Origin of the sequence: uncultured Maricaulis sp. (genome assembly GCF_963975345.1) — a bacterium.
In the GTDB taxonomy this organism is placed as follows: Bacteria; Pseudomonadota; Alphaproteobacteria; order Caulobacterales; family Maricaulaceae; genus Maricaulis.
On sequence record NZ_CAXBGE010000007.1, the window covers coordinates 57,672 to 115,342 of the forward strand.

Consider the following 57,671-nt stretch of genomic DNA (forward strand, 5'->3'; position numbering starts at 1 on the left):
TAAGCCGGACCGCCCGATTTCAGTCATCACACCCAAGATTAGTTGAGGACGATGATCACTTCTGCACGACGGTTGAGCGGCTCGCGCGCACCGTCTGGCGTCTGAACCGCATTGCGGGTTTCGCCGAAGGCTTCCAGCGAGATCGTGCTGGCTGGGACGCCGAGGCGAACCAGTTCGTCACGAACCACGCGGGCCCGACGCTCGGACAGACCCACATTGTAGGATGCTGAACCGGAACGGTCGGTAAAGCCGGAGACGGAAACACGTGTCACGCCGCAAGAACCGCGCTGGTTCGAAGCTTGTGCGATAACCGCACGCGCTTGATCCGTCAGGTCCGCACGATCCCACTCAAAGTAGACTGGGAACTGCACGTCATTACACACGACCGCTGGTGGTGGTGGTGGTGGCGGCGGTGGCGGTGGCGGTGGCGGTGGTGGCGGTGGAGGAGGCGGAGGAGGCGGAGCCGCGAAGGAATAACGCAGACCGATCCAAGCTTCATGTCCAGCAAGCGCGTCAACGCTCACACCTGGGTTGAAGTCAGAGCCACCAGCCGAGAAATACCGGTACTCGGTATCCAGAGTCAGGCGCTCGGACAGTTCCCAACCGATGCCGGCCATGACTTGCCAAGCAAACGGAGTGTCATTGCCAGTAGCAACCACATAGTCAGCCGGAGTCGGATTTGGAGGCATCGTGCCTGCAGACCAACCCGCAAGCGAGCCGTCTACACGAGCAAGACCAACGCCAGCACCGATATATGGGTGATAGTTGCCTTCAGGATTGAAATCGAAAATGGCGTTCGCCATGACCGACCAGATCTGAAAATCGCTGAGGCTATTTTCAAAGCTGCCGACAGCGCCAGTATTGTTGTAGCGCTGAGCAAGCTCACCTTCGAAACGGAAGCCGTCGGCCCATTCATAGCCCAGAGCAACGGCTTCGCGCCAATTGCCCTTGCCATTGATTTCGCCATTCAGCGAGCCGGATACATCAGTGTCGCCTGGTCCGCCGTAACCGACAGCACCACGACCGTACCAGCCTTCGTCAGCAAACGCGCTAGGAGCCGCTGCCAGGAAGGCTCCGACGGCGACCGCCGTAAAAAGCCGATTTTTCATTATACCCCCTCCGGAGGCTCGCGCCTCCTTGGTGTGAAAATGCATTTCCGGAATCATTCCGGAAAAGTTCGGAAATACCCACTTCGAGTATTTCCCATGTAATTCAATACAACAAACTGTCTGCCTTCGCTACCGTGAACTCCAGAAAAACACGTATTCGGTGCATATTCCTGATGCCGTTGCAGAGACGCTACACCTTTACGGCGAAAGCAGGGCAGACCTTGCTGGGCAATAGGGGTCGACATGGCGGGCAAGGCCTCCGGGATCATGACGAAGCGGCCAGCGAGCACTCATTTTTGATGGTCAGATATGCCGCCAGGTACAGATGCTGCAGTGCGGCGTAAAAAAGGCGCGCCTCCGGCAGCCGGGCTGGAATCACACCTCAATTGCCCGCAGATGAAACCGTAGCGCGGCGAGAAATTCGCGACCAGCCGGTCTCGGCGGCGGCGGCATAGGCCTGTTGGTACCGATCAATCAGGCCATCGTCGCGGTGATAGAGATCGTTGAGATAGCGGACCTCGCCATCGGCATCGCCAACAACGGTCCAGTAATTGATGTGAACCGGCATCCGCTCATCAAGCCAGACAACAGTCGGCGTGCTGCCGGCGGCGACCTGCTCGATCCTGTCGCCATCCCAATCCGCCTGCCCGCTCAGCACCCATTGCGCCAGCAACAGCGGATCGCGGACCCGGATGCAGGCCGCAGAGAAGTCGCGGCGGGTTTCGGAAAAGCGGTCGCGCTCGGTCGTGTCGTGAATGTAGACATTATAGCTATTGGGAAAAATAAACTTCACTTCGCCCATCGGATTTGTCGAACCCGGCGGTTGCGACATCCGGTAAGGCCAGTTACGGCCCCAGCGGCTCCAATCGATATCATAGACCGAGATCTGGGAGCCGTTGGCGTCATAAATCCGAAAACCGAGCTGCGCCGCAAGACCGGGATTGCGCCGGAATGACTGGAAGCGGGTCTGCGCCAGCCCACCGGGTATACCCCACCACGGGTTGAGAACGATATACTGCATGTCCTCGGAAAACTCAGGGGTCGAGCTGACTTGCCGGCCGACCATAACCTCAAATTGCCGTGCCAAACGACCGTCTTCCCAAGCCTCAAGCGAGAAATCAGCCAAGTTTACCCGAATGTTACGACGTCCCGGCGTCCGCGACTGCCAGCGGCGCTGCTCCAAATTAACCCGCAACTGCGCCATCCGGGCTTGAGGCGTCACATTGAGCTGCTGCAGGGTCGGCCGGTCCAACTGGCCGGAGGGCGAAAGATTGGCCCGTCCCTGATAGCGCCGCACTGCCGTTTCGAGGCGAAGATCGAAAGGGTCGCCCGCACTCCAGTCTTCGCGATAGAGGCCGACTGCGGCGAGTCGGGCGCGCAATTGATCCACCCGGGGCCCACGGTCGGCGGCGACGAGGGTCGGACCGTCTTCGATTTGCGGCCAGATCGGCTGCAGAGCCATCAAGCGCAGCATTTCAGCGCGCAAAATCTGGTAATCGCGCAAATCGGGAGCCAACGCGTCCAGCGCCTCCCCGAGGCGGCCCTCAACCAGCGCGCGATCAAGAGTGCGGTGCAGCGCAGCAGCTTCCGCTGGATCAAGGAGTCTCGGGTCGTGCGTTTCTGAGTCGATCAACCCGTATCGAAGCCAGCCGCCAAAGCGCATGAAAGCTTGTGACGCCAGCACGGCGCGCGTCTCGTGGGGGATCGTCGGGTCGAGCAGATCTTGCGCGGAGCGATCCAGCGACGGTAGGCCGTGGCTGGGAGAATCGAACAAGGCCGCCGCGACCTGCCCGATCATCGCCTCGCTCCAACCTGTCCCTGCCGTCATCGATACGCCTGGACGGACCGGAGCCTCCGCCCCGTCCATTGCAAGGGCCGGCGCCAAATTCATCGGTCCCGCCGCGGCAACACATAGCAATATCAGCGAAAATAGTGTTCGAAGCACGCTTGGCCCCTCCCCGAACCCGCGAGGACGTTAACCATATTCGGCGATGACAGGAAGCCTGTTCGGCGAATTCTCTTGACGTCAGGACTCGAGCTGCTCTTCGGCATCCTCGGCCATCAACTCAGCGAGGGAGACGGCCCTGGAGCGCGCCTTCTCCATATAGGCGGCATTGTCGAATACATCGGTATCGGCGTCCCACAGTTCGAATAATTGGCGCAGACTTTCCTCGTCATGAGAGGCGAAGGCCTTGACCTTGCCTGCAGCCCGACTTGACGAATGCCCAAGGAATTCGAGCGCCTGTCGTCCCGCTTCCAGCGAAGACCCGAATAATTCCCGAATCGCACTGTCGGCACCGGCCGCGTAAAGTTGATAGACGTGCTCACGGCTGGCAGCCCTCGCGATCACGCGCACATCCGGATAGCGCTGCTTGACGTGCTGAACCAGCTCGACCGCGCGTTCATTATTGTCGGTCGCGACAATCAGGAGTTTTGCCTTGGCGATACCGGCCGCCTCCAGCAAGCCCGGTCGCAGCGCATCGCCGTAATAGACTCGGATCCCGAATTTGCGCAGCCCTTCGATATGTGAGGGCGAATTGTCGAGCACGACCGGTTTTTGACCGTTCATCACCAGTAATCGATGGATGATCTGGCCGAACCGCCCCATCCCGGCAATGATGACCGGGGCTGCCTCCTCGATCTGATCGGCCTCGCGCTGCGGCTCGCGGCTGCGCGAGACATGGGGCGAGACCCAGCGTTCGAACACGATCATGATCAGCGGTGTCGCCATCATGCTCAACGCCACCACCAGGCCGGTGATGTTGGCCGTATGGTCAGGCAAAACCCGCACGCCGACGGCGTAGGTCAAGAGGACGAAACCGAACTCGCCGCTCTGGGCCAGGGAGAAGGTGAACAGCCAGCGGGCATGTCCGTGAATCCGGAACACGACGGCCAAGCCCCACAGGATGAGCCCCTTCACCAGGATCAGGGCCAGTAACAGGCTGGCGATCAGGACCGGCGACTGGGCCAGAAGCCCAAACTGCATCCCCGCCCCAACCGTAATAAAGAAGACACCGAGCAGCATTCCCTTGAAGGGTTCGAGCACACTGACCAGTTCATGGCGATACTCGCTGTCTGCCAACACGACGCCGGCCAGGAAAGTACCGAGCGCGGCCGACAGTCCGACCCAGCCCATCAACAGGGCCGTCGCGATGACCAGTAACAGGGCGGCGGCGAAGAAGATTTCATGCAGGCCGGTGCGGCCGATGACGCGAAACACGGGCCGGGTCAGATAGCGCCCAACCAAAATCACCAGCGAGACAGCAGCGAGCGTGAGCAGAGCCTGTCCCCAGGACGGCAGGCGCGCAATCAGGCTCTGCGGGCCGATCACCGCTTCGACGTTTTCGGTCGTCAGTAAAGCGGCGGCGCCTGGCATTTCGCCCGTGCCGGCGCCTGGCATTTCGCCTGTCCCGACGCTCATCGCCAGCAGCGGCATCAGAGCGAGCATCGGGATCACAGCGACGTCCTGGAACAGCAGGACCGAGAACGCCGACTGTCCGCCCTCGCTGCGCAGCCAACCCTTTTCGCCGAGCGTCTGGAGCACGATGGCGGTCGAGGACAGCGACAGGATCATGCCCAGCGCGATGGCGACTTGCCAATCAATCCCCAGCGCCAGACCGCCACCGAGCGCCAGAGCGGTCACCAAAACCTGCAAGCCACCCAGCCCGATCAACCGGACCCGCATGTCCCAGAGCAGGCGTGGCTGCAATTCCAGCCCGACCATGAACATCATGATCACGACGCCGAATTCGGCGAAATGCTGTACGTCCTCGGTATCCGATCCGACCAGTTCGAGCAGCGGGGCAATCGCGATCCCGGCCAGCAAATAGCCCAGCACCGAGCCGAGCCCGAGCCGGTGGGCAATCGGCACGGCGATCACGCCGGCCCCGAGATAAATAGCCGCCTGAAGCAGAAATGATTCCATGGGCGGCACAGTGCGCGCGCGGCGGGCAAAGCTCAATCGGGCGGGGATGGGAAATATTGGTAAATTGGGGAAATTCGACCTGCTACTACTACTATTATCAGTGCTGCGCAGAACCGCGGGCGATCAGCAAGATAACACGGCGCGACATGGCGGGGACAAGGCCCGTTCCTGAGCAACTGACAGGGGCGCAAATCGGTGTTACCTCTGGGCGGCAATCGGCACGTTTTCGGGGGAAGTCTCATGCATGCATCGTTCAAATTCGGCTTGGCGCTGGCGCTGGCCACCAGCCTAGTCGCCTGTAACAATCCCGGCCCGGCACCTGAGACAGACACCGCCGCCGCCCTCGAAGCCACGCACTTCACCGTCCTGGTCGGTGGCACCGAGATCGGCGCGCTGGACGTCACCCCCTCAGACACCGGCTATGGCGTCGAATTCGAGTACCGCAATAATGGCCGCGGCCCGACGATCAGCGAAAGCGTCACCCTCGATGCTGACGGCATGCCGACTGATTGGGTGATCGATGGCGCCTCGACCTTCGGCAATCCGATCCATGAGCGCTTCGAATTCGAAGACAACCAGGCCAGCTGGACCGATGCGACCGGAAGCGATCAGGCCGTGCTGGAAGATACGGCCTTCTACGTGCCCCAGGATGGCAGCCCCTATTGGCTCGCCATCGCAGCGCGGGCCCTGATGGCCGCCGGCGACGCCGGTCTGCCCGCCCTGCCCGGCGGCGAACTTCATCTCAACCAGGTCGATGATCTGACCGTCACCGATGGCACAACACCGCGCGATGTCACCGTCTATGCCCTCTCAGGCACCAGTACGGACCCGACCTATATCATCATGGATGGCGAAGCCTTTTTCGCCCTCGTCTCGCCAGGTTTTGCCATCCTCGAGGCGGGCTATGAGGCCGAGGATGAGCGCCTGCGCGGACTCGCCGCGCATTATGGCGCCAGCCGGCTGGAGGACATCCAGTCGCGCGTCGCCCATAATTATGAAGCGCCTGTTCGCATCCGCAATGTGCGCGTGTTCGATCCGCAAAGCCTGACGTTGGGCGAGCCGGTTTCGGTCGTCATCGAGGGTGACCATATCTCCGCCATTGACGGTCTGGACATCGCCACTCGCAGCGGCGAAGTCGAGATCGACGGCGCTGGCGGCAGCCTCCTGCCCGGCATGTTCGAAATGCATGCCCATCTCGGCGAAAACAGCGCCATCCTCAACGTCGCGGCCGGCATTACCAGCGTGCGCGATATGGGCAATAATAACGACGTTCTCGACGCCCTGATCCACCGTATCGAAGCGGGCGATCTGGCCGGCCCACGCGTTTTCCGCAGCGGCTTCATCGAAGGACAAAGCCCGTTCAGCTCGAATAACGGCATTCTCGTCAGCAGCGAGGAAGAGGCCGTCGCGGCGGTCAACACCTATGCGCAAAGCGGCGATTTCATCCAGATCAAGATTTATAACTCGATGAATCCGGACTGGGTGCCGGCGATGATCGAAGCCGCCCATTCCCAGGGCCTGCGCGTGGCCGGCCATGTCCCCGCCTTCACCAATGCCGACGCGATGATCGCGGCGGGCTATGACGAGATGACCCATATCAACCAGGTCATGCTCGGCTGGGTGCTGGAGCCGGGTGAAGATACCCGCTCCCTGCTGCGCCTGACCGCGCTGCGCCGCCTGCCGGCGCTCGACCTCACCAGCGAGCCGGTCCAGAACACGATCAATGCGATGGCGACGCGCGGCGTTGCGATCGATCCGACCCTGGCCATTCACGAAGCCCTGCTCCTGTCACGCAATGGCGAGCTCTCGCCGGGCATGGTTGATTTTATTGATCACATGCCGGTCGATGATCAGCGCCAGGCCCGCAGCGCCTGGGCCGATATCGCCACGCCGCAGGACGACGCCGATTATCGCGGCGCTTTCGACCAGATCCTCACCACCGTCGGCATGATGCATGATCGCGGCATCTTCATCGTTCCCGGCACCGATCTGGGCGGTTCCTTCGCCTATCACCGCGAGCTGGAACTCTATCAGCGCACCGGCATGACGGCGCCGGAAATCCTCGGCTGGGCCAGTCATGGCATGGCTGAATATCTCGGCGTCGATGACGAGCTCGGCACCATCGCCCCCGGCATGCTCGCCGATTTCTTCCTCGTCCCCGGCGATCCGACCCAGGACCTGCGCGCAATCAAGACCATCTCAATGGTCGCCGCCAACGGCGTCTTCTATTACCCGACGGAGATCTATCCGGAATTCGGGATACGGCCGTTTACCGAAGTGCCTAACGTAGTGGCGGCGAGGTAGGCCTGAAAAAGGGGACAGGTATAATTAACGCGCCGTCGCGGCGGTTTGCCCATCGGGCGCCGTGGTGCAGGCGCGTTAATTATACCTGTCCCCTTTTTGCGTTGCACCCGCCATCTTCACCAGCTCCGACTGCTTCAATCAAGTCGCCCAGCCCTATCCCGGGCACCTTACCAGCGTCCACACGCCCGCTTTGCGATCACCTGACCACTGCTCGAGATTGCCGTCGACGATAGCGAAATTGTCGTCGATCGGCTGCGCGTCGCCTTCAACATCGCACTGGCCAGTGACATGCCATTGCCCGGGGCCGGTCTGGTTGACGCTGTCGAAATCGCAATGGGCTTCGTGCTGGTCGTAGCCGTCGGCACGCAGGATCATCGGCGCGCCTTCGGATTCCTGCGCGATGGAGCATTGGGCCAGATCAATGCCCCAGCGGCCGATAAAGGCGGGAGCGGCGGCGGGCTCGGCGGCTGCTTTCAAGGGCGTTTCAGGCTCCTGCACAACGGCTGGCTCGGCGCTTGCCGGAGTCGCCGGTTCAGCGGCTTCGATGGCCGAGGCATCAGGCGCCACTGGCGCAGCAGTGGCGGCGCCTGTGTCGGCCCCACACGAGGCCAGCACGATGGCCGCCAGCAAAATCCCACTCGATGGCACACGATTGGTGGATCGCAAAAGCTTGGACATTTTTCCCCCTGATGTCTGTAAAGCCTGAATGATTGCAGAGCTTGGCCGTGATCGGGCGATTGAGCAAGGCCACTTGAAGCCTCTAGCCTAATTGGGCACCAGCCATGCAATAATGATATTTGAAACATGATAACTAATATGTATGATGCGAATCGAAGTGAGACTTATCTGTCATGATCACAGCTGCCCAAATGCGCGCTGCGCGCGCCCTGCTCGGAATCGACCAGAAGACACTGGCTGCACGCGCTGGTGTCTCGGTGCCAACCATCCAGCGGATGGAGGCCAGCGCCGGCAATGTGCGCGGCGTGGTCGGCTCCCTGGTGCGCGTGATCGAGGCGCTCGATGCGCTGGGCATTGAGCTGATTGGCGAGCAGGCGCCCAGCCAGGGCACAGGGCGCGGCGTGCGGCTCAAATCGCCGCCTCCAGCGCCGACCGACGACGCTTCAACAACAGACTAATGTGAATTTCGCGACGGCGACCGCCGACTAATGCCGACGATCCCGCCCCTCTCTCAAGGCAGGTGGACATGACGCAGACGAACCCGAAGACCAAGGCAAAGACCCCGCCACCGCCACCAGCGCTGGGCGAGTTGTTCATGCCCAAGCTGATCACCGTGTTGCGCGAAGGCTATACGCTGGCGCATTTGCGCAGCGATGCCATTGCCGGCCTGACGGTGGCGATTGTCGCCCTGCCGCTCTCGATGGCGATTGCGATTGCCGCCGGCGCGAGCCCGGCCCAGGGTATTATCACCGCGATTATTGGCGGCTTCTTCGTCTCCCTGCTGGGCGGTAGCCGCTTCCAGATCGGCGGCCCGGCCGGCGCCTTCATCGTGCTGATGGCGACGACCGTACAGACCTATGGCATGGACGGGATGATCCTGGCGACGATGATGGCCGGGGCGATCCTGATGGCGATCGGCTTTCTCAAGCTGGGCACCTATATCAAATTCATCCCCTACCCGGTGACGGTGGGCTTTACCGCCGGTATCGCCGTCATCATCTTTGCCAGTCAGATCAAGGAGTTGCTCGGGCTCGATTTGGCCGTGCATGAACCCGGCCCCTTGCTGGAAAAACTCCCCGTGCTGTGGAACGCCCTGCCGACGACGGACCCGCTGACGATCAGCGTTTCCGCGGCGACAGTGTTGGTGATTATCGGCGTCCGACATTGGCGACCCCACTGGCCGGGCATGCTGATCGCGGTCTCCCTCGCCGCCGCGGCAACCGCCGCCTTCACCCTGCCGCTGGAAACCATCGGTTCGCGCTTTGGCGGCATCCCCTCCGGCCTGCCCTGGCCCAGCCTGCCCGAGATTTCGGGCGCGCGCCTGCTGGCGCTGCTGCCAAGCGCGATTGCCTTTGCCCTACTGGGCTCGATCGAATCCCTGCTTTCGGCGGTCGTCGCCGATGGCATGACCGGGCGGCATCACCGCTCGAATAGTGAACTCGTCGCCCAGGGCGTCGCCAATATCGGCGCGGCCCTGTTTGGCGGGATTTGCGTCACCGGCACGATTGCCCGCACCGCGACCAATGTCCGCGCCGGCGCCCACGGGCCGATCGCCGGTATCATGCATTCCGGATTTCTACTCCTCTTCATTCTGATCGCTGCCCCGCTGGCGAGCTTCATCCCGCTGGCCTGTCTGGCTGGAGTGCTGGCGCTGGTGGCGTGGAATATGGTCGAGAAGCACGCGTTCATGATCCTGTTGCGGGCCTCGCGCGCCGATGCGCTGATCCTGCTGGCGACTTTCGGCCTGACGATTTTCCGCGATCTGACCGAGGCCATCGTCGTGGGTTTCGCGATCGGTTCGGTCGTCTTCATCCACCGCATGTCGCTGACCACGGCCATCGAAAGCTGGACGCCATTCGTCGACGAGGACAAACCCGACCGCATCACCGCGCCGGCAGACGTCAAGGCAGGGCCAACCGAGCAGGACAGCGATATTCTGGTTTACCGCATCAGCGGTGCTTTCTTCTTCGGCGCCGCCGCCTCGATCGGCTCCGTACTGGAACGGATCGCCGATACGCACCGGGTTCTGATCATTGATTTTGCCGCCGTGCCGTTTGTCGATTCGACCGCTGCAAACATGATCCTGGGGCTGGCGCATCAGGCCCAGAAACGCAGCCTGCCGGTGATCATATCGGGCGCCTCGAACGTCGTGCAGCAAAGGCTGATCGCGCTTGAGATCACGACACCGCTGGTCAGCTATGAACCGACCCTCGCCCAAGCGATGACGGCGGCGCGGGTCTGGATCGACGCCCGCGATGAATAAGCTTCTGCCGCTATGGCGCGCCTTCAATCTCAAATGCCCCGCCTGTGGCAAGGGCGAGCTCTACCGCCGCTATCTCAAGCCGGTCACGGTGTGTGCGGCCTGCGGCGAGCCGCTCGGTGAGATCCGCGCCGATGACGGGCCAGCCGCTTGGACCATTCTCGGGCTTGGCCCGTTTTTGGTACCGATCGCCTTCATGGTCTCAATGAGCGGCGCGCCGATCTGGATCGCCTTGCCGCTGATGCTGGTTGGGGCCGTCGCGATTGTGCTCGCCGTGCTGCCGCGCGTGAAGGGCGTGTTCATGGCGGTCTTGTGGGCTATGAGCCGGGGTGAGAACTAGTCGTCGAAACGCACCGATGCCTGCGCCGCCGTATTCACCCTGAGCTCAAACACGTCCGGGCGGGCATAATGGCCGCTGGCGTCGAAATCGAACGTGCCGCGGGCGATCTCACCGAGATCTAGCGTGGCGGTCAGAATGATCTCGCAGCCGAACACCGGCCCGGCGATCACCTCGCCGAGCGGCGAGACGATACAGCTACCGCCATTGATCAACACGGTTTGCGGCCCCTCGCCCTGGATGGGGTGGAAATCAGCTGGAGCTTGTTTGCGCGTGAAGTATTGATTGGCCGAAAGCACAAAACAACGCCCCTCCATCGCCGTGGTCCGCATCAGGGCGAGCCAGCTTTCGCGATCATCGACGGTCGGCGCGCAATGGATCACCGGGCTTTGCGCATAGCAGGCGGCGCGCGCCAGCGGCATGAAATTCTCCCAACAAACCAGCGATGTCATCGGCCCGAACGGCGTCGGCGTCGCGGCGAGCGTCGAGCCATCGCCGAAGCCCCAGATCAGCCGCTCCATCGCCGTCGGCATCAGCTTGCGGCGGCGATTGGCGAGCGAACCATCGGGGGCAAATGTCAGAACAGAGCAATACAGCGTGCCGCCAGCGCGCTCGATCACCCCGACAACCAGCCAAGCGTCCGCCGTCCTGGCCATCTCGCCCATGCGGGTGGATTCGGCGCCGGGTACATCGATCGCCGCCTCGAAATAGCGCCGGAACCAGTCACGCCCCTCGCCCGAGCGCGAGCCGACCCGGGCACCGAAATCATGCCCCTTGGGATAACCGCCAATATAGGCCTCAGGAAACACGATCAGCTGCGCCCCACCCAAAGCCGCGTCCGCGACCTGCTCCTGCATGCGGTCCAGCGTCGCAGCGGTGTCGAACAGAATGGAACCGCACTGGACGATGGCGGCATTGACGGACTGCGGCATGGGCGGAATTCCTTGGAAAGCGATATCAAGACAGCGCCATCATGACTGCAAGCGGGCCGTCGGTCACGGGCCCATTGGTCGCGATCCGCGAAGGCGCGTCAGACCGGCTTGCCTGTCACGCCGGCGACGATCCGTCTCACGGCGGCGCTGCCGACGACGGTATCAATAAATGCGGCCACGCGCGGCAGATGGCGTTTTTGCGGTACGGTCAGCAACCAGAGGCTCGAGCGGATCTGGTCGATCGGTGCGAAGCAGCGGATCAAATCCGGTTCGATATCGCCTTGCATGCACGGCAGGATGCCGACGCCGATCCCGGCCTTGAGGACACTGGTCATATTCATCACCGTGTTGGAATGTCCGGTAATGCGCGCACCGTCGACGAGGCTCATGAACCAGATATTGCCGGGCCGGTGCGCGACCGTCGAGCCATAGGCGACGACATCATGGTGGCGGATATCCTGCGGGCCAGCCGGCATGCCATGCTCGGCCGCATAGGCCCGACTACAATAGACCGCCCAGTCAATATCGCACAGTTTTTGCCCGACCAGACGTTCATCGAGCACGCGCTCACAGGCCCGGAACGCGATATCGGCCTCGCCATCGACCAGATCCAACAGCGCCTCGGAGGAATCGTATTCGATCTGGACTTCCGGTCGGGTGGTATGAAATTCGGCCAGGATCGGCGCGACCAGACGTGCGAAGACCACTTCAGGGGCGCTGATCCTCAGCGTTCCCGACACCCGGCGGCCCAGTTCCTGGGCGTGCAACCCCAGCGCCTCGGCGTCAGTCGACATCGCCTCAGCCCGACGCAGCAGGGCCCTGCCATCCTCAGTCAGGCGATAGCCGCGCGTACGGCGCTCAAACAGCGTCAGTTGCAGATCATGCTCGAGCGTCTGCATCCGACGGCTGACCGTGGTCTGGTTCAGGCCCAGCGCCCGCGCCGCGCCGAGCGTGGAACCGGCCTGGGCGACGGCGAGAAAAAGCCGAATGTCATTCCAGTTGAACATGTGGTCCGCCCGGCAACATCGGCTCTGCAAGATTGCAGAGCTCCTCTTCAATAAACCGGATTTCCCGCCCCGCCCAGACCTGAGATGGTAACCCGTTCACACACCCGGCCCGCAGGCCGGTCACAGAGGGAGAACCTGCCGTGAATTTCATGTTTGGCCGAGCGCCCCAAAAGACCCGAGAGCTGCAGAACCATCATATCGATTCGACAATCTGGAATGATTTCAAGTTCCGCAAAGACGACATCATTATCGCAACCTACGCCAAGTCCGGTACGACCTGGCTGCAACAGATCGTCAGCCAGTTGATTTTCAATGGCGAGGCCGGACTGCCCGTCGCGGAAATGTCGCCCTGGCTCGATCTGCGCGTGCCGCCCAAACAGGTCAAGCTTCCGGAGGTCGAGGCGCAGACGCATCGCCGCTTCATCAAGACCCACTTGCCGGTCGACGCGCTCGTTTTCTCCAAAAAGGCCAAGTATATCTATATCGGCCGGGACGCACGTGATGTGATGTGGAGCATGTATAACCACCACAAGAACGCCAATGAGCTCTGGTATCAGGCGCTCAATGAAACTCCCGGCCGGGTCGGTCCACCGATCGGTCCGCCACCGGAATCCGTGACCGAGTATTTCCGCGACTGGCTCGCCCGCGACGGCTATCCCTTCTGGCCGTTCTGGCAAAGCACGCGGAGCTGGTGGGCGATCCGCAACTTGCCCAATGTCAAATTCACCCATTTCGAGGCGCTCAAAGCCGACATGCCCGGCGAAATTCGCAAGATCGCGAAATTTCTCGACATCAGAATAGATCCGGACCGCTGGGAGGATATCCTTCTGCATTGCAGCTTCGACTATATGAAAGCCCATGCGACCCCGAGCGTTCCGCTGGGCGGCGCCTTCTGGGACGGCGGCGCCGAGACCTTTATCCATAAAGGCACCAATGGCCGCTGGCGCGATGAATTGAGCGCAGCCGACAGCCGCGCCTACGAGAAGCGGGCGCGCCAGGAGCTGGGCGCGCGCTGCGCCAATTGGCTGAAGAGCGGATCAGGCCTGTAACTCACACGCGAATCGAAACCTCCTCTCCTTGCTGGTTGAACGCGCAGGGAGAGGGGTTGTTTTTCGATCGCTGGGCCGGGCTCTGGCCGGCGCCCCGGATCGATCATCCCCACAAAACCTTCATCGCCAGCCTGATCGCGCGCGTCCTGTCGAACGGATGCCGAAAACAGGGACAGGCATAATTAACGCTGGCCCGCCGCGCGGCGAGACTTCAATGTCTGCGTATTGATTATACCCGTCCCTGTTTTCGCCGGAGCCATGCGTGTCCCAAGCCAGCCTCCCCGCCACTCCGGCCGCCTTTCGCCTGTCGCTGCCCGACGATGCCGCGACCACCCCGCTGGTGCTCGATTCGCCGCATAGTGGCACCCGACTGCCGCCCGGCTTCGAAACCCTGGCGACGCGAGCGCAGCAACTCACCGCTTGGGACGCCTTCATTCCCGATCTGTGGCGCGGCGCCGTGGTGGCCGGCGCCTGCCTGGTCGAAGCGGAATTTGCCCGCATCGTGATCGATCCCAACCGCGCCATCGACGATATCGATCCGGCGTTGATCGCGGGGACATGGCCCACCGCCTGGGGTGAGCTGGCACCGACGCGCTATAGCGAGCGCGGCATGGGCCTGATCCGGCATCTGATCCTGCCGGGCCAGCCGATGTATGCCAGCCCGCTCGCGCCGCAGGAGATCCGGCAGCGGATCGATCAGCTCTACACGCCCTATCACCGCGCCCTCACCGACCAACTGGATGCCTTGCACAAGCAGTTCGGTGCCGTCTGGCACATTGATTGTCACTCGATGAAATCACAGGCCAATGCGATGAATATCGATCTGGGCCGGCCGCGTCCCGACATCGTGCTCGGCGATCTGGACGGAACGAGTTGCGCAGCCGAATTCACCGATCTGGTCGAGGCCGAATTGCGCGCCTGCGGTTATTCGGTCGCGCGCAACCAACCCTATAAGGGCGGCGATATCGTACGTCGCCATGGCGATCCGGCGCAGGGCCGCCACAGCCTGCAGATCGAAATCAACCGGGCGCTCTATCTCGACGAAGCGCGGTTCGAGCCGTCGGCCGGCTATAGCGAGCTCCAGCGTAATCTCAGCCGCGTCAGCGAGGCGATCACCACAGATCTGCGCGCCCGCATCACGACAGGACCAAACCGATGACAGAGGCTGTCAAGCGGGCCCGCCCGACCAATCCGGTGATCATCCTGCTGGGGATATTGCTGCTGGCAACGCTGATGACCTGGCTGGTCGGATCCGGCAGCTATGAACGGGCCGGACGCCTGATCGTGCCCGACAGCTATGTGCCGCTGGCCAAGGACTGGTCGCTGTCCGGCATCTTCATTCCCGTCGAAGCGCGTGACGGCATGGCGGCGCCGGTCAGCCTGACCGGGACGCTACGGGCGATCCCTGAAGGCCTGCAACGCGGGGCCAATCTGATCTTCATGGTGCTGATCATCGGCGGCCTGTTCGGGATACTCGACCGGGCCGGCGTGGTCGAAAACGGCATCAACCGGCTGCTGCACGCCGTGAAGGGCAATGTGATGGTGCTGGTCGCGGCGCTGATGACGATCTTCTCGGCCGGCAGCGCCTTTTTGGGCCTGGCTTCGGAATATCTGATCATCATCCCGGTGATGACGGCGCTGGCGGCACGCATCGGCCTGCCAACGATTGTCGGCTTCGCCATCGTCACCATAGCGGTCAAGATCGGCTATCTCGCCTCGGTGACCAATCCGATCCCGTTGACCATCGCCCAACCACTGGTGGGCGTGCCGATTTTCTCCGGCGCCGGCTTGCGGCTCGCCTTCTATGCCGTCTTCCTCACCGCCGGGATCGGCTTTCTGCTCTATCGCGTCCGCGGCATGACCGACGGCAAGGCGATCACCGTCACAGATCATCCCGTCCCCGATATCAATTGGCGTGAAGGCGCAATGCTGGCGATCCTGGTCGCGGGCATCGGCGTTATTCTGACCGGCTCGACCCGCTGGGCTTGGTCGCATCATGAGCTGTCGGCCTGTTATATCGCGATGAGCCTTGGCCTCGCCGTCGTCAGTGGATTGTCCGCGAATGAATCCGCCGAGGCCTTCATCTCCGGCATGAAGAAAGTCCTGCTCGCCAGTTCACTGATCGGGGTCGCGATGGCGGTGACCGTGGTGCTGGAGGATGGCCGCATCCTCGACACCATCGTCCACACGCTCAATGGCGCGGTCGGCGAGCACGGCCCCTATATCACCGCCGTCGCGATGTTCGGCTCGCAGCTCGTGCTCGACTTCCTGATCCCGTCCACCTCCGGGCAGGCGGCGGTGACAATGCCGATCCTGGCGCCACTGGCGCAGCTGGCCGATGTCGGGCCGCAAACCACGGTGATCGCCTTCCTGTTCGGCAATGGCATCACCAATATGCTGACCCCGACCTCGGGCACCCTGCTCGCCTATCTCGCCGCTGGCCGGATTGAATGGCTCGACTGGGCCAAATTCATTGCGCCGCTCTGGGCCGGCTTTATCGCCATCGCCTGTGTCCTGCTCGGCGTCGCGGTCTGGCTGGGCGCTTGAGGCCGGCGCTGGTCCGCCCCCGCATTCCGGCTATATTCAACGGCGAATCCGCTGTGCCAGGAGTTATCATGTCCGCCAAATCGATCATCGTCAGCCTCACCGCCCTCGCTCTACTGGGCGGCTGCGCCAGCACCGGCTGGATGGCCTCACCGGCTGCGTCGGTTGAAGCCGCTGCACCGACTCAAGTCGCCGCGACACCTGCCGATGACGGCGTTGTCGCCGCCCTGCTGGCCGACGCCCGGGTGCAGGCGGCCTTTTCGGAGATCGAAGCGATGCGGACGCTTAATAATGAGCGCCTGGTCGAGCTGACCGAAATCCCGGCCCCACCCTTCGGCGAAGCGGCACGCGGCACCGAGATGGCGGCGAGAATGCGCGCGCTTGGTTTGGCGGATGTGAGGATTGACGAAGTCGGCAATGTGATCGGCCGCCGCCCCGGCACAGCCGGTAGCGAAGCGCGCAGCATCGCCATCGTCGCTCATCTCGACACCGTCTTCCCGGAGGGCACAGACGTCACCGTGCACCGCGACGGCGATCTCTTCACAGCGCCGGGTATTGGCGATAATTCGCGCGGCCTTGTCGCCCTGCTCAGCCTGATCGATGCGATGAACCGGGCGCAGATCGAGACACGCGACGATGTGGTTTTCATCGCCTCGGTTGGCGAAGAGGGCTTGGGCGATCTGCGCGGTGTGCGGCATCTCTACGACAATGACGCCTCGCCCTATGCGAGTTTCATTGCGATTGACGGCGGCGAGGCAGCGCGTCTGGTCGTCACCGCTGTCGGTTCGATCCGCTATCGCGTGACCTTCCGCGGTCCCGGCGGCCATTCCTACGGCCATTTCGGCCGCGTCCAGCCGCACCAAGCGCTGGCCGAAGCGATATTGCGCTTCACCGAAGCGGCAACGCCGATCACCCTGGACGGCACCAAGGCGACCTTCTCCTTCGGTCGCGTCGGCGGCGGCACATCGGTTAATTCCATTCCCTTCGAAAGCTGGATGGAAGTCGATATGCGCTCGGCCAATCCGCAAAAACTCGATGCGCTGCACCAGGCTTTCCTGAGCTCGGTCGATGCAGCACTCGACGCCGCCAATGCCCGCCGCCGCGAGGGCGATGCGCTCACCGTCGATCTCGAGCCCGTCGGGTCTCGACCACCCGGTGAAGGTGATCTCAACGCGCCGCTCGTGCTGCACGCCATGGCGGCCATGCGGGCGATGGGGCTGGAGCCGGAATTCGCCGCATCCTCCACAGACGCCAATATCGCGATCTCGCGCGGCGTCCCCGCCGTTACGCTGAGCCGCGGCGGCATCTCAAGCAATGCCCATGCGCCCAATGAGAGCTGGCAGGATGTGGACTCGCATGAAGCGATTCAGATCGCCTTGCTGCTGGTATTGGCCGAAGCGCAGCTGCAGACGCTCCCGCCAGAGTGATCCGGGGTCGAATCCGGTCCACATCAATCGGGTGCCTGTGAGCAAATAAGCCGTCAAAGCGACCTCCGGCCCCTCGCCCCTTGCACATCCAGGATGTGGAAGAAGGGGTGAGGGGCTGGACCGGCCGCCGTGACCGCGGCGCTACGCGGCAGCTCGGAGATCGCGAACACCCAGGGCGGTCGCTAATGCGACCCGCAGCGGGGTTGGCTGGAACTCCGGCAAAATCTCTGCCAAGCGTGCCCCATCGATCGCGTGCGGCACCCGCCAGAGATAAGCCATCTCGGCAACCTCACGCATTTGGGCCATCACCAGCCCCAGGACGCGGATCAGCGGCCAGGGCATGGAGTTCACACGCAAGCTGCGCCCGCAAATCCGTTCCATTCCATCGATCAGTTCACGCCCGGTCAGCGCATAACCGGGAAAGCCGATCTGGGTGAAAGGCGCGAGCCGCGACCGTTCGGCGGCGAGGCCCGCCATGGCGCGCGCCATGTCGGGCAGGAAAGCCCAAGCGTGCACACGGTCGAGCGGGCCGGGATACATCACCTTGCCCTGGTCGATTTTGGCGATGATATAGTCCTCGAACCAATTTCCCGATTTGACACCTTCAAAGAAATCGCCGCCACGCAGAATGATCGTGCGCACCCCGGCTTTCGCCGCATCGGCATAGGCGCGCTCCATCGCGATCCGCAGCTTGCCCTTGCGGTGACGGGCCCGGTGCGGCGTATCCTCATCAAGGCGCGGCGGCATCGCCGTTCCGAAATTATAGACATTGCCCGGAACCATCACCGTCGCGCCGCTCTGCTTCGCGGCGGCGATCACGGCCTTGGTGAGCGTTGGCATCTCGCGCGACCATTTGGGATAGGGCGGATTGACGGCATTGATGATGACATCGCAGCCCGCAACCGCGGCGCTCAGGCTCGCGGTGTTGAAGGCATTGCCTTCGATGCGGGTTTCCCGGCCGGCCGGTGGCGCGCCGCTCCAGTTTCGAGCCAGCGCGCGCACGCGCCAACCGGCTTCCAGGAAGGCGGTGACAGCGGCGCGGCCGAAGCGGCCCCGGGCTCCCAATATAATCACTTGTCCTGGCATGGCAGGTCTCATTCCTCGATTTGCTGTGTTGACAAGCCGACGATGCCCATTCAGTTATGGTTCATCAATTGATCAATTTGCAAAACACTTAGTCATATTTGGATAGCAAATGACCCGTGACTTCGACTGGACCCATTTACAGACCTTCCTCGCCGTCGCCGAGAACGGCACGCTCTCGGCCGCAGCCCGCGCCACCGGCGGCAGTCAGCCAACCATGGGACGCCATATCGCGGCACTGGAGACCGAGCTGGGCGTGCGCCTGTTCGATCGCGCACCCCACGGGCTGGCGCTGACACCAACCGGCGCCGACCTGGTCGAACATGCCCGCGCAATGGCCGCCGCGGCGCACCAATTGTCCCTGACCGCCAGCGGCCGCTCCGACAGCATCGCCGGAGTTATCCGCCTGACCGCCAGCGAGATCGTCTCGACCTATACCCTGCCGCGCATCCTGACCGAGCTGCGCCGGGCCGAGCCAGAGATCGAGATCGAACTGGTCGCTTCGGACCGTAGCGAGAACCTGCTCCAGCGCGAGGCCGATATCGCCATCCGTATGTACCGGCCGACCCAGGTCGATGTCTTCACCAAGAAGGTTGGCGACCTACAGCTCGCCATGTTCGCGACGCCGGATTATATCGCCCGGCGTGGCATGCCAACCAAGCTGGAGGATTTCCTCGATCATGACGTAATCGGCTATGACCGCAGCGAGCTGATGCTGCGCGGCTTCGCCGAAGCGGGCCTGCAGGTCGACCGGCATTTCTTCGCCTTCCGGTGCGATAGCCAGGTCGTGGGCTGGCAAATGGTGGTGGCCGGTTTCGGGATCGGTTTCAACCAGTTGGAGATCGGCTTGGCCGAACCACGCGTCCAACGCATCGTGACCGGGACCGCCCTGCCCGCCCTGCCGATCTGGCTCACCGCCCATTCAGAGCTCAAGACCAGTCGCCGGGTGCGGCGCGTCTTCGATTTCCTGGCCGAGGCGCTGAAAGCGCGCGGCGTTCATGGCGATCAGCCGAACGGCGCGAATGGCATAAAAGAAACAGGAATGGTGAGCCCGCCGGGGCTCGAACCCGGGACCTACTGATTAAAAGTCAGTTGCTCTACCAGCTGAGCTACAGGCTCCCCGTGCGAGGAGCGCCCTACCTATAGCGGCGATTCCGGTGGGTCAATCGCGCCTTGCCTATGGATTTCAGCAATTGCGATGCGATTTTGCCATAATTGGCGGTAATATCACCTTCATGAGCTCGAAGATTTCCCTGTTTGCAGGCGCACTGGCGGCGTTAGCGCTCAGCGCCTGCTCAACCACCCGCGAAGAAGCCGGCGGCTTCGCCCGCGAGGAAACGGACAGTGCCGTGCAGGACGCTGTCGGCCTGCCGCGCGAGCGGCCCGGACCGATCATGGTCGATGAAGGCGATGACACCGTGCCGACACCCTATGGCGGCGAAGGCTCGCCGCGGCGTTGCTCAACGGTAGCCCGCGACATTGCGCGCCTGACAGTCGTGCTGGGAGCGGATGTCGAGGAGGCCAGCCGCGAGACGGACCAGGCCGAGCGCGAGCGCGAAGGCCGTAGCTGGTTTGACCAGAGCGCCGAATTCGCCCTGCAGACCCCGGAAATGGCCTCGCAAGGCGCCCGTGGCCTGTATCATTCCACCATTGTCGGCCTCAACCCGGTGCGCCCCGTGATCCGCTTCATCGGCGGCGCTGGCCGCATCGAGACCGATGCCCGCGAACGCCGCGAAATGGCCCAACGCCGCCGCGCTTATCTGCGTGGGATTTATGACGGTTTCGGTTGCCCGGCGGTGCAGATGCGCCGCGCGTTTGAGGCTTATGGGCTGGTGGAAACGGCGGAGTAAGCGCGCGCGGATGACCGGCACCTGGATCACTCGCTGCGCGCCGCCGCCTCGGCCACGCCCTGATCCCATTTCGCCCGAAACTCGCGCCGAAACGCCTCGTATTCACCCGCTGCAATCGCAGCCCGGATGCGGGCCATCAGGTGTTCGAAATAGGCGATATTATGCCAGGACATCAGCATGGCCGAAAGGTATTCGCCTGATTTGAAAAGGTGATTGAGATAGGCCTTGGAATAGTCGCGGCTGGCGGGGCAATCGATTTCCGGCGCCAGGGGCGTGTCATCCTCGATGAATTCGGCGCGCTTGATATTGATCGGGCCATAATCCGACCAGGCTTGTCCATGGCGTCCGGAGCGGGTGGGCAGGACGCAATCGAACATGTCCACACCGCGCGCGACGGCCTCGACCAGATCGATCGGCTTGCCGACCCCCATCAGATAGCGCGGACGTTCCACGGGTAGATGCGGCGTGGTGAAATCGAGCACATCGCACATCTGCTCGAAGCCCTCGCCGACCGCGAGGCCGCCAATGGCATAGCCGTCAAAGCCGATTTCCTTCAATCCTTCAGCGGATTGACGCCGCAAATCCTCGAATACCGAGCCTTGGACAATGCCGAACAAGACCTGGTCGTCGCGGGTTCCGAAGGCGTCTTTGGAGCGTTGGCCCCAACGCAGGGAAAGTTCCAGCGAGGCCTTCGCTTCGGCGGGGGTGCAGCCGAAGGCGGTGCATTCATCGAGCTGCATCGAGATGTCGGCACCGAGCAGGTCGGCCTGGATTTCGATGGAACGTTCGGGGGTTAGGTGATGTTTCGAGCCATCGATATGGCTTTGAAACGTGACGCCCTGCTCGTTCATCTTGCGCAGTTTGGACAGTGACCAGACCTGGAAACCGCCACTATCGGTCAGGATCGGGCCTTGCCAGGCCGAGAATTTGTGCAGCCCTCCCAAACGTTTGACCCGTTCGGCGCCGGGACGGAGCATGAGGTGATAGGTATTGCCCAGAATGATGTCGGCCCCTGTCCCCTTGACCTGATCCATATAGAGCGCCTTGACGGTGCCCGCCGTGCCGACCGGCATGAAGGCCGGGGTGCGGATATCGCCGCGTGGGGTTTTCAGGACACCGGTTCGGGCCGCCCCGTCTCTGGCGTGGATATCAAAGGTAAAGACGCTCATCGCGCGCGCTCCAACAGGCTGGTATCCCCGTAGGAATAGAATCGGTAGCCGTTTTCAATGGCATGGGCATAGGCGCGCTGCATGGTTTCGAGGCCCGCCAAGGCGCTGACCAGCATGAAAAGCGTCGAGCGTGGCAGGTGAAAATTGGTCAGAAGCGCGTCGGTGATGCGGAAATCATAGCCGGGCGTGATGAAAATCTCGGTGTCGCGGCTGCCGGATTCGATACGGCCAATCTCCGGTGCCAGGCTCTCCAAAGTGCGCAGCGCAGTGGTGCCGACGGCGATGACGCGGCGGCCCTGTAACCTTGCCGAATTGATGGCGTTAGCGGCCTGCTCGCTGACCGTACACCACTCGCCATGCATGTGGTGGTCTGCTGTATCTTCGACCTTTACCGGCAGAAAGGTGCCGGCGCCGACATGCAGGGTGACATCGCAGCGCTCGACACCGCGATCCGCCAACGCGGCGAACAGACGCTCGGTGAAATGCAGACCGGCAGTCGGGGCGGCGACGCTGCCATCTTCGCGTGCGAATAAAGTTTGATAATCCTCGACATCCGCCGCATCGACACTTCGCTTGCGAGCAATATAGGGCGGCAAAGGCGGCACACCGGTCGTGGCAATCGCCTCATCGAGCAAAGCGCCGGACAGATCGAACGCCAAAAGCGTATCGCCGCCCTCGGCCCTTTCGATCACTTCGGCGGAAAATCCCTCGAATTCGATCCTGTCGCCAATCCTGAGCCGCTTGGCCGGGCGCACGAAGGCGCGCCAGCGATCCGGTCCGGTGCGCTTGTGCAGATTGATCTCGCACTGCACCGCGCCGCCGCCGCCCAGTTCGCGCGCGGCGCGCGTGCCGGTCAGCGCGGCGGGGATAACGCGGGTATCATTGAACACCAGCAAATCACCGGCCCGCAACAGGTCCGGCAGATCGAGCACCTGCCTGTCGGCCAGACCGCCGGAGGTATCGACATGCAGCAGCCTTGCCGCATCGCGGGGCCGCGCCGGGCGCAAGGCAATACTGGCCTCGGGCAGGTTGAAATCGAAATCATCTACGCGCATCCGCAGGGGTCTAGCTTCGGACTCACCGCTTCGCAATCTTTGCGGTGTAGTAGAGGGGGTGAACGCCAAACCGGATCGCCGCCTTGCGCCATACAATCTCTGCCCTGCTTGTCCTTGCCCTGTTGATCGGCCTCGCCCTCGTGATCACCCTCGCCCCGCTATGGCGCGGCTTTGATGCCTTGCGCGAGATCTGGCCGATCCTGGTCGGCCTCTCAGTGCTCGCGGCGCTGTCCTTGCTCGGTAATCGCCATCGGCAGGCGCGCTGGATCGGCCTTGCCGCCACGCTCGTCATCATCGCACCGGGCGTTGACGAAAGCTGGCGCGCCGTGTCAGCCACGCTCAATCCGGCAACCCAAAGCGCAGCGGGCCCCGGCGAGATTGATCTACGGATCGGTACCCATAACATGTGGGGCCGCAATGCCTCGCCGATGGCAGCGGCAACGCTGCTGCCGCCACGTGCGCCCGATATCCTGGCGCTGCAGGAGGCCTTCGGAAAGGCACGCGACGCCGCCGATGCGCTGGAAGCGCAATACGCCTTCGCGGCGCATTGCAGATCCAACCGGCTATTGAGCAATCTGCCCATTTTGGCTTCCGGTTGCGTCGCAGTTCCACCCGCGATCCGTGCCGCCGCGACCATCGCCTGCGACTGGGAGATTCCGCCTGCCGTCTGGGCCCGGATCCAGATGCCCGATGGCGGTGAAGCGGTGTTCGTGACGGTGCATCTGACCTGGCCCTTCCCCGACGCGACCCAGGACTGTCAGCGCCGCGGCCTGTCGCGCGGTCTGGCACGATGGCCACAGGACCGGCTCGTCGTGATGGGTGATTTCAACGCCGCCGCACCGGCCTATGCCCTCTCCCGGCTCGACCGCGATCTTGGCCTCGAGCGGCGCTCGATTGGTATCGCCACCTTCCCGTCCGAAGGCCGCTTCGAGCAAGCCGACTGGGGCACGCCGCCCTTCGCACCGATGATGCTGGGGATTGATCACATCTTTGCCGGCACGGCCTGGCAAACGGTCTCGATTGAGGCCGGACCCAATACCGGCTCCGATCACCGGCCTCTGCTGGCGACCCTGCGCCTGCGCGCCGCGCCCGCCGCTCAGCCGTGAGACCAGTTGTCCGGATCGCTGCTATCGCCCGGTGACAGGCCAAGCTCCTCGCCGACCAGGCTGACACCGAGCCCGAGCACGGTGCGATTGGCATAGGCGAAATAGGCCGCGACCTGATTGATCTCAAGAATCTCACCATCGTCGAAACCGGCCTCGCGCAGGCCGGCGATATCGGTCTTCTCCATGCCGGCCGGATTGCGCGTCAGCTTGCGGGCATAGACCAGACCAGCTGCCTCCCGGCGCACGAAGGCCGAGCCGAGATTATCGCTCTCCAGCGCGCTGCGGATCTCCGACGCGCGCGCATCATCGCCGAGCAAACGCTTGAGCCCGGCGAAATGATGTTCCAGACAGTAGCCGCAGCCATTGAGCAGACTGACATAGACGCCGATGGTTTCCAGATAGGCCGTGTCGAGCCGGTTGGCACCGTGATGCAGCACCGCCTTGTAGAGCGCCATATGGCCCTCCAGCGTGTGCGGCCGCAGCCCGTGAATGGCCAATACATGATCAACCTGGCCCTTGGGCCCGGCGATACGGTCATAAAGGGCTTTCAGACGGCCTGCCGCCTTGTCCGCCCCGATCATCTCAATCCAGCTCATGAGTAACAGCCTCGCCGGATGCGCGATTCAGGCAAGTAAAATCGTGATCGGGGCGCGCGGGAGGGTGGCTTGATCCCCCCGAATACTCAAACCGATGTCATCCCTGACGGATGCCCCGCGGACGCGGGGCGCAGATCAGGGACCCAGAACCTCCATCGCGACACCAACTTGATGGGTTCGAGCAATCACGCACGCAACCAGACGTCGGGCGTCTGGGTCCCTGATCTACGCCCGGATCACTGACGCGTCCGGGCATCCGTCAGGGATGACAAACTGTAATGATTTAAAGTGAGTAGGCCCTGCGCAGGGCCAAACCCCGCCTTGAAAACCATGCCGGGATCCGGCCAGACAGGACTTGTCTCGTCAAGGGTGAAACCGCGAAGCGGCGCCTTCGGCGCCCTTGACGAGACAAGTCCAGTCTGGCGACCTGCTTGGCAAGGGTTTCAGGGATGGCTCTGCCCGGGGTGGGCGCGTTTTCACTGAGTTTATGGGTCCTTGGTCTGTTGAAATAGGTGCCTGTCACCATTTATTTTTATGTCACCAACTATTCAGTGCACCTTCAAAAAGGTTCGGATTAGTCGGTCCCAGAGAGGTCATCTCGAATCTGATCCCGTAGCGCCGCGATAGGTAGCGTTCCCTTACCCGACTCCAGATGCCAAAATAGCCAACCATTGCAGGAGGACGCCCCCTGAAGCTTTGCACCGACTTGGTGGATGGAGCCAGAGGTTCCGTCCGCTACGACTGTCCCGTCCGCCAAGACAACCGCGGAAAACCGGCCATCCGCACTCCAGAGCGTATCGCCGGGGCGCACCAGACCTCTTTCAACAAGATCGCCAAAAATAATGCGCAAACGCATGCGGCTTGGCTGAGAAACTTGAAGCGCCTCGACAGAGTGTGCTCTTACGGCCGACACTCGGTTTCTGGCAACCCTCACGTAATTAGGATCGACTTCGATACCAATGAAGTGTCGCCCCAATCTCCTAGCTGCTGCCCCGGACGTACCGGTCCCAAAAAATGGATCAAGCACAACCTCTCCGGGATTTGAAGTCGAAAGGAGAATTCGATGCAAAAGCGCCTCCGGCTTCTGTGCCGGATGAACGCCATTGCCCTCTTTGTCTTTAATGAGCTCATTTCTAGAGCAAACTGGTAAGGTCCAATCGGAGCGCATCTGCACGCCATCATTGAGGGCCTTCATCGCAGCATAATTGAAAGTTGGTTTAGCATCCTTGCTCTTCGCCGCCCAGATCAAAGTCGCGTGCGCGACTGTAAAGCCTGTACCCTTGAAATTCGGCAATGGATTAGACTTGCGCCAGATTACATCGTTCATAATCCAAAAGCCCGCCGCTTGAACGAGAGCGCCAATTCGAAAGATATTTTCGTAGCTGCCAATCACCCACAATGCGCCGCTCGGCTTCAGTACTCGGCGGGCTTGTGCCAACCAATTCGCCGAGAATAGATCATAAGACTCAACACCGTCGCCGCCGTCCCATGACCGGCCGACATCGGCCTCACCCGCGAAAGTGCCGCAAGGTGGATCTGCTACGACGAGGTCGACGCTATTATCCGGAAACGTTCGCATAATTTCAATGCAGTCACCTTGAATGACTTCATTGACGGGCAATCCTGTTGCAACATTAATATCAGGTGTGATGACATCTTCAAACTCATAATCTGCTTGAATAACCTCAAGCTCATCGCCGCCCGACCTCATTTCAGATTCTGAAACTACGCTCTCTTTGCCAATATACTTTCTTATATCCCTCGCCACTGCGGACGCCGCTGGATATTCGGGCAATACTGCTTCTAAAAATCGCTCTAACTGAAACTTATTTCCAATTATCAAGCCATTTGATTTGGAGTAAAATGCTGAGACGGGTCGATCGCCTATATATAATACCCTCTGATCATTAGTCCCAATAACAAAATCATCCGGGTAGACAAATATCTCTTCAAAATTCAATATGGTATCTGATTCACTTTTTTGCACGAAGTTTGCTGATGGATCCCCTTCTTCATTAAAGAAGATAGGAATTGCAAACGCATCCCCAATCGCGGCCGCATGTATTGCACCTTTGCAACGATAACTTTCCATTATCATGGGACAAACAACATTTTGCTTTCCATCCAAATGTGAACAGCATCTCGAATTTGCCTTTGCCGTGCATCTATGCTGTCCAAGTCTAATTCATACGGAATCAACTCCGCATTATGCTTCTTCGCGAAAGACTTTACTTCGCCGTCTTGACATGCCGTATCGGGAGCAACCAACGCTAACAAGTTATCAGAGTCTATCTTAATTGGGTACTGGTAACACAACTCGATAGTCGCAGACCTTTGATCGTAATTCACTGAAATCTGAGTTTTGCAAATGTCGACAAACCCTTGACTGTGAAAGTCCAAAGTAGCTATTTCATTTTCTACATTGTCACGTAACTTCATGGAATAATAGGCCTTATTGCTTCCAAAAAACGCGGAAACGAGCTGACCGGGAACACGATGCATTGACTTGAATGCAAAATCTTCCAATGGGAACGCTCCCACAGCCTCACCATAGATTTTTTCATATCCACCCGAATCGAACGGAAATGCGAAACAAGGGGGGGGGAGCCTTTTATAATCCAGAACAAAACAAAAGAGGGCTGAACGTATCGCACCGCTATAACCCTGCACACCGGACGGACGATAACTTGGCTTTCCATAAAAATGGAATGAGGCCGACGCCTTTATATTATCATCAAAATCGCCAACCTGGATTTCACCCGTATCAAGAATGCCCAAAAATCGTCGCCCGATGCAGGTGTGCATAACGGGCATAGTTGGCTCGGCGGCCGGATAGGACGCTACGAACTCCCTGAAGCGATGCGAAGCACTTGCCATTGCCAACCTCCACGTGCGCGAGACTTCTCGATTTCGTCCTAAACTTCAACCGAATTGACCAGTTTATTGCGTGGACCGATGACATCAGCGCGACGGTGCGTCCACGATAGACAACGGCGGGCACCCATTTACTCCCGGATCGAGCGAGCTCAACTCAACTTCCCCCAGCCAACAAAAAGCCGCGACGCCCAACGGCATCGCGGCTCTCCATTTCAGCACATACGCCGGGGCCTAAACCTCAACAATGCTCGCCTTGACGATCTTGCCGGGCTTTGCCGGTGGCTCGCCCTTGGGGATTTTGTCGACGTGTTCCATGCCGGAGATCACTTCGCCCCAGACCGTGTACTGGTTGTCGAGATAGGGCACGGCATCCAGGCAGATGAAGAACTGGCTGTCGCCGCTATTCGGGTCGGATGAGCGGGCCATCGACATGGTGCCGCGCACGTGTTTCTCGGCAGAAAATTCGGCCGGGATCTTGGTGCCCGATCCACCCATGCCATTGCCATTGGGGCAACCGCCTTGGGCGACGAAGCCGTCGATCACGCGGTGAAAATTGAGGCCATCATAATAGCCTTCTTTCACCAGTTCGGTGATGCGGGCGACGTGTTTCGGCGCCAGATCGGGACGCAGTTTGATCGTCACATCACCCGTTTCCAGGGTGAATACGAGTTGTTCTTCAGCCATTGAATTTACTCCAGAATTCTTGTCGGCACGGGAATTTCGCAGACATCCGGCAAAGCGCCGGACGCGTCGCGAAGCGAATTGAGATAGGCGGTGAAAGCAGGCGATTCAGTATCGACCACCTGGACATGGGTGCGTTCGGCCTCGGGCAGATCGGCAGCGACGCGCATCGAATCGATCGTGTCGGGCACGAAACCGGGATCCTGCCCCAGCGTGCCGACCCGCAGCGCATTGACAGCATCCTGACCAGCGCGAACACGGCCCCAACTCGTATAGGCCGCGTTGAGGTGTTCGGCATTGCCGCGCGTGATGTAGAACTGGCTTAGTGCGCTGTTCGGATCATTGGTGCGCGCTGCGGCAGCAGCGCCGGTGCAATGCAAGAGCCAGCTATCGACCCGGCCATCGGCGGTCAGGGCTGCAGCGGCCAGGGTCTGGGTGCCGGCCGGAAAGCCGTGCCAAAAGCCGGCCTTCGCCGATTGCGCCATGTTCGACGGATTGATCACCCGGTTCTGCAATTCGCTGATCGGCAATTCGGCGCCGCGCCGAACGGTGAATTCGGAATTCAGGGGCGGCAAATCGGTACGGTGGTTGGGATTGCCGCGCGCGCCGCCGCCCTGGGCCATAAAGCCATCGAGAACGCGGTGCCAGACGAGGAAATCATAGAAATGCGCCCGCGCCAGAATCTTCATGCGCTCGACATGATTGGGCGCGAATTCCGGCGCCAGCTCGACGATGATGCGGCCATGCGGCGTTTCGATATAGAGGGTATTTTCCGGATCGAGATCGCGCCAGGCATCGTCGGGGAATGGGTAGGCTGTGCTCGCGGTTGCAGCAGCCGTTTCGGCGACCTGGATCGCGCTCACCGCGCCGGTGGTCTGGCTGGCATCAGCGGCTTCGCGCGCGCAGGCGGCGGTAGCCAGACCCAAGGCCAGGGCCAGGGAGAGTGAGACTTGTTTGATCACGCGAGACGCTCCTTCAAACGGGTTTCGATCACGGGCGGAACGAAAGCCGAGACTTCTCCGCCCAGCGAAGCAATTTCCTTCACCAGGCGCGATGAAATGGCCTGGTGACGCGGATCCGCCATCAGGAAGACAGTCTCAATATCATCATTGAGCTGCTGATTCATCGCCACCATCTGAAATTCATATTCGAAATCGGACACCGCACGCAGGCCGCGCACGATCGACTGTGCCCCGACCTGCTCGGCGAAATGCATCAACAGGCCCTTGAAAGGCAGGACCTCAATCACCGTATCATCAGCGAATTGAGCCGCTTGCGACTTCACCATTTCGACGCGCTCATCGAGCGTGAACAGGGGTTGTTTGGAGGCATTGATCGCGACGCCGATGATCAGATGATCGACCAGCTTCACCGCCCGCCCGATAATATCGAGATGGCCATTGGTGAGCGGATCAAACGTTCCCGGATACAACGCTGTGCGATGGGCCATGCTCAGACCTCTGCTCCGTCACCCGATCCGCTCTCATCCGAAATCGCTGCGCCGCCATCAGCGTCCGGAGCCAGATCTTCGGCCCCGTCCTGCTCATCGCCCTCATCCTCACCGGCATCCTGAATGCGGACAACGGCGACGACATTCTCTTTATCATTGAGGCGGATCAGACGCACGCCGCGCGTTGATCGCCCGGCAATACGCACGGTGTCGACCGGGAAGCGGATCAATTGCCCGCCATCGGTGACGGCCATGATCTGGTCGCTGTCTTCGACGGCAAAGCTGGCCGCCAATTCGACGCCGCGCTTGATATCGGTCGCGGCAACGCCCTGATTGCCGCGCCCCATGACGCGGTAATCATAGGCGCTCGAGCGCTTGCCCATGCCATCGACGCCAACGGTGAGGAGGAATTCCTCGGCGGCGCCCAATTCGGAAATGCGTTCCGGCGTCAGAGCAGCAATCTCGCCGTCATCATCGCCGTCACCATCACCGGCATCGGTGACAGTTTGATCTTCACCCTCATCGCCGAGCGCGAGACGCATGGCGGTGGCGTGTTTGATATAGGCGCGCGCTTCCGGCGAGGTGATATCGACATGGCGCAGGATCGCCATCGAGATCAGGCTGTCACCCTTGGCCAGGCGAATGCCGCGCACACCAACCGAAGAGCGGCCGGCGAAGATGCGGACATCATCGACCGGGAAGCGAATGGCGCGGCCACGATTGGAGACCAGGAAGACATCATTGGCCTCGGTACACAGGCGCACGGCGACAATGCTGTCATCCTCTTCCAGCTTCATCGCGATCTTGCCGTTGCGATTGACCTGCACGAAGTCGGACAGGCGGTTACGGCGAACCGTGCCGCGCCCGGTGGCGAACATAACATTCAGTTCGCTCCAGCTATCCTCGTCTTCCGGCAGCGCCATGATCGAGGTGATGGTTTCACCCTGATCGAGCGGCAGAAGATTGATCATCGCCTTGCCACGCGTATTCGGCGCGCCGAGCGGCAGGCGCCAAGCCTTGGTCTTGTAGACCATGCCGCGATTGGAGAAGAACAGCAGCGGTGCGTGCGTCGAGGTCACGAACAGAGTCGTGATGAAATCCTCGTCCTTGGTCGCCATGCCGGAGCGGCCCTTGCCGCCGCGGCGCTGAGCCCGGTAGTCGGACAGCGCGGTGCGTTTGGCATAGCCGCCATGGGTGACGGTGACGACCATTTCTTCGCGCGGGATGAGGTCTTCGTCTTCGAAGTCAAACTCGCCATCGATGAAGATGGAGCGGCGCGGCGTACCGAAATTCTCACGCACTTCGACCAGCTCGCTGCGGATAATCTCCAGCACACGCTCACGCGAACGCAGGATGTCGAGCAGATCGGCGATCTGTTCGGCCAGCGTGCCGGCTTCATTGCCAAGCTCGTCTCGGCCCAAACCGGTCAGGCGGTTGAGGCGCAGTTCGAGGATGGCGCGGGCCTGTTCCTCGGTCAGTTTCAGCGTGCCGTCTTCCTGCAGCACCGAACGCGGATCGGCGACGAGGCTGACCAGCGGCGCGACATCATGCGCCGGCCAAGCGCGCGCCATCAGGCCTTCACGCGCAGCGGCCGGATTTGGCGCGGCGCGGATCAGGGCGATGACTTCGTCAATATTGGCCACGGCCAGCGCAAGGCCGACAATGACGTGAGCCCGGTCGCGCGCCTTGGCGAGATCGTGCTTGGCACGACGCGCCACGACTTCTTCGCGGAAGCGCAGGAATTCCTTGAGGATATCCATCACGCCCAGCAATTGCGGACGACCGCGCACCAGCGAGAGCATATTGGCGCCAAAGCTCGTCTGCATCGGTGACCAGCGATAGAGCTGGTTGAGGATGACATCGGCATTGGCATCGCGCTTGAGCTCGATCACGACACGCATGCCGGTACGATCGGATTCGTCACGCAGATCGGCAATGCCTTCGATTTTCTTCTCACGCACAAGGTCGGCGATCTTCTCGATCATCGTCGCCTTGTTCACCTGGAAGGGGATTTCATGCACGATGATCGCCATGCGATCCTTGCGCACTTCTTCAACCGTCGCCAGCGAGCGCATGATGATCGAACCGCGACCTGTCGCCACCGCACTGCGGGCGCCGGAGCGGCCGAGGATCTGGGCGCCGGTCGGGAAATCCGGACCCGGAATGTGCTCCAGCAGCTCGTCTTCGCCCAGCAGTGGATTGTCGAGCAGGGCCAGCGTGCCATTGATCACTTCGACCAGATTGTGCGGCGGGATATTGGTCGCCATACCGACGGCGATACCGCCGGCACCATTGACCAAAAGATTGGGGAAGCGCGCCGGCAGAACGACGGGCTCGTGTTCCTGGCCGTCATAGTTTTCGCGGAAATCGACGGTGGATTTGTCGATATCAGCCAGCAGGGCGCTGGCCGGCTTGTCCATACGCACTTCGGTATAACGCATCGCGGCGGGTGGATCGCCATCGACCGAGCCGAAATTGCCCTGCCCGTCGAGCAGCGGCAGACGCAACGACCAGGGCTGGGCCATGCGGACCAGCGAGTCATAAACGGCCTGATCGCCATGCGGGTGGTATTTACCGATCACATCACCGACGACCCGCGCCGATTTTCGGTAGGGCTTGTCGGGCGTGTAGCCATTTACATGCATCGCCCAGAGAATACGGCGGTGCACCGGCTTGAGACCGTCACGCGAATCCGGAATGGCGCGGCTCACGATCACGCTCATCGCGTAATCGAGATAGGAGGTGCGCATCTCGTCTTCGATTGAAATATTGCCAACGCCTTCCGGCAGAGCCGGCGGCGGGGTCAGAACGTCATCGTGATCGCTCAAGGCGGTCCTCTCTCATTCGCGGCGCTGGCGGGGCTGAAAACCCCACCGCGCAAAGCAAAATGCCGCCCTGTATCCGGCACACAGAATCGGTGCGTGAATCAGGCGGCTTTCCTGTCACCAACACTTAACAATTGCAGCCCCGATGGGCAAATGCGCAGGGCGGTTGGAGCGCGTGGTTGCGAGCGCTGGAAACGTTGGCGGGAAACCGTCCCGAATCCGTTCGGTGAAGACCCACTTGCCAAAGCCGCCCCCGTGGCGAAACCTGCACCTTGAATGGCTTCGTCGGCACAGTGCCGGCGATGGCAATGGGGGATGATCATGATGAAAACTTCACGCCTGCACCTTGGAAGCCTCGCCCGGTTCGCGCTTCTGGCGCTGAGTGTTCAGCTTGCCGGCTGCGCCCACACGACAGCGCCGCCCGCAGCGAGCGAGGAGCCCATCGTGTTGATGATCGGTCTCGACGGGCTGCGCTATGATGCGATTGATCGCTGGGATGCGCCCAATCTGCGCGCCTTGGCCGCGCGCGGCGTGCGCCCGGATCACATGATCCCGGTGATGCCCTCCAAAACCTTCGTCAATTTCTACTCGCTGGCGACCGGGCTCTACCCGGAACATCACGGCATGATCACCAATGCGCCCTATGACCGCAGCTTTGACGAAGTCTTCTCTGCCCGTGATGGCAGTGCGCAGGATCCACGCTGGTGGGGCGGCGAGCCGATCTGGACCACCGGAGAAAAACAGGGCGTGCGCGCGGACATCATGTTCTGGCTCGGCTCGGAAGTCGCCCATGACGGGGTCCGCCCCTCCGTCTGGCACCCTTACGTGCATGAAATGCCCTACCAGGACCGTGTCGATGAAGTCCTGTCCTGGTTCGACCTGCCGCCGGCTGAACAGCCCCGTCTGGCTGCTGTCTATTTCGACCATGTCGATACCATCACCCATGCCGCCGGCCCGTTCACGCCGGAAGAAGGCGAGGCGGTTGCCGTCGTCGACGCCCTGGTCGGGCAGCTGGTTGAGGGAATGCGGGCACGCGGCCTGATTGACCGGACCAATATCATCATCGTCTCCGATCACGGCATGGTGCCGGTCTCGATCGACCGCTCCATCGCCCTCGACACGCTGACCGATCTGGACGGGCTGTTCATCCCGGAGTTTTCCGGCCGCTACGGCGCCGGGCTCGACCCCTTCGTGATGGGCTATGGCGAAGCGGAAGCGGTAGATCGCGTCTATGCGGCACTGGACGGCACCAATGAACATATCTCCGTCTATCGCCGCGGCGCGATGCCGGATGAATGGCATTTCGATCATCCCGATCGCGGCCCCGACCTGTTCGTGCTGGCCGACCCAGGCTGGCTGCTGACGCTGAGCACCGCCGATCTGTCCGGACCGTGGCCAGCGGGCATGCATGGCACGCACGGCTATGACAATCGCGATGAGAGCATGGGTGCGACCTTCATCGGTGCCGGCCCGATCTTCCCTGAGGGCACACGGCCGGAGGCGTTCGAGAATGTCGATGTCTATCTGATGATCGCCTGTGCGCTTGGCCTCGAACCGGCGACAACCGACGGTGATCCGCGAGTGGTGGAACGCATCACGGACGGGCGCTGTCCCGCCGCAAATTGACGCAACCGGCTGGCCCTCGCCCGGCTGGCGGCGTAAACAGGATCTGAAACCAATTGGAGTTCGCCATGTTGTCCCGCATCCTGCCCCTTACCGCCGTCCTGCTTTTGCTGCCCGTCGCTGCCTGCGCCCAGGACACTGATCCCGTACCGCCAGCTACGGTCACCACGACCAGCGGTGAAGTGATCATGCGCGACCGCACCCCGGCGGGCACGGTCAATCTGCGCCAGGGCCCTGACGGTGTTGTCATCCGGATCGCAGTTGATGGCCTGCCGGACGCAGCGCGCAATCAATGGCATGGCGCCCATCTGCACAGTGTCGGTGATTGCTCATCTGAGGATTTCACCTCCTCGGCCGGCCATATCAACCCCTCGGCGCGCCAGCACGGCCTGCTCAATCCGGATGGTCCCGACAATGCCGATCTGCCCAATCTCTGGGTCGATGCCAATGGCTCGATCCGGGCCGAAGTCTACACCACACGCGTCAGCCTGAACGGCTCTGACGGCCTGCCCGCTTTGCTCGACGAAGACGGTTCAGCGCTGGTGATCCATGCCGGCAGCGATGACCAGACCAGCCAGCCGATCGGCGGCGCCGGTGCGCGCATCGCCTGCGCGGTGATCACTACGCCCTAGCGCGCGAACCAAAAACCCACCACAATCCCGGCCTGTTTAGTCATCGGGATTCAAAACCATGCGCGTAAAACTCTGCTCCGCCCTCGCGGCCCTTGCCCTGACCGCAGCGCCTGCCTTTGGCGACGCCGCCTGGACGTCCAATCTTGGCCCGGTCATTTATGATGTCGACGCTGGCGACGCGGTCGTACTCATGAATTTCACGCGGGGGAGCGGCGCGGAACGTCGCACCTTCGTGCGCGGTCTGGTGGGCAATTTTGACCATCGCGGCAGCTATACCGGTTACTGGGTGGAAGCCGATGACGGCCCGTCCACGACGCCGGTCTGTGACGTTGCCATCCTCGATGCCGAGGGCAATTCGACCCATCATTGGGGCCGGGTAGAGTTTCAGATCGTCGATTCCGGCCTGCCCTCCTCCTGGGACGCGCTCATCGGCACATGTTTCGACATGCCCACCACCGGCTGGAGCGCACGCGATAACGGCGATTTCGATTACGATGCCTTCGAACGCCGCCGCAATGGTTCACCGAAATAGGCCGAGTCAGACGCGCGTAGCCAGACGCGCGCAGCATGGTGAGCGAAATCAGCGTGAAATCGCTCACCGCGCTGGCGCAGGGAGCTCGTGGTCGTCAGAGTTGCGGCCGGGACACCATCAGCACGAAGATCGCAATCAGAGCGGCGAAGGCCGGCCAACCGAGCGCAAACCAGATCCGCATCAGGCGATGGACGCGGTCGGGAACTGGCTCTCCCGCCGTGACCGCCTCGCCCATCAGGCGCCGGACCCGCAACTGGATCCAGACCACAGGCAACCAGCAAATGCCGATGAAGATGTAGAGCCCATAGCTCATCAAGAGCCAGGGTGCGGTCAGTGGCCAGCCGGCCAGTTGCGCCAATGCGATGCCCGTCAGCGGCTGGGCGATGACAGCGGTGGTGGTGAAGATCCAGTCGGCAAGCACGACATGTTTGGACGCGAGCGCGAAGCCGGGCGCATCGCCGGAACGCCAGGCCATCAGCATGAAGAAGGCAATCGCCGCGCCAGAGCCGAACAAGACACCGGCTGACAGGATGTGCAGGGTTTTGAGGATGAGATAGACCGTCATCAGCGTTCATCCTCGGTCGCGGCGATCATCAGGGCCAGCGCCATCATCGGAAAAACTTTCAGGATCGGGCCCAGCGCATCGGCCCACAGGCCGGGCAGGGTCATACTGAGCGTCGCGATATAGGCGAAAGTGCCAGCGATCATGATCGCGGCGACCCAGCGCACCCGCCACTTGGCCAGCATCGCCAGACCGAGGGCGAGATCAAAGGCCGAGCCGAACCAGAGCAAAAAGGTCTGCATCGCCGGCTCATAACCAGCCGCCTGCAGCACCGAATAGGCATCGCCGCGGGCAATCGTCAGCGAGAGAATCCCTGTCGCCAGCCAGTAGAGGCCCAAAACCCAGCGCGCGACGGGTCGGGCAAAGCCGAGCCTCGCGTGCCAGCGATCCTGCAGCCCGGCCGGGGCGCTGGCGAGATAGTCATCAAAGCCGCGCGGTGTTGCGCCCGTCGCGGCGAGCCAGGCGGATGGATCGCCCTCGACATCGAAATCGAGCTGTTTCAGCGCCGTCGTCCGCATCGAGGTGCGTACGCCGATCCAGCCCAGTGCATCGCCGAAACCAAAGGCCAGGGCGGCCAGCCAGCGCGGGAGGTGCCAGATCCGCGTGTCGCCAAAGCCGAGCCACCGGCGGTAGCTGCGCACCAATTCATCCATCGAAACGCGTTGCGGTCCGCCGACATCCCAGCTGACCTGAGACGGCGCGTCCGTCTGCAGCAGATCGCTGACTGCCGCGCTCAAATCCTCGACGCCAATCGGACGGAAGATCTGGCTGCCGCCAACCAGCGGCGTGACGAAGGGAATGCCGCACAGCGCCCGGACCAGCGCCGTGCCGCCATAGACATTGCGCGCGACCACCAGCGACGGGCGCAGGATAACCCAGTCGAGATCAAGCGCCTTCAGTGCCGCCTCGCCATCCTGCTTGTCACGGGCATAGGCCGAGCCGGAGGCCTTATCGGCCCCGACCGCCGAAATATGGATCACCCGTCTCACCCCGGCTTGCTCGCAGGCGGCAAACAGAGCAGCGGCGCCATCGACATGGGCGGCGCGGCTATTATCGCCGAGCCCGTCCTGCAGCACGCCAACGCAATTGATCACCGCATCAATGCCGGTCAGACGCGGGAGCCAGTCGGCGGCGCTGTCGTGGCGAAAATCACAGGCGATCCAGTTGATGTCGGGAGCCAAGCGGCGGGCCTGATCGATGCCGCGACCGGCGGCAGTGATGGAATGGTCCTGACTGTGCAGATGGGCCGCCAGATGCGAGCCGATAAAACCCGAGGCGCCAGCGATAAGGATATGCATGACCGCCCACTCCCCCTCAGCGCCGGATCAGCCGCGGCCTGGGGCCGCGCCTGCCACGACGCTCACTGTTCCTGCGCGAGTTGGCCTTCGCGGACCCGAGCGAGATTATCGCTCATATTATGGGTGATCGCAGTTCGCAGGGCGGGCCAGACGCCCTCGACCTTGAGCCATTCGGCACCGGGCATATCGGCATTGTTGATAGCCGCATAATAGGCGGAATTGCCATAGGAGCATGCCCACCAGGGCGAAGCTTGGCCGGTAAAGACCTCACCGGATTCGATCACGCCGCGCAACGCAGCTTCCATCCGCGCCGTATCCGAATTCATCAATGCCGTCACCGCAGGCCCGGCCTGTTGAGAGGAGGCGGTGACAACAGCCAGTGCGGTCGAATCGATGCAACGCGAGGCGTCGTAAATCGTCCGGGCGCGTCCGAGGAAATAGGCTTGCAGGGCACGGTCGGGATCTGTCTCCACTGTCAGGCGCGCGACCTCGAACAGGAAAATCGGCGGATTGATGTCGCGCCGCTGCCATAATTGATCGGCGATGGCCGAGCCCCGGTCCGCATCGGCGCCGTGCAATGTCGCCAAGGTCACCAGCACATCGCCCCATGCCGCGTCGCCAACAACAAATTGGGACTCGGTGCCTTCGTCCGGAACCGTCATGATCGCGGGATGACGCATATTGGCGTCTTCGCCCTGCGCCCAAGCTGGTGTCGCCAGCATGAGCCAAGCCAGGACCATTATTGAATTACGCATCATCGACTCCTCGCCCCCCGGCCGCGTCCCGTACCGATCAGAACGGAATTTCATCATCCATATCGGCGCTGCGGAAATCTTCCTTCGGCGCATCGACCGAGCGCTGCGGCGTACGCTCGCTGGAGTCGAAGCTGCCGCCACCGCCGCCATAGGAACCGCCCTCGCCCTTGCTGTCGAGCATTTGCAATTCGCCGCGGTATTTCTGCAGCACGATCTCGGTATTGTATTTGTCGACGCCGTTCTGGTCGGTCCATTTGCGGGTCTGCAGCGCGCCCTCGATATAAACCTTGGCGCCCTTCTTCAGATAATTCTCGGCGACCTTGGCGAGCTGGTCGTTGAAGATGACGACGCTATGCCATTCGGTCTTCTCGCGGCGCTCGCCGGAGGTCTTGTCGCGCCAGCTTTCCGAGGTCGCGATCCGCAGATTGCACACCGGATCGCCATTCGGCAGACGCCGGGTCTCCGGATCCTTGCCCAGATTGCCCACCAGAATGACCTTGTTCACAGATCCCGCCATCGCCCATTCTCCATGTTTTTGTGTTGCACGGCTTGTGCGCCGAGCCAATTTGTTCACATTATGTTCCACGGGTCAATTGTGCCCGCGAGTCGGGGGGATTTGAACGGAGTGTTGCAGCAGAGTCCAGTGAGGCGCGCGGCGAGCTGTGGATGGAACACAGGCCTCATGCTTGCCGACACCGACTTCCTGCCTACATGGTGTCAGCAGACCCGCATCTCGCGGCTGGACGAGCCACCGCTTGTTCTCTAAATGTTCAGCAGAAATCCCGCCCGCGACTCGGCAGACGAAAGACATTTCATGGCCCTCGACACCATCCGCGTGCGCGGTGCGCGCGAACATAATCTCAAGAATGTCTCTGTGGATCTGCCGCGCGACAAGCTGATCGTGTTCACCGGCCTTTCGGGCTCGGGCAAGTCCTCGCTGGCGTTTGACACGATTTATGCCGAGGGGCAGCGGCGCTATGTCGAGAGCCTGTCGGCCTATGCGCGTCAATTTCTCGAATTGATGTCGAAGCCGGACATGGATTCGATCGAGGGCCTGTCGCCGGCGATTTCGATTGAGCAGAAGACGACCTCGAAAAATCCGCGCTCCACGGTCGGCACCGTCACCGAAATCTATGATTACATGCGCCTGTTATGGGCCCGCGTCGGTGTGCCCTATTCGCCGGCGACCGGCCTGCCGATCCGCTCCCAGACTGTCAGCCAGATGGTCGACAAGCTGATGGCGCTGGATGACGGCGCGCGGCTCTATCTGCTGGCGCCCGTGGTGCGCGGCCGCAAGGGCGAATACCGCAAGGAATTCGCTGAGTGGCTGAAGGCTGGCTTCCAGCGCGTCAAGGTGAATGGCGAATTCTACACGCTCGAGGAAGCGCCCGTTCTCGACAAGAAATTCAAGCACGATATCGATGTCGTGGTTGACCGGCTGGTGATCAAGCCGGGCCTGGAAGACCGCCTCGCCGACAGTCTGGAAACCGCGCTGCGGCTGGCCGATGGTCTGGCGGTCGCCGAATTTGCCGACAAGAGCGACGATGACAGCCCGGCCGAGCGGCTGATCTTCTCGCAGAAATTCGCCTGCCCGGTCTCCGGCTTCACCATTGCCGAGATCGAACCGCGCCTCTTTTCGTTCAACAATCCCTTCGGTGCCTGCCCGGCCTGTGACGGGCTCGGCCAGTCGCTCAAATTCGACGAGGACCTCGTCGCCCCCGATCGCGACAAATCCCTGACCAATGGCGCCATCGCGCCCTGGAGCCGCGCCACATCCAAGCTCTACCAGCAGACGCTGCAGGCGCTGGCGACGCATTTCGGCGGCGATATGTTCAAGCCATGGCGCGAATTGCCGGAGGATTTCCGCAAGGTCATCCTCTACGGCACCAAGGACGACATCACTTTCGTCTATGAGGACGGCCTGCGGAAGTTCGAGACCAAGAAGCCGTTCGAAGGCGTCATCCCCAATCTGGAACGACGCTGGCGTGAGACCGATTCAAGCTGGGTGCGCGAAGATTTGGGCCGCTTCCAGTCGTCCCAGCCCTGCGAGACCTGCCATGGCCGCCGGCTCAAGCCGGAAGCTCTGTGCGTCAAGATCGCCGACCATGACATCGCCCAAGCCGGCACCATGCCGATCCAGGTGGCGCGCGACTGGTTTGGCACGCTCGAGGCGGGCATGTCGCCGAAGGACCAGCAGATCGCCGAACGCATCCTGAAGGAAATCCGCGAGCGGCTGAAATTCCTCGTCGATGTCGGGCTGGACTATCTCACCCTGGATCGCGCCTCGGGCACCTTGTCGGGCGGCGAGAGCCAGCGCATCCGCCTGGCCAGCCAGATCGGCTCGGGGCTGACCGGCGTGCTGTATGTCCTCGACGAGCCCTCCATCGGCCTGCACCAGCGCGACAATTCACGCCTGCTGGAAAGCCTGCGCGGGCTGCGTGATCTGGGCAATACGGTGATCATTGTCGAGCATGACGAGGAGGCCATCCTGACGGCCGATCATGTCGTTGACCTTGGCCCCGCTGCCGGCGTTCATGGCGGCGAAATCATCGCCGAAGGCCTGCCCGCCGATATTCTCGCCAGCGAGGCGAGCCTGACCGGCCAGTATTTACGCGGCACACGGCGGATCGAGATCCCGGTCAAGCGGCGCAAGATCAACAAGAAACGCGTCGTGCGAGTCGTTGATGCGACGGGCAATAATCTCAAGAACATCTCGGCCGATTTCCCGCTTGGCGTCATGACTTGCGTCACCGGTGTCTCCGGCGGCGGCAAGTCGACCCTGACGATTGAAACCCTCTACAAGGCCGCCGCCCGCAAGCTCAACAAGGCCCAGACCGTACCGGGCCCGCATGAGCGCGTTGAGGGGCTGGATCAGCTCGACAAGATCATCGATATCGACCAATCGCCGATCGGACGCACGCCGCGCTCCAATCCGGCCACCTATACCGGCGCCTTCACCCCGATCCGCGAATGGTTCGCCCAGCTCCCGGACTCGAAAACCCGTGGCTACAAGCCCGGCCGTTTCTCCTTCAACGTCAAGGGCGGGCGTTGTGAGGCCTGCCAGGGCGATGGCGTGGTTAAGATCGAGATGCACTTTTTGCCCGATGTCTATGTGCCCTGCGATGTCTGCCACGGCGCCCGCTTCAATCGCGAAACGCTCGAAGTCAAGTTCAAGGGCAAATCCATCGCCGACGTGCTCGACATGACGGTCGAGGAAGGCGCCGACTTCTTCAAGGCCGTGCCCGCCGTGCGCGACAAGATGGAGACGCTCAAGCGCGTCGGGCTCGGCTATATCAAGATCGGCCAGCCGGCGACCCAGCTCTCCGGCGGCGAAGCCCAGCGCGTCAAACTTTCCAAGGAACTCGCCAAACGCGCCACCGGCAAAACGCTCTACATCCTCGACGAGCCCACCACCGGCCTGCATTTCGAAGATATCCGCAAGCTATTGGAAGTGCTGCACGAACTGGTCGAGACCGGCAATACCGTCGTGGTCATCGAGCATAATCTCGACGTCATCAAGACCGCCGACTGGCTGATCGATCTCGGCCCCGAAGGCGGCGATGGCGGCGGCGAAATTGTCGCCATCGGCACACCGGAGGACGTCGCGAAAGTCGAAGCCAGCTGGACCGGGCGCTATCTGGCGCCAATGCTGGCGAAAGAGACGGCGCGGCGGAAAATGGCGGCGGTTTAGGGGGCTGACTCTAGATCTCAGGTGCAAGCATTCCTTGTCCGGCGATGGCAAGCCCCGCATGGTTTGGCCATGATCAATCCGATATTTTCCGCCCTGACCCTGCTGACCGCGAGCCTTGGCCTGCAGGACAATTCCATCCCCAACCTCACGCCTGTCGTTGAGACTGCCGTCGCAGACGACGCCGTCCCTGGTGCCTCGATCGCCCTGGTCCAAGCCGTCGAAAACCCCCACACGGCCGTTGCGGGCGTCGCGGAGCGCAATGGGTCGGCCGTGACGCCGGACACACGCTTTCTCGCGGGCAGTATCGGCAAGACCTTCGCCGCGACCATTGCGGCGCAGCTGACCCTTGAAGGACAACTCGAGCTGGATGCGCCGATCTCCACCTGGCTCGCCGACCGGCCCTGGTTTGCCCGCCTGCGCAATGCAGACCGCATCACGCTGCGCCAATTGCTCAATCACTCGGCCGGAATTCCCGACTATCTCGAGAGCGCAGGGTTCTACTTTGCCGGTCTGGGGCGCGGCGAACGCGGGTTCACACCCGACGAGATCATCAATTATGTCGCGGGCGATACACCATCAGGCGAGCCGGGCCAGCACTACGCCTATTCCGACACTCACTACATCCTCGTCGGGCTCATCCTCGAAGGCGTCACCGGTGAGCGCTATGGCGATCTGGTTCGCGAGCGGATCATCGGGCCACTTGGTCTAGAAAATACCCAAGTGCTGGACGGGCGGGACTATCAGAACCTGGCATCGGGCCATCGGCGCGGCCTCTTCCATGGACTGAATCCCACCGCCCGCGATGGCCGGTTGAGCCGCAATTATGATTATGAATGGGCGGCCGGCGGCATTGTGTCCAACCCCACCGATCTGGCACGGTTCTACCTGGCGCTGGGTGGCGATCAATTGGCGGACGAACGTGCGGTGATGATGGCCGACGCCAATCCGATCAACCTCGAACGTCAGATCTATTATGGTCTTGGCGTCTTCGTGACCCTCTATCCGGACAACGCGTTCCGCCTCTTCCACGGTGGCGACTTCGCCGGCTATCGCTCCGCGGTCGTCTACGATACGCGGACAGGCTGCGCGATCGCCGTCCAGGGCAATGGCAAGGGCTTTGAAGCGCCGGATGTATTGCTGCAATTGAATGCGGCACTGGTGGATGAACGCAACTAGCCGCGCCGATTAGTCCTCACGCACCATCTCGACGTCATCAAAACCGCCGACTAGCAGATCGACCTTGGCCCGGAGGACGGCGACGGCGAAAACGTCGCCATCGGCAGGCCGGAGGACGTCGCAAAAGTCGAGACCAGCTGGACCGGACGCTATCGGGCACCGGTGCTGGCGAAGGAAACCGCGCGGCGGAAACTGGCGGCGGTTTAGGCGTTCACCTCGCCCGTTCCGACGCCAGGCGCCACCCCGATCGCAGGTGCTTCGGCCGCGGCGCGCTTGCGGGCGTCCCAATTGGCGATGGCGGCCGACGGTCCGAACACCAGGAAAATCATCAGCGCCTGCAGCGGAATCGCCAGCCAGATGAGGGCGCCATACGGATTGGCTACAGCTGCCATTACGGCGGGATCGTGCATCGCCTCCGGCCCCGACATCGAAGCCGTCATGACCGACATCATGTTGGGCGAGAGTACGATCACGATGCCGATCAGCACGAGATAGAGCACCAGGTGGGCCCAAAACAGCTGCATGCCGGCGCCCTTCGAGGCCTTCCAGCCGCCGAGCCGGAATTTGCGGTCGCGGATCGTGAGTGCAAGACCGACCGAAAGCCGACCGATGACGTATAGATAGAAAAACATCAGTGGAATCATGATGATCATCATGATTCCTACAGCGGCGGCCGGCGAATTCGGATCGCCCGCAGCACCAAGGAAATCCCCTATCCCCGGGATAAACCGCAATAGCAAGAGCAGGAACGCCACCGGGATCAGGCTCAGGAGCATGATCCCCGTGTCGATCAGCACGATGAGGATGTAGACGCCCAGCGTGCGCAACTCGTCGAAACCGAGCTGCAGTGGCAGGCGCATGGCCGGCGCCTCGCGGATATAGACCCGGTGCACGCCAGCGATGACCACGCTGCTCAGAATCATCGAAACGCCCATGAGAGCCGCAAAATAACCACCGAAGCTGCCGAAATCACCCTGCGCCATCTGCGTTGCCGATTGCATATAACCGGCGAAGAAGCCGATGCCGGCAGCCGATTGGGCCCACAGGTAATAGGCGGCGTAGAGCGCAGAAAGCGCCGCGATAAAGGCCAGCGCCCGCACCGGCCGCCAGAACAGCGTGCGGATGCCATAAGTCAACGCGTCAAAAAAACGAAAGCGTTCGGTCATGATTCCCCCCAGGTTCAATTTTCAAAATTGCATGGCCCATTACGGACGCACAATTCGAAAATACAACCTGAAAAAAGCACCCTGCTGGCCCCCGACGCCGGCTAGCCCGGCTTGCGCGCCGAAAACACAAAGACTTCCAGTGGCATAAACGCGGGCTCGGGGCCGACGCGGGAGCGCAGCGCCAGCGTGAAGCGCTCGATCACGGCCGTTTCGGCTCTGTGGCGAGCTTGGCCTCGCCCTCGGCAGCCAGCGGCACTGCCGATCCGGCAACGCCAAAGTTGGAAAATTTGCCCCGCAGCAACAGGGCGACGATGCCGGCGCACAAGACCACACTCGTCACCACGCTCGCCTCCGGTCCGAACACGCCACCGGTGAGCCACCAGGCTGCGTCGGGCGTATCGGCGAGATCGATGATGACGGGTGTCACCAGCACGTCCTGACCGCTCACCGGCAGGCCGAAGCCGGAGGCCAGCAGCCAGTTCCAGGCCGCATGCCAGCCGCATACGCCCCAGAGCGAGCCTTCCTTGGCCGCATACAGGCTGAGAAACACACCGACCAGCACGATATTGGCGAGACCGAACATCAGCTCCTGCGACCAGGCGATATTGCCGGCATGGACCAGACCGAACAGGACCGAATTGATGATGATCGCCAGCCAGATGCCATGGCGCGACGCGATCAGGCCCATCAGCCAGCCGCGGAAAAGCAGTTCTTCGGTCGAGCCCTGAATGATGAAGCCGGCCAGCAGCCAGGCCACCGGGATCAGGCTGGCGATGGCCAGGCTGCCGCTCGCCTCGATCTGATAACCGCCAACGGCCCAGATAATCCCCACCACGGCCGCGAGAAAGGCCAGGCCGAGACCATAACCCCGCACGAAACGAACCGGAAAGCGGCCATTGAGGCCAACCGTAGCGGGACCGCGGCGTTCGAAGAATGTCGACCAGAGCAGCACGAGAATGGCAGAAACGCCGAAGGCGGCGATCAGGATATAGGTCGTGCCGACCCAACCAATCTCACCGGTTCCGGGGTCGATCAGCCCGAGCAAAACGCCCGGAATTACGCCAAGAATCTGACCGCCCGCCATGAAGACGACCATCAGCACAATTGCTGCCAGCGTCCAGGTCCGGCGTTGGCGCGCCTCGCGCGGCGCATAAATTTCCCGTCCAGTCATGATAATCCCCCAAGCACCCACTCAAACAAAGGTCAGCTCAATTCAGCCCGCAATCTGTACGCTGGGCGCTCGGGCCGCAAGCCATGGCAAAACGGCCCGCCGGTGTGCCGGCAGGCCGTTCTGGATCATTGCATCGAGGCGCCGTCAGCCTTCGCTGGGCGAAGCCCCGGCGGGATGGTCGGCCGTGAGCACCGGCGAGTCGGTCTCCTCCGGCGCGCCATCGGCGCGGTAGCGCACGGCATTATAGGCGCCGACCCCGTGCCACATGGCTTCAAAGGCGATCTGCATCGCATAGGCCAACACAAGACCCGTCACGAGACCGGTCACGACGGCGGGATTGCCCATAACGCCCTGCAACAGATCAATCACATCCTGCGGCATGACATCAGATGAGCCTTCGGCCAGCTGGATGAAATCCATGATCAGAGGCATCAAGGCGCCCAGGAAGATCAACTGGATCAAGCCGCCCAGAATGATCGAGAGCACCAAGATCAGACCGGCCACCACGAGATAGCTCAGCGCCAGATTCCAGAACACGCCCTTGCTGGCGGTCCAGCTCTCAAAGAAACGAACCCGGCGGTCGACGAAAGTCAGCGCTGGCGCCGAAGCGAGCCGGATGCAGAAGACGATGACGACGATAGTGATCGTCAGCACGCCGATGAAGGCGATCAGCCCGGTCGCCAGCCCACCGGCCAGGGACCCGTCCGTGCCGGCAAATACGCCGGCCGCCACAAGCGTGACCACCCCAACGGCCATCATGATGCCGAGATAGCCGGCGATGCCGACCACGATATAGAGAAGATTGACCCCAAGCAGGCGCAGCTCGTCACCGCCGAGGCGGAAGGGGATGACGGCCGCGATCTCACCGCGGGTCAAAAAGCGCAGCCAAGCGGCCTGGAACATCAGCGCCGCCAGGATCCCGCCCAGTGTGATCAGGGGGATGGAGGCGATAAACGGTCCGAGCAGGCTCAGCATCTGCCGTTCGGCCTCGTGCTCGCCAAGGCTGCCATTGGCCTCCTGCATCGCCAGTTCGAACACACCGGCATAAAACGGTGCCAGCAGCATATAGGCGAGCAGGCTAAGCGCGATAACGACCACCGCCTGGCAGACGGCGATCCAGATTACGCCGAGTGGATTCTTGCCGAAGCGATTGAAAAAGAAGAAAATACATTCCCCGATATCGAAAGCCTTGCCTGTCATTTCGCTCCCCTTTGCGACTGATCGCAGATTAGAAGCCTATCATGACAGTTTGGCTATCGATGACCAGAGGGATGCTAACCGGCGCGATCCCCCGCCGGCGCGGCGGCGGTACGATTGCGGTATATATAGGCGTAAAGGCCTGAGAATACGGGAACATTGATGAAGGCCATCAACCCGTTCCAGCGCAAATATTCCTCGGCGGCGGCCAGCGCCGGCGAATTGATCTGATCCGCGCCGACCAGAACCGGCACATAGAGCGGGCGCGAACCAACCAGGGCGCAGATCAACTCATACAGTCCCGCCTCCAGCGCCAGCAGTGGCAGAGCCGTCAGCAACAGCGCCGCTGCGATCCGGGCCGAATTGCCGCCGCTCAACGACCAGGCGCTCAGCACCATGATCTTGCGCTTGGCGATTGTCGCTGGGAAGGCCAGCACCAGACGCGCCGAAAGCCAGACCAGCAAGCCGGCGGCGACCAGGCCAACCGCGCCGACCACGACCCAGTCAGTGGTGCCCAGATAGGCCATTGCATCGGCGAGATCGAGCCCGGCCGCTTCCGGATCAATCCCGGCCCCCGTTATCGCGCCCGCGGCAATCGAGCCAAGCACCACGGCCCAGAACATGAAGGCCATGATGAAGACCAGCAGGGTCAGCGCCGAAACCAGCAGACCGACGATAAAGATGCGGCCCTCATCAGCGCCAGCCTTGAGCGAGTGCCAGCCGCTATAATCGCCCAGCACCGCCATGCGCAGGCAGGCCGCCGACAGGGCCAGGCTCGCGACGACTGACACCAGCGACAGCAGGAAAAACCCCATCGCCATAACCGGATTACCAGCGACATCGCTGATCGCCTGCATCAATACCAGCTGCGCCAAATAGGCCAAGGTATAGGGCGCTGCCGCGATCAGGGCGCGCTGCCAGTGCGATATCAGGAAGGCGTAAGCCGCCAAGGCACTGCGCAGGATCGGGACGTGTGTCGCACTGGATGTCGGGTTCATGCCGGGCTCCGAAGTCATGACTGCGTTCTACGCCCCCGATCTGGACGTGACGGGCCGCGAAGGCAAGTTCCCGGCTGCAGCGGGCGGCCGCGGCAAGGCGCCGGTCACTCCTCGCTCAGCATGAATTGGAACTGCGTCTGGAGCGCCTCACGCCGCACCGGCACACCATCACGGACGGCGGGACGATAGTGCCACCGTTCGATGGCCCGCATTGCGGCGCGGTCGAAGACGCCGCGCGGAAGCGATGCGAGCACCTCGGCATCTTCAATCCGGCCATCCTCATTGACCGCGAACTGCACGAGGACCACCCCCTCCAAGCCTTGCTCTGCAGCGTTGACGGGGTAGAGCGGTTCGGCCCGACGGAGCGGAGCGGTATCAAAATTCCCGTCATCGATGCGAGCGGGCGGCTGGTCTCGCTCAATATTCGGAAATTCGGACGCTGCGATCTGCAGGTTCAGCGCTTCGCGCTGGCTTTCGTCCAGGTCATATCCCGCCAGCGTCGCCCAGGCCCAGGCGGTCCGCGCCGCGGAGACCGATTCCGGCTGCTCAAGCGCGCCGAGAATATTGGCAGCCATTCTGAAATCAAGAATGCTCGCGGCCCGCTCTTCAGCGATATAGCGCCCGACGCCCGACAGATAATAGGCATTACCCAGGACATAATCATGCGGACGGTCCACCGCTTCATAGGCAGCGACAGCCTGGACGGCATGCGGACCCACCAGTCGAATTCGCCCGAGCTGGGCCGCCGTGGCGGCGATCATATAGTGGATATCCCCGCTCAAACCCTGGTCTGCCAACACCTCCCCGGTCCCGACGGCATTGTCTGATCGCGTCGAGCAGCGAAAGGCGTCAGACGTGTCGCCCTGCGCAAACGCGGCAAGCGAGGCCTGATACCAGCGCAGGGCCCGCTCAGCCGCGGGCGCCCGTAGGCGATCTGATATCTCGGCAGCGCTCCGCCAGGCGTCATAGGCGGGCTCATACTGGCCGCGCGCCAGCGCCAGCTGGCCGTAATTCTCCGCCAGTATCCCGATCAACTCGGAGTCAATGCGCTCAGCCCTCGCCGCCCGCCAGGCCGTCTCCGCGGCCTCGCTCGCAGTCGCATAGTCCTGCGCCGCCATCGCGGCCTCATAAGCCAGATAGGGCTGCGCCACGCTGTCCGGCAAGGGCTCATCCTGGGCCATCACCCCGGCTGTCAGTGCCAGAAAACACCCAAGAACAACCCCAATGCGTGTCATGGCAACACTCCCCCGTGGCGCGATTATTCGTGCCCGACGACGCGTCTGTCAATGCTGCGCTGCCCCGTAGCGCTTGACTTGCCCCGCCCCCCGCTCGATATGCCGCCCATGACCCAAACCTCTCTCAAACCTGTCCACATCATCGGCGGCGGCATGGCCGGCTCCGAAGCCGCTTGGCAGCTCGTCTCACAAGGCGTGCCCGTCATCCTGCACGAGATGCGCGGCGTGAAGGAAACCGAGGCCCACAAGACTGACGGGCTGGCCGAGCTGGTCTGTTCCAACTCGTTTCGCTCCGATGATGCCAGGACCAATGCGGTCGGGCTGTTGCACGAGGAAATGCGGCGCTGCGGCTCGATCATCCTGGCCGAAGGCGATAATAACCGCCTGCCGGCCGGCGGCGCCCTCGCCGTTGATCGCGATGCCTTTTCCGCCGCCGTCACCAAACGCCTGAGCGAGCATCCGCTGGTGACGATCTCGCGCGAGGAAATCACCGGTCTGCCGCCACAAGACTGGGACAGCGTCATCATCGCCACCGGGCCTTTGACGTCGCAAAGCCTGTCGGAAGCGATCCTCAAAGAGACCGGCGAAGACGAGCTGGCTTTCTTCGACGCCATCGCACCGGTGATCCATCGCGACAGCGTCAATATGGAGAAGGCCTGGTTCCAGTCGCGCTATGACAAGGGCGAGACGCTGGCCGACCAGACCGCTTATCTCAATTGCCCGATGGACAAGGCGCAGTATGACGCCTTCATCGACGCACTGATCGCAGGCGAGAAGACCGAATTCAAGGAGTGGGAAGGCACGCCCTATTTCGAGGGCTGCCTGCCGATCGAAGTGATGGCCGAGCGCGGCCGCGAAACGCTGCGGCACGGGCCGATGAAACCGGTCGGTCTGACCAATCCGCACAATCCCACCGTCAAGGCCTATGCCATCGTGCAATTGCGCCAGGACAATGCGCTGGGCACGCTGTTCAACATGGTCGGTTTCCAGACCAAGCTGAAATACGGCGTCCAGACCGAAATCTTCCGCCTCATCCCCGGTCTGGAAGAGGCGCAATTTGCCCGCCTCGGCGGCATTCACCGCAATACTTTCCTCAACTCACCGCGCCTGCTCGATGATCAATTGCGCCTGAAATCCCAGCCGCGTCTGCGCTTTGCCGGCCAGTTGATCGGCGTTGAGGGCTATGTCGAAAGCGCCTCGATGGGCCTGCTCGCCGGACGCTATGCCGCCGCCGAACGCCTCGGCACGACGCTCGCTCCGCCGCCGGAGACCACCGCGATGGGCGCCCTGATCCGCCACGTCACCGGCGGCCATCTCGACGCCGGCAAGGGCAGTTTCCAGCCGATGAATGTCAATTTCGGCCTCTTCCCGCCGATCACCCAGCCCACGCAAGACGCCGAGGGCAACCGCATCCGCGGCAAAGCCAAAACGCCGGCCCGCAAGACCGCGATGTCAGAACGGGCGCTGGATGATCTGGCGGCGTGGCTGGGGTAGGCGTGCCAATCCCCGTCACGTCCTCAATCGTCGCTGATATCTGGTTTGGGATCACCACGGCCCAGAAGCGAGGCCGCGCGGGCCTTGGCAGGTGAAATCTGGCGCGCAAACTTGCGGACCCAATCGATCAGCGCTTCGCACCGGGACTCATCTGCCAAGGCAGCAATGATCAATTCCGCGGCACGCTCATCGAAGGCAGCCGGACGCCGGATCGAAGCCCCATTGATCGACAGGAATATGACGCCCGCGACGAATCCGGTCCGCTTATTGCCTTGAAGAAACGCGTGCGCCCGAGCGATTGAAATCATGAGCGTGCAGGCGAGCGTCACCAAATCGGAACTCTGATCATAGGCGAAGGTTTGATGCGGTGCGGCGAGAGCCCCCTCTAGCAGGCTCCGGCTCATGACTGAATGCGGCTCAGACGTATCCAGCACGATATTCTGATTCAATTCGATTAGCTGTCTACCGCCAGCCAAACCGGTTCATTCAGCAAGGCGCTTCATCGTTTTGGGGAACCGTTTCGCGACGTCCTTGTACATGGACGCCATGTCCATATCCGCCACTTTTGGCGGTACGGCTGTCGCACGTCCGGCCTTTTTGGCGGCAAGGGTCTTTTTCGCAATCACGTTCATTTCACTCTCCTGCGAAGAATATACCCTATCGAATACCGCCTTTCAAATCCGCTAACCCGGTCCACCACCGCATCTTGAAGGCGTTTACCCCCTCATCGTCCCGTCAACGACAACCAGCTCAACCTGGCCTGCCGCGCCAGCAGGGCGCGTTCCGGCGAGATTTCGAACGGGTTTCTCGGCAGGCGTTTGAGATAGCCGCGTGCCAGCACGACATAACCGGTCGCCGGCACCGCTTCAGCCGGCAGTGGCCCCGCCGCCGCAAATCCATGCGCGGCATCTTCGGCGATGGCGCGCACCGGTTGGATCGCGGCGCTGGCCTTGTCGGGCCCGAGGCCCTGGGCGAGCATGGCGGGGGTGCCGCCAAGCTCGGTCAGATAATCGCCGGCGACCGGGGCGCGACCGATGCGGGCGCGCCAGGCGAAGGCACGCATCAACCCGGTCAGACCCCAGGCGCGGCCGGCATCGCGGATCTGATCTTGCGGCAATTCGCCGCCCGTCAACACCAGAGCGAGGCGGACCAGACGCACCGAAGTGCGATCAACATAATCGACCAGGGCGTCGAGGTCGGCATGCGGTGCGGCGGCGATGTCGTCGAAGCGGGCATCAATCAGATCGAGCAATTCGGCTTGCGGCAACAGGCCCGTCAGCGGTGCCAGCGCCTCGGTGACGACATGGCGGCGCACCTTCGGTGTCTCGGCATAAAGGTCAGTCACGGCATCGCGCCACCAGGTCAGCTTCATCTCGCCGATCAGGCTTTCCGAAGTCGCGTCAGCGATCCGGCCGATCTCGTGGTTGAGAGCGTAAAGCGCAAACAGACGTTCGCGCACACCGGCCGGCGCGAACAGCGCCGCCAGACGCCGGTCCGGGTCAGCCTGCTGCAAAACCTGCGATAAATCCTCAGCGCTCATGCGCTCCTCCGGTGGACAATGGCGGCCAGTGGCCCATATGGATTGATATCATTGTGCGCCGCCTCTGCCCGCACCGCTTGCACCTGTTTTGTCACACTCGATATCGATGGAGATATACTCATGAGCTTCACCCTGCCCGACCTGCCCTATTCGCGCGATGCCCTCGCCCCGCATATCTCCGCCGAGACGCTCGACATCCACCATGGCAAGCATCACGCCGCCTATGTCACCAATCTCAACAAGATGCTGGACGGCCATGAGCTGGCCGGCAAGGCCCTTGAAGACGTTGTCAAAGCGACCGCTGGCCAGGCCGACAAGGCCGGCATTTTCAACAATGCGGCCCAGGTCTGGAACCATACTTTCTACTGGCAGTCGATGCGGCCGAATGGCGGCGGCGCGCCCAAGGGCGAGCTGGCCAAGCTGATCGATCGTGATTTCGGTTCGCTCGACGCCTTCAAGACCGCCTTCGCCGCTGCCGGCGCAACCCAGTTCGGCTCCGGTTGGGCTTGGCTGGTCGCGAAAGACGGCAAGCTGGAAATCCGCAAGACTGCCAATGCCGAAACCCCGGTGACCGAGGCCGGCGTGACGCCGCTCTTGACGATGGACGTCTGGGAACACGCCTATTACGTCGACTTCCGCAACCGCCGCCCGGACTATATCGCCACCTTCCTCGCCCATCTGGTGAACTGGGAATTTGCCGCCGCCAATCTGGCTGCCGCAAAATAACGATAAAGCGGGTCGCCAAGCGCGCGATTGAGTCCTAATTTCCCCCTCGGTTGATCGATAAAACACCCGAGGGGGAAAACCCATGTTGTTACGTTCCGTATGGGCCGGCGCGGCTTTTGCGCTGCTGGCCTTGGCGCCCGGCTGCAGCCAGCCCGCAGAGCCTGCACAGTCTGCCGCCGCCCACGCCGATGCCGCGACCTCGAGTGAGAATTTCGATCCCACTGGACTGGCGCGCTTTGACGCCGCTTTTCAGGATCATGCCGACCGCCAGGTCCGCGCCGGTTATGCCGCCATCCTGATCCGCAATGGTGAGACCCATATCGTCACTGCCGGTGTCCGTGATGTTGCGAATGGCGAGCCTATGCTGGCCGACACCCAGGTACGTCTCGCCTCAATGACCAAGCCGGTGACCGCCGTCGCCGTGATGATGCTGGTCGAAAGCGGCGATATCGCGCTGGACGATCCGGTCGCCAATTATATCCCCGCCTTCGCGGCAACGCGGGTCGCCACCAGTTATGAGCCCGATGTCGACGGCAATTACCCCACCGTCCCGCAGGCCAGCCCGATCACCATCCGCGAGCTGCTCACCCATACCGGCGGCGTCGGCTATATTTTCGACAATGACACCTCACTGGGCCGCGATTATATGGAGCACACGCTGTATCAGGGCACAGGCGATCTCGCCGAGAAGATCAACCAGCTGGCCGCGCTGCCCCTCTACGCCCAGCCGGGTGAACGCTGGATCTATTCCTATTCCAATGACATTCTCGGCCGCGTCGTCGAAGTCGCATCCGGCATGCCCTTCCAGGACTTCCTGCAGACACGCCTTTTCGACCCGCTCGGCATGACCAACACGACCTTCTTCGTCACCGATGCGCAGATGGCAGAGGCCGCGACGCTCTATCTCCATGGCGAGGACGGTCAACTCCATCCCGCCTATTCGCCAGACAATCCTGAATACCGCCCGAGCTGGGCTTCCGGGGGTGGCGGACTGATCTCGACGGCGATGGATTATTCGCGTTTCGCCAGCATGTTGCTCGGCAATGGACGGCTCGGCGATGTCACAATCCTGCGGCACGCCTCCGTCGCGATGATGACCAGCAATCATGTCGCGCCATCGCAAATGCCACCCGATATGGCTGGGCTTGGCTATGGTTTTGGGGTCGGCATTGCACTGGCTGGCACCGACGACACGCCAGCGCTGGGCATCCCCGGTGATTACAGCTGGGGCGGCCTGTTCGACACCGACTTCTTCGTCAGCCCCTCAACCGGCCTGGTCGCGGTGATGATGACCCAGGAAATCCCGACCGCATACATGCCCGAAGGCCGCACCCGCTCGTGGTGGCGCAGCGCCGCCTACGCGACGCTGCCGCAGTAGGCTGAAGCGGCAAGCCCCGTCAACGCGCGCCGCCGGCCCTATGGAGATTCCGCGCTTGCTTCGGCGTGAAAATATATCTATATTGGTATGGGAAATTCGAAGATGGTGCAGAGACCCGTCATCTGGGTTGGGGATTCCAAAAAGGCCCTGATGGAGTTCCCAAAGGATGTGAGGGTACAGATTGGCTATGCGCTCAGCGAAGCGCAACTCGGGCGAAAGGCCGATTATGCCAAACCGGTTTCCGGTTTGGGGCCCGGTGTTCTGGAGATTGTGGCCAACCACGATACCAATACCTATCGGGCCGTCTACGCGGTGAAGATCGGGGAGGACATATATGTGCTGCACGCGTTCAAGAAGAAGTCGAAGTCCGGTATCGCAACCCCGAAATCACAAATCGACGTCGTCAAAGCCCGGTTGAAACTGCTGAAATTGAAATTGCAAAGGACAGACTGATGGCGACCGAAGACACAATCGAACTGGAATCCGGCAGCGGCAATGTCTTCGCAGACCTGGGACTGGACGATGCACCCGAACTTCAGCTCAAGGCCGCCATCGCGGGGCAGATCAATTCAATCCTGCGCCATCGTCACCTGACGCAGACGCAATCGGCGGCGTTACTTGGCGTGCCCCAACCGAAGATCTCCGCCCTCAAGAATGGCAAGCTGCGGGGATTTTCGCTCGGAAAACTGTTGGAGTTCATGCTGAAGCTCAACCGCGACGTGGAAATAGAATTCAAGAAGACCACGCCCAGCAGTCCGTCGAGATATTATCTCCGCAACGGAAAACAACGCCTGCCCGTCGCGGCCTGACTTCAAACTACGTCACCCGTGGAAAAGAAAAGTCCGGACGAGGTCTCCCGCCCGGACTTTTCATTTTGACGCCCCTCGGCCCGCCAAAGGCGGGCCCGGCGCGTTTCAGTCCAGAGCGTTCAGCGTCAGCCAAACACCGTCTGCGCCATCGTCATCGCGATCAGCATCGGGAAGGACAAGAGCGTATTGGTGCGCGAGAACAGCATCGCGGTGCGGCCGGCTTTCGCCTTGGCTTCCGGATCGGCCTCGACCATGCCGAGCGCGATCTGCTGGTTCGGCCAGATGATGAACCAGACATTATAAGCCATGATGATCGCCATCCACATGCCGATCCCGATGAAGCTGTATTGCGGCAGGTAATGGTCGGCTGCGAGACCGAAGCTGAGAACTTCGACCGTATAGCCACGCAGACCCGCCACCATCAGACCGGTCAGCACGGTCGCCGCCGCACCCCAACGAAACCAGAACAGCGCCGCTGGCGCGATCACCTTGCCGATGGCCGGTTTCTGCTCGTCTGGAATATTCGGCATGTTGGGGATCTGAACGAAGTTGAAATACCACAACAATCCGATCCACATGATGCCCGACACGACATGGGTCCAGCGGGCGATGCCCATCCAGAGCGCATCATTGACCGGGATTGCCCCGCTCACGACATAGGCGCCCAGATAGAGCACGCTCAGCAGCAGCGCGACGTGAACGGTCGTGCGCAGATTTGACAGAATTGCAGGCATGATCTTCCTCCCCAGGAAATGGATGTTTGTCTCCGTGGGGGAATTTACAGCAATTCGCGTGTTGCGATAGTGCGGTCTTTAACGCGGCAATCGCCTAGCTGGAGCTGCCATCGCGCTTGACGCCGATGAAGAGCAGAAGCGGCGCGGCGACGAAGATCGAGGAATAGGTCCCGATCACCACGCCCCAGATCATCGCGAATGAGAAGCTCTTGAGCGCCTCGCCGCCAATTGTGTACAGCGCCAGCAGCGCCACCAGCGTCGTCGATGAGGTCAAGATCGTGCGCGAAAGCGTGTCATTGATCGACATATTGAGCAGCTCGCCCAGGGGCATCTTCTTGTACTTTCGAAGATTTTCCCGGATTCGATCATACACGATCACGGTGTCATTCATCGAATAGCCGACAATCGTCAGAATAGCCGCCACGGTCGCAAGATCAAACGTCATCTGGGTGACCGAGAACATGCCAACGGTTGCGATGACGTCATGCGTCAGGGCCAGAATGGCGCCGACCGAGAACTGCCATTCGAACTGAAACCAGATATAGACCAGCATCAGGAACAGGGCGAGCGAGACTGCGACGAAGCCCTTCACCACAAGCTCACCAGAGACCGCGCCGCCGATCACATCGGTGCCACGCAGCTCGATGCCGGGGAAATTGTCCTGCAGCGCAGCCTCAAGCGCGCGCCGCGCAACCTGCTGCGCTTCCTCGCCTTCAAGTCCTTCGCCGGGCTGTAGCGGCAGGGAAATCAGGACTTCGCGCGGATTGCCGGTCTGCTGGATCCTTGGATCCCCCAGATTCAGATCACCGACAACCTGCCGCATCGCTTCGACATCAGCCGGTTCTGTGGTGCGAACTTCGGTCTGGATCCCACCGCGAAAATCAATCCCGAAATTAATCCCGACATTGGAGAATTCAAACAGCGAGCCGAGCACCAGCAGCACGGAGAACGCGATCGCCCAGATCCGGATCTTGATGAAAGGGACATTGGCCGAAGTTGGCAGAAATCTGATCAGTGCGAACGTCATGGAAACACCTCTCCTACAGCGGAATGGCTTTGGGCTTGAACGCCCGCAACCAGATAACCGCCAGCAGGCGGGAGAAGACAAAGGCGGTGAAGACGGAGGTAATGATGCCGATCGCCAGCGTGATGGCAAAGCCGCGCACCGGACCGGCACCGAGCATGTACAGGACAGCGGCAGCGATGAAGGTCGTGACGTTGGCGTCCAGAATCGCTGACAGCGCGCGCTCATAGCCCGCCTGCAGCGCATTGGCCGGCGTTCGCCCGAGCTTGTTCTCCTCGCGGATACGCTCATAGATCAGCACATTGGCATCAACTGCCATACCGATGGTCAGGATGATACCGGCGATACCCGGCAGGGTCAGCGTCGCGCCGAGGCCCGACAAGGCGCCCATGATCAGGATGACGTTGACCATCAGGGCTATGGTCGCGAACACGCCGAACAAGCCGTAGGCCGCGATCATGAAGACAATAACGGCAAGGAAGCCGACCAGAACGGCAAGCTCACCGCTTTCGATCTGGTCCTGTCCGAGACTGGCGAGAACCGTGCGCTGTTCGACCGGTGTCAGCGAAGCCGGCAGGGCACCCGCATTGAGCAGAACAACAAGCTGCTGTGCCGTTTCATAGGTGAAATTGCCCTCAATAATGCCGGATCCGCCCAAGATCGGGCCGCGAATATTGGGCGCGGTGATGATTTCCCCGTCGAGCACGATCGCAAACCGCTTGCCGACATTATTGCGGGTCATGTCGCCGAACACCAAGGCGCCCTGGGTGTCAAAGCGGAAAGCGACGACCGGGCCGACCGCGGTTTGTGACGTGCTGACGCTGGCGCTGGTCAGATTCTCACCGGTCAGGCGCGAGGCGGTCTCGACCGCGAGATAGGTCGGCGGATTGGTGCTCGCCATTGGGTAGATGGTGCGGCCGGGCGGCACGCGGGCCTGGCCATTCGGGCCCGGATTGATGGTCTCGTCGACGAGGTGGAAACTCATGCTCGCCTGGGCGCCGACAATCGCGATGATCGCATCGGGATCACTGGCACCGGGAACCTGGACCAGAACCCGTGAATCGCCCTGGCGGGCAATGGTCGGATCGGTCGTGCCCAGCCCGTCAAGCCGGCGCCGGATCACTTCGATCGACTGGGTCACGGTGCGGGTGCGAATGGCTTCGAGCTGCTCCGGCGTCACGCCGAGGCGGATCGCGCTGAGATCACTGCCATCGCGGCGAACATCCAGGGTCTGCGTCAGCCCGGGCTGGCCCAGCGCCGAGGACACCGGCTGGGAAAGTTCCGAGAGGACGTCATAGGCGGCATCGCGGTCATCGGGACGCGCCATCAGCACGACCACTTCATCGCCGACCACGGCGACGCTGCGAGCCAGCAAAGGCGGCGTTGCCGCGCGCAGGGTCTGACGCGCATCAGCGGCAAGTGTTTCCAGCTGGCCCTCACGGACCTCAGCCATATTCACTTCAAAGACGATGTGCGAACCGCCCTGCAAATCGAGGCCGAGATTGACCGTCTTGCTTGGGATCCAGCGCCAGATGCCACGCGGTTCTTGCGAATTGTCGATCTCGTTGACGCTGTAACGATCGGATTCCGGAACCAGGTTCGGAAGCGAATACAGCACACCCAGGAAAATGACGGCAATAATGGAAAAGAGCTTCCAGCGCCCGAA

Annotated in this window: 52 protein-coding genes and 1 tRNA gene (1 of these 53 only partly in view); 20 read left to right on the plus strand and 33 right to left on the minus strand. The window is 61.8% G+C overall.

Features of this window, described 5'->3' with window-relative positions; translation table 11 throughout:
• Positions 1-38 precede the first annotated feature (38 nt).
• The 3 genes from AAC029_RS09055 to AAC029_RS09065 all read right to left on the minus strand — a co-directional run bounded on the left by AAC029_RS09055 (position 39) and on the right by AAC029_RS09065 (position 5,034).
• Positions 39-1,109 carry an OmpA family protein gene (locus AAC029_RS09055; protein ID WP_339746592.1) on the minus strand — a complete coding sequence of 357 codons (1,071 nt, stop codon included), beginning with the start codon at positions 1,107-1,109 and terminating at the stop codon, positions 39-41.
• 382 nt (positions 1,110-1,491) lie between these two features.
• Positions 1,492-2,937 carry a L,D-transpeptidase family protein gene (locus AAC029_RS09060; protein ID WP_339746594.1) on the minus strand — a complete coding sequence of 482 codons (1,446 nt, stop codon included), beginning with the start codon at positions 2,935-2,937 and terminating at the stop codon, positions 1,492-1,494.
• 198 nt (positions 2,938-3,135) lie between these two features.
• The gene (locus AAC029_RS09065) at positions 3,136-5,034 is read right to left on the minus strand and encodes a cation:proton antiporter (protein WP_339746596.1); all 1,899 of its coding nucleotides are present in this window, start codon (positions 5,032-5,034) and stop codon (positions 3,136-3,138) included.
• 240 nt (positions 5,035-5,274) lie between these two features.
• On the opposite strand from AAC029_RS09065, the gene AAC029_RS09070 reads away from it, so the two are divergent.
• On the plus strand, positions 5,275-7,338 hold the full coding sequence (locus AAC029_RS09070; protein ID WP_339746598.1) for an amidohydrolase family protein: 2,064 nt from the start codon (positions 5,275-5,277) through the stop codon (positions 7,336-7,338).
• A gap of 153 nt (positions 7,339-7,491) precedes the next feature.
• On the opposite strand, the gene AAC029_RS09075 is transcribed toward AAC029_RS09070, so the two are convergent.
• Entirely contained in the window at positions 7,492-8,016 is a 525-nt protein-coding gene (locus AAC029_RS09075) for a hypothetical protein (RefSeq protein ID WP_339746600.1), read from the minus strand.
• 173 nt (positions 8,017-8,189) lie between these two features.
• Between AAC029_RS09075 and AAC029_RS09080 the strand changes: the two genes are divergently transcribed.
• The 3 genes from AAC029_RS09080 to AAC029_RS09090 all read left to right on the plus strand — a co-directional run bounded on the left by AAC029_RS09080 (position 8,190) and on the right by AAC029_RS09090 (position 10,616).
• Positions 8,190-8,474, plus strand: a complete 285-nt coding sequence (locus tag AAC029_RS09080) for a helix-turn-helix transcriptional regulator (RefSeq protein ID WP_339746602.1) — start codon at positions 8,190-8,192, stop codon at positions 8,472-8,474.
• A gap of 68 nt (positions 8,475-8,542) precedes the next feature.
• Complete coding sequence (locus AAC029_RS09085) at positions 8,543-10,279, plus strand: SulP family inorganic anion transporter (RefSeq protein ID WP_339746605.1); 1,737 nt, start codon at positions 8,543-8,545, stop codon at positions 10,277-10,279.
• Positions 10,272-10,616 carry a DUF983 domain-containing protein gene (locus AAC029_RS09090; protein ID WP_339746608.1) on the plus strand — a complete coding sequence of 115 codons (345 nt, stop codon included), beginning with the start codon at positions 10,272-10,274 and terminating at the stop codon, positions 10,614-10,616. Before AAC029_RS09085 ends, AAC029_RS09090 begins: the two co-directional genes overlap by 8 nt.
• On the opposite strand, the gene AAC029_RS09095 is transcribed toward AAC029_RS09090, so the two are convergent.
• Both AAC029_RS09095 and AAC029_RS09100 read right to left on the minus strand, forming a co-directional pair.
• The gene (locus tag AAC029_RS09095) at positions 10,613-11,545 is read right to left on the minus strand and encodes a carbon-nitrogen hydrolase family protein (protein WP_339746610.1); all 933 of its coding nucleotides are present in this window, start codon (positions 11,543-11,545) and stop codon (positions 10,613-10,615) included. The genes AAC029_RS09090 and AAC029_RS09095 overlap by 4 nt on opposite strands.
• Before the next feature lie 98 nt (positions 11,546-11,643).
• Positions 11,644-12,552, minus strand: coding sequence for a LysR family transcriptional regulator (locus AAC029_RS09100; RefSeq protein ID WP_339746613.1), 909 nt, complete (start codon positions 12,550-12,552; stop codon positions 11,644-11,646).
• A 149-nt stretch (positions 12,553-12,701) separates the two neighbouring features.
• Here AAC029_RS09100 and AAC029_RS09105 point away from each other — a divergent pair, with 149 nt between their 5' ends.
• The 4 genes from AAC029_RS09105 to AAC029_RS09120 all read left to right on the plus strand — a co-directional run bounded on the left by AAC029_RS09105 (position 12,702) and on the right by AAC029_RS09120 (position 17,572).
• A complete protein-coding gene (locus AAC029_RS09105) occupies positions 12,702-13,601 on the plus strand; it encodes a sulfotransferase domain-containing protein (protein ID WP_339746941.1) in 900 nt (299 codons plus the stop codon).
• Positions 13,602-13,863: 262 nt separating this feature from the next.
• Positions 13,864-14,760, plus strand: a complete 897-nt coding sequence (locus tag AAC029_RS09110; RefSeq protein WP_339746616.1) for an N-formylglutamate amidohydrolase — start codon at positions 13,864-13,866, stop codon at positions 14,758-14,760.
• Complete coding sequence (locus tag AAC029_RS09115) at positions 14,757-16,148, plus strand: hypothetical protein (RefSeq protein ID WP_339746618.1); 1,392 nt, start codon at positions 14,757-14,759, stop codon at positions 16,146-16,148. Before AAC029_RS09110 ends, AAC029_RS09115 begins: the two co-directional genes overlap by 4 nt.
• A 68-nt stretch (positions 16,149-16,216) precedes the next feature.
• The gene (locus AAC029_RS09120) at positions 16,217-17,572 is read left to right on the plus strand and encodes a M20/M25/M40 family metallo-hydrolase (protein WP_339746620.1); all 1,356 of its coding nucleotides are present in this window, start codon (positions 16,217-16,219) and stop codon (positions 17,570-17,572) included.
• A gap of 141 nt (positions 17,573-17,713) precedes the next feature.
• Here AAC029_RS09120 and AAC029_RS09125 read toward each other — a convergent pair whose 3' ends face one another.
• From AAC029_RS09125 to AAC029_RS09135, 3 genes are all read right to left on the minus strand, one after another.
• The gene (locus tag AAC029_RS09125; protein ID WP_339746622.1) at positions 17,714-18,658 is read right to left on the minus strand and encodes an NAD(P)H-binding protein; all 945 of its coding nucleotides are present in this window, start codon (positions 18,656-18,658) and stop codon (positions 17,714-17,716) included.
• 598 nt (positions 18,659-19,256) lie between these two features.
• The gene (locus tag AAC029_RS09130; protein WP_339746625.1) at positions 19,257-19,577 is read right to left on the minus strand and encodes a hypothetical protein; all 321 of its coding nucleotides are present in this window, start codon (positions 19,575-19,577) and stop codon (positions 19,257-19,259) included.
• 121 nt (positions 19,578-19,698) lie between these two features.
• Positions 19,699-19,774, minus strand: a tRNA-Lys gene (locus AAC029_RS09135).
• A gap of 116 nt (positions 19,775-19,890) precedes the next feature.
• Between AAC029_RS09135 and AAC029_RS09140 the strand changes: the two genes are divergently transcribed.
• Positions 19,891-20,505, plus strand: coding sequence for a hypothetical protein (locus tag AAC029_RS09140; protein WP_339746628.1), 615 nt, complete (start codon positions 19,891-19,893; stop codon positions 20,503-20,505).
• Between the two features lie 26 nt (positions 20,506-20,531).
• On the opposite strand, the gene tgt is transcribed toward AAC029_RS09140, so the two are convergent.
• On the minus strand, positions 20,532-21,674 hold the full coding sequence (gene tgt / locus AAC029_RS09145) for a tRNA guanosine(34) transglycosylase Tgt (protein WP_339746631.1): 1,143 nt from the start codon (positions 21,672-21,674) through the stop codon (positions 20,532-20,534).
• Positions 21,671-22,729 carry a tRNA preQ1(34) S-adenosylmethionine ribosyltransferase-isomerase QueA gene (queA, locus tag AAC029_RS09150; RefSeq protein ID WP_339746634.1) on the minus strand — a complete coding sequence of 353 codons (1,059 nt, stop codon included), beginning with the start codon at positions 22,727-22,729 and terminating at the stop codon, positions 21,671-21,673. The genes tgt and queA overlap by 4 nt, the downstream gene beginning before the upstream one ends.
• 83 nt (positions 22,730-22,812) lie before the next feature.
• Here queA and AAC029_RS09155 point away from each other — a divergent pair, with 83 nt between their 5' ends.
• On the plus strand, positions 22,813-23,835 hold the full coding sequence (locus tag AAC029_RS09155; RefSeq protein ID WP_339746637.1) for an endonuclease/exonuclease/phosphatase family protein: 1,023 nt from the start codon (positions 22,813-22,815) through the stop codon (positions 23,833-23,835).
• Here the strand turns inward: AAC029_RS09155 and AAC029_RS09160 are convergent.
• The 7 genes from AAC029_RS09160 to gyrA form a co-directional block, all read right to left on the minus strand.
• Entirely contained in the window at positions 23,826-24,431 is a 606-nt protein-coding gene (locus AAC029_RS09160; protein WP_339746640.1) for a peroxidase-related enzyme, read from the minus strand. The genes AAC029_RS09155 and AAC029_RS09160 overlap by 10 nt on opposite strands.
• Positions 24,432-25,005: 574 nt before the next feature.
• Positions 25,006-26,523 (minus strand): site-specific DNA-methyltransferase, encoded by a 1,518-nt coding sequence (locus tag AAC029_RS09165; RefSeq protein WP_339746643.1) that lies wholly within the window; start codon positions 26,521-26,523, stop codon positions 25,006-25,008.
• A 2-nt stretch (positions 26,524-26,525) separates the two neighbouring features.
• Complete coding sequence (locus AAC029_RS09170) at positions 26,526-27,308, minus strand: hypothetical protein (protein WP_339746646.1); 783 nt, start codon at positions 27,306-27,308, stop codon at positions 26,526-26,528.
• A gap of 231 nt (positions 27,309-27,539) precedes the next feature.
• Positions 27,540-27,992: a peptidylprolyl isomerase gene (locus AAC029_RS09175; RefSeq protein WP_339746649.1), complete on the minus strand. Its 453-nt coding sequence runs from the start codon at positions 27,990-27,992 to the stop codon at positions 27,540-27,542.
• Between the two features lie 5 nt (positions 27,993-27,997).
• The gene (locus AAC029_RS09180; RefSeq protein WP_339746652.1) at positions 27,998-28,951 is read right to left on the minus strand and encodes a peptidylprolyl isomerase; all 954 of its coding nucleotides are present in this window, start codon (positions 28,949-28,951) and stop codon (positions 27,998-28,000) included.
• Complete coding sequence (gene coaD / locus AAC029_RS09185; protein ID WP_339746655.1) at positions 28,948-29,439, minus strand: pantetheine-phosphate adenylyltransferase; 492 nt, start codon at positions 29,437-29,439, stop codon at positions 28,948-28,950. The genes AAC029_RS09180 and coaD overlap by 4 nt, the downstream gene beginning before the upstream one ends.
• A 2-nt stretch (positions 29,440-29,441) precedes the next feature.
• Positions 29,442-32,267: a DNA gyrase subunit A gene (gene gyrA, locus AAC029_RS09190; RefSeq protein ID WP_339746659.1), complete on the minus strand. Its 2,826-nt coding sequence runs from the start codon at positions 32,265-32,267 to the stop codon at positions 29,442-29,444.
• A 318-nt stretch (positions 32,268-32,585) separates the two neighbouring features.
• Between gyrA and AAC029_RS09195 the strand changes: the two genes are divergently transcribed.
• The 3 genes from AAC029_RS09195 (at position 32,586) to AAC029_RS09205 (ending at position 35,051) form a co-directional block, all read left to right on the plus strand.
• Positions 32,586-33,890: a nucleotide pyrophosphatase/phosphodiesterase family protein gene (locus AAC029_RS09195; RefSeq protein WP_339746662.1), complete on the plus strand. Its 1,305-nt coding sequence runs from the start codon at positions 32,586-32,588 to the stop codon at positions 33,888-33,890.
• A gap of 65 nt (positions 33,891-33,955) precedes the next feature.
• Entirely contained in the window at positions 33,956-34,519 is a 564-nt protein-coding gene (locus AAC029_RS09200; protein ID WP_339746664.1) for a superoxide dismutase family protein, read from the plus strand.
• A gap of 58 nt (positions 34,520-34,577) precedes the next feature.
• On the plus strand, positions 34,578-35,051 hold the full coding sequence (locus AAC029_RS09205) for a hypothetical protein (RefSeq protein ID WP_339746667.1): 474 nt from the start codon (positions 34,578-34,580) through the stop codon (positions 35,049-35,051).
• A gap of 94 nt (positions 35,052-35,145) precedes the next feature.
• Here AAC029_RS09205 and AAC029_RS09210 read toward each other — a convergent pair whose 3' ends face one another.
• From AAC029_RS09210 to ssb, 4 genes are all read right to left on the minus strand, one after another.
• The gene (locus AAC029_RS09210) at positions 35,146-35,616 is read right to left on the minus strand and encodes a DUF2269 domain-containing protein (protein WP_339746670.1); all 471 of its coding nucleotides are present in this window, start codon (positions 35,614-35,616) and stop codon (positions 35,146-35,148) included.
• On the minus strand, positions 35,616-36,911 hold the full coding sequence (locus tag AAC029_RS09215) for an NAD(P)H-binding protein (RefSeq protein WP_339746673.1): 1,296 nt from the start codon (positions 36,909-36,911) through the stop codon (positions 35,616-35,618). Before AAC029_RS09215 ends, AAC029_RS09210 begins: the two co-directional genes overlap by 1 nt.
• A gap of 62 nt (positions 36,912-36,973) precedes the next feature.
• Positions 36,974-37,666 (minus strand): hypothetical protein, encoded by a 693-nt coding sequence (locus tag AAC029_RS09220; protein WP_339746676.1) that lies wholly within the window; start codon positions 37,664-37,666, stop codon positions 36,974-36,976.
• Between the two features lie 37 nt (positions 37,667-37,703).
• Entirely contained in the window at positions 37,704-38,183 is a 480-nt protein-coding gene (gene ssb, locus AAC029_RS09225; protein WP_339746679.1) for a single-stranded DNA-binding protein, read from the minus strand.
• A 297-nt stretch (positions 38,184-38,480) separates the two neighbouring features.
• On the opposite strand from ssb, the gene uvrA reads away from it, so the two are divergent.
• Entirely contained in the window at positions 38,481-41,357 is a 2,877-nt protein-coding gene (uvrA, locus tag AAC029_RS09230) for an excinuclease ABC subunit UvrA (RefSeq protein WP_339746682.1), read from the plus strand.
• Between the two features lie 69 nt (positions 41,358-41,426).
• A complete protein-coding gene (locus AAC029_RS09235) occupies positions 41,427-42,533 on the plus strand; it encodes a serine hydrolase domain-containing protein (protein ID WP_339746685.1) in 1,107 nt (368 codons plus the stop codon).
• Positions 42,534-42,736: 203 nt separating this feature from the next.
• Here the strand turns inward: AAC029_RS09235 and AAC029_RS09240 are convergent, their stop codons facing one another.
• The 5 genes from AAC029_RS09240 to AAC029_RS09260 all read right to left on the minus strand — a co-directional run bounded on the left by AAC029_RS09240 (position 42,737) and on the right by AAC029_RS09260 (position 48,300).
• Positions 42,737-43,699 carry a hypothetical protein gene (locus AAC029_RS09240; RefSeq protein ID WP_339746688.1) on the minus strand — a complete coding sequence of 321 codons (963 nt, stop codon included), beginning with the start codon at positions 43,697-43,699 and terminating at the stop codon, positions 42,737-42,739.
• Between the two features lie 199 nt (positions 43,700-43,898).
• Positions 43,899-44,870 carry a type II CAAX endopeptidase family protein gene (locus AAC029_RS09245; protein WP_339746691.1) on the minus strand — a complete coding sequence of 324 codons (972 nt, stop codon included), beginning with the start codon at positions 44,868-44,870 and terminating at the stop codon, positions 43,899-43,901.
• A gap of 144 nt (positions 44,871-45,014) precedes the next feature.
• On the minus strand, positions 45,015-46,070 hold the full coding sequence (locus AAC029_RS09250) for a hypothetical protein (RefSeq protein ID WP_339746694.1): 1,056 nt from the start codon (positions 46,068-46,070) through the stop codon (positions 45,015-45,017).
• Between the two features lie 74 nt (positions 46,071-46,144).
• On the minus strand, positions 46,145-47,065 hold the full coding sequence (locus tag AAC029_RS09255) for a hypothetical protein (protein ID WP_339746697.1): 921 nt from the start codon (positions 47,063-47,065) through the stop codon (positions 46,145-46,147).
• 104 nt (positions 47,066-47,169) lie between these two features.
• Entirely contained in the window at positions 47,170-48,300 is a 1,131-nt protein-coding gene (locus AAC029_RS09260; protein ID WP_339746700.1) for an energy transducer TonB, read from the minus strand.
• A 108-nt stretch (positions 48,301-48,408) separates the two neighbouring features.
• Here AAC029_RS09260 and trmFO point away from each other — a divergent pair, with 108 nt between their 5' ends.
• Entirely contained in the window at positions 48,409-49,794 is a 1,386-nt protein-coding gene (gene trmFO, locus AAC029_RS09265) for a methylenetetrahydrofolate--tRNA-(uracil(54)-C(5))-methyltransferase (FADH(2)-oxidizing) TrmFO (protein ID WP_339746702.1), read from the plus strand.
• Between the two features lie 23 nt (positions 49,795-49,817).
• On the opposite strand, the gene AAC029_RS09270 is transcribed toward trmFO, so the two are convergent.
• The 3 genes from AAC029_RS09270 to AAC029_RS09280 form a co-directional block, all read right to left on the minus strand.
• Positions 49,818-50,270 carry a type II toxin-antitoxin system death-on-curing family toxin gene (locus AAC029_RS09270; RefSeq protein ID WP_339746704.1) on the minus strand — a complete coding sequence of 151 codons (453 nt, stop codon included), beginning with the start codon at positions 50,268-50,270 and terminating at the stop codon, positions 49,818-49,820.
• Positions 50,271-50,276: 6 nt separating this feature from the next.
• A complete protein-coding gene (locus tag AAC029_RS09275) occupies positions 50,277-50,426 on the minus strand; it encodes a hypothetical protein (RefSeq protein ID WP_339746707.1) in 150 nt (49 codons plus the stop codon).
• Between the two features lie 92 nt (positions 50,427-50,518).
• Complete coding sequence (locus AAC029_RS09280) at positions 50,519-51,334, minus strand: squalene/phytoene synthase family protein (protein WP_339746709.1); 816 nt, start codon at positions 51,332-51,334, stop codon at positions 50,519-50,521.
• A 120-nt stretch (positions 51,335-51,454) separates the two neighbouring features.
• Here AAC029_RS09280 and AAC029_RS09285 point away from each other — a divergent pair, with 120 nt between their 5' ends.
• The 4 genes from AAC029_RS09285 (at position 51,455) to AAC029_RS09300 (ending at position 54,247) form a co-directional block, all read left to right on the plus strand.
• On the plus strand, positions 51,455-52,060 hold the full coding sequence (locus tag AAC029_RS09285) for a superoxide dismutase (protein ID WP_339746712.1): 606 nt from the start codon (positions 51,455-51,457) through the stop codon (positions 52,058-52,060).
• 82 nt (positions 52,061-52,142) lie between these two features.
• Positions 52,143-53,438, plus strand: a complete 1,296-nt coding sequence (locus AAC029_RS09290; RefSeq protein WP_339746714.1) for a serine hydrolase domain-containing protein — start codon at positions 52,143-52,145, stop codon at positions 53,436-53,438.
• Positions 53,439-53,540: 102 nt separating this feature from the next.
• On the plus strand, positions 53,541-53,891 hold the full coding sequence (locus tag AAC029_RS09295; protein ID WP_339746716.1) for a type II toxin-antitoxin system RelE/ParE family toxin: 351 nt from the start codon (positions 53,541-53,543) through the stop codon (positions 53,889-53,891).
• A complete protein-coding gene (locus AAC029_RS09300; protein ID WP_339746718.1) occupies positions 53,891-54,247 on the plus strand; it encodes a helix-turn-helix transcriptional regulator in 357 nt (118 codons plus the stop codon). The genes AAC029_RS09295 and AAC029_RS09300 overlap by 1 nt, the downstream gene beginning before the upstream one ends.
• A gap of 125 nt (positions 54,248-54,372) precedes the next feature.
• Here the strand turns inward: AAC029_RS09300 and AAC029_RS09305 are convergent, their stop codons facing one another.
• From AAC029_RS09305 to secD, 3 genes are all read right to left on the minus strand, one after another.
• Positions 54,373-54,981, minus strand: a complete 609-nt coding sequence (locus AAC029_RS09305; RefSeq protein WP_339746721.1) for a urate hydroxylase PuuD — start codon at positions 54,979-54,981, stop codon at positions 54,373-54,375.
• A gap of 94 nt (positions 54,982-55,075) precedes the next feature.
• Positions 55,076-56,008: a protein translocase subunit SecF gene (gene secF / locus AAC029_RS09310; RefSeq protein ID WP_339746724.1), complete on the minus strand. Its 933-nt coding sequence runs from the start codon at positions 56,006-56,008 to the stop codon at positions 55,076-55,078.
• Positions 56,009-56,021: 13 nt separating this feature from the next.
• A protein-coding gene (gene secD / locus AAC029_RS09315) for a protein translocase subunit SecD (protein ID WP_339746727.1) crosses the window boundary here: on the minus strand, positions 56,022-57,671 show its 3' portion. Its footprint extends 9 nt past the window's final position; only the last 1,650 of its 1,659 coding nucleotides appear in the window; its start codon lies off the right edge, out of view; the stop codon is at positions 56,022-56,024.

Coding starts and splice junctions, on each gene's coding strand:
- AAC029_RS09080 (WP_339746602.1), top strand. CDS start 8,190: ATGATCACAGCTGCCCAAATGCGCGCTGCGCGCGCCCTGCTCGGAATC.
- AAC029_RS09160 (WP_339746640.1), bottom strand. CDS start 24,431: ATGAGCTGGATTGAGATGATCGGGGCGGACAAGGCGGCAGGCCGTCTG.
- AAC029_RS09215 (WP_339746673.1), bottom strand. CDS start 36,911: ATGCATATCCTTATCGCTGGCGCCTCGGGTTTTATCGGCTCGCATCTG.
- AAC029_RS09240 (WP_339746688.1), bottom strand. CDS start 43,699: ATGACCGAACGCTTTCGTTTTTTTGACGCGTTGACTTATGGCATCCGC.
- AAC029_RS09070 (WP_339746598.1), top strand. CDS start 5,275: ATGCATGCATCGTTCAAATTCGGCTTGGCGCTGGCGCTGGCCACCAGC.
- AAC029_RS09235 (WP_339746685.1), top strand. CDS start 41,427: ATGATCAATCCGATATTTTCCGCCCTGACCCTGCTGACCGCGAGCCTT.
- AAC029_RS09105 (WP_339746941.1), top strand. CDS start 12,702: ATGTTTGGCCGAGCGCCCCAAAAGACCCGAGAGCTGCAGAACCATCAT.
- AAC029_RS09140 (WP_339746628.1), top strand. CDS start 19,891: ATGAGCTCGAAGATTTCCCTGTTTGCAGGCGCACTGGCGGCGTTAGCG.
- ssb (WP_339746679.1), bottom strand. CDS start 38,183: ATGGCGGGATCTGTGAACAAGGTCATTCTGGTGGGCAATCTGGGCAAG.
- AAC029_RS09065 (WP_339746596.1), bottom strand. CDS start 5,034: ATGGAATCATTTCTGCTTCAGGCGGCTATTTATCTCGGGGCCGGCGTG.
- AAC029_RS09285 (WP_339746712.1), top strand. CDS start 51,455: ATGAGCTTCACCCTGCCCGACCTGCCCTATTCGCGCGATGCCCTCGCC.
- AAC029_RS09255 (WP_339746697.1), bottom strand. CDS start 47,065: ATGAACCCGACATCCAGTGCGACACACGTCCCGATCCTGCGCAGTGCC.
- AAC029_RS09260 (WP_339746700.1), bottom strand. CDS start 48,300: ATGACACGCATTGGGGTTGTTCTTGGGTGTTTTCTGGCACTGACAGCC.
- AAC029_RS09305 (WP_339746721.1), bottom strand. CDS start 54,981: ATGCCTGCAATTCTGTCAAATCTGCGCACGACCGTTCACGTCGCGCTG.
- AAC029_RS09210 (WP_339746670.1), bottom strand. CDS start 35,616: ATGACGGTCTATCTCATCCTCAAAACCCTGCACATCCTGTCAGCCGGT.
- secF (WP_339746724.1), bottom strand. CDS start 56,008: ATGACGTTCGCACTGATCAGATTTCTGCCAACTTCGGCCAATGTCCCT.
- AAC029_RS09280 (WP_339746709.1), bottom strand. CDS start 51,334: ATGAGCGCTGAGGATTTATCGCAGGTTTTGCAGCAGGCTGACCCGGAC.
- AAC029_RS09290 (WP_339746714.1), top strand. CDS start 52,143: ATGTTGTTACGTTCCGTATGGGCCGGCGCGGCTTTTGCGCTGCTGGCC.
- AAC029_RS09125 (WP_339746622.1), bottom strand. CDS start 18,658: ATGCCAGGACAAGTGATTATATTGGGAGCCCGGGGCCGCTTCGGCCGC.
- queA (WP_339746634.1), bottom strand. CDS start 22,729: ATGCGCGTAGATGATTTCGATTTCAACCTGCCCGAGGCCAGTATTGCC.
- AAC029_RS09205 (WP_339746667.1), top strand. CDS start 34,578: ATGCGCGTAAAACTCTGCTCCGCCCTCGCGGCCCTTGCCCTGACCGCA.
- AAC029_RS09130 (WP_339746625.1), bottom strand. CDS start 19,577: ATGGGCGGTGAGCCAGATCGGCAGGGCGGGCAGGGCGGTCCCGGTCAC.
- AAC029_RS09245 (WP_339746691.1), bottom strand. CDS start 44,870: ATGACTGGACGGGAAATTTATGCGCCGCGCGAGGCGCGCCAACGCCGG.
- AAC029_RS09075 (WP_339746600.1), bottom strand. CDS start 8,016: ATGTCCAAGCTTTTGCGATCCACCAATCGTGTGCCATCGAGTGGGATT.
- AAC029_RS09090 (WP_339746608.1), top strand. CDS start 10,272: ATGAATAAGCTTCTGCCGCTATGGCGCGCCTTCAATCTCAAATGCCCC.
- AAC029_RS09100 (WP_339746613.1), bottom strand. CDS start 12,552: ATGTTCAACTGGAATGACATTCGGCTTTTTCTCGCCGTCGCCCAGGCC.
- uvrA (WP_339746682.1), top strand. CDS start 38,481: ATGGCCCTCGACACCATCCGCGTGCGCGGTGCGCGCGAACATAATCTC.
- AAC029_RS09295 (WP_339746716.1), top strand. CDS start 53,541: ATGGTGCAGAGACCCGTCATCTGGGTTGGGGATTCCAAAAAGGCCCTG.
- AAC029_RS09095 (WP_339746610.1), bottom strand. CDS start 11,545: ATGCCGCAGTCCGTCAATGCCGCCATCGTCCAGTGCGGTTCCATTCTG.
- AAC029_RS09275 (WP_339746707.1), bottom strand. CDS start 50,426: ATGAACGTGATTGCGAAAAAGACCCTTGCCGCCAAAAAGGCCGGACGT.
- AAC029_RS09120 (WP_339746620.1), top strand. CDS start 16,217: ATGTCCGCCAAATCGATCATCGTCAGCCTCACCGCCCTCGCTCTACTG.
- AAC029_RS09175 (WP_339746649.1), bottom strand. CDS start 27,992: ATGGCTGAAGAACAACTCGTATTCACCCTGGAAACGGGTGATGTGACG.
- AAC029_RS09200 (WP_339746664.1), top strand. CDS start 33,956: ATGTTGTCCCGCATCCTGCCCCTTACCGCCGTCCTGCTTTTGCTGCCC.
- AAC029_RS09195 (WP_339746662.1), top strand. CDS start 32,586: ATGATGAAAACTTCACGCCTGCACCTTGGAAGCCTCGCCCGGTTCGCG.
- AAC029_RS09220 (WP_339746676.1), bottom strand. CDS start 37,666: ATGCGTAATTCAATAATGGTCCTGGCTTGGCTCATGCTGGCGACACCA.
- AAC029_RS09170 (WP_339746646.1), bottom strand. CDS start 27,308: ATGGCAAGTGCTTCGCATCGCTTCAGGGAGTTCGTAGCGTCCTATCCG.
- AAC029_RS09055 (WP_339746592.1), bottom strand. CDS start 1,109: ATGAAAAATCGGCTTTTTACGGCGGTCGCCGTCGGAGCCTTCCTGGCA.
- coaD (WP_339746655.1), bottom strand. CDS start 29,439: ATGGCCCATCGCACAGCGTTGTATCCGGGAACGTTTGATCCGCTCACC.
- trmFO (WP_339746702.1), top strand. CDS start 48,409: ATGACCCAAACCTCTCTCAAACCTGTCCACATCATCGGCGGCGGCATG.
- AAC029_RS09300 (WP_339746718.1), top strand. CDS start 53,891: ATGGCGACCGAAGACACAATCGAACTGGAATCCGGCAGCGGCAATGTC.
- tgt (WP_339746631.1), bottom strand. CDS start 21,674: ATGAGCGTCTTTACCTTTGATATCCACGCCAGAGACGGGGCGGCCCGA.
- AAC029_RS09165 (WP_339746643.1), bottom strand. CDS start 26,523: ATGGAAAGTTATCGTTGCAAAGGTGCAATACATGCGGCCGCGATTGGG.
- AAC029_RS09115 (WP_339746618.1), top strand. CDS start 14,757: ATGACAGAGGCTGTCAAGCGGGCCCGCCCGACCAATCCGGTGATCATC.
- AAC029_RS09250 (WP_339746694.1), bottom strand. CDS start 46,070: ATGACAGGCAAGGCTTTCGATATCGGGGAATGTATTTTCTTCTTTTTC.
- AAC029_RS09085 (WP_339746605.1), top strand. CDS start 8,543: ATGACGCAGACGAACCCGAAGACCAAGGCAAAGACCCCGCCACCGCCA.
- AAC029_RS09060 (WP_339746594.1), bottom strand. CDS start 2,937: ATGACGGCAGGGACAGGTTGGAGCGAGGCGATGATCGGGCAGGTCGCG.